Origin of the sequence: Streptomyces sp. NPDC052016, assembly GCF_044548445.1 — a bacterium.
Lineage (GTDB): Bacteria > Actinomycetota > Actinomycetes > Streptomycetales > Streptomycetaceae > Streptomyces.
The window spans coordinates 172287-227423 of the sequence record NZ_JBIUBX010000013.1; the positions used below are offsets into that span (position 1 = coordinate 172287).

At 73.2% G+C, this 55137-nt stretch carries 49 protein-coding genes and 2 pseudogenes (2 of these 51 running past the window's edge); 26 read left to right on the top strand and 25 right to left on the bottom strand.

Features of this window, described 5'->3' with window-relative positions:
• From ACIHAR_RS18245 to ACIHAR_RS18260, 4 genes and pseudogenes are all read left to right on the top strand, one after another.
• Nucleotides 1-456 carry the 3' portion of a succinate dehydrogenase/fumarate reductase iron-sulfur subunit gene (locus tag ACIHAR_RS18245; RefSeq protein WP_365462462.1) on the top strand. 291 nt of this gene lie to the left of the window's left edge, so 456 of the gene's 747 nt are visible here — the last part of the coding sequence; the start codon falls outside the window, past its left edge; it ends in the stop codon at nt 454-456.
• A gap of 235 nt (nt 457-691) precedes the next feature.
• Complete coding sequence (locus ACIHAR_RS18250) at nt 692-1717, top strand: hypothetical protein (protein WP_400020356.1); 1026 nt, start codon at nt 692-694, stop codon at nt 1715-1717.
• A 206-nt stretch (nt 1718-1923) separates the two neighbouring features.
• Nucleotides 1924-2697, top strand: a complete 774-nt coding sequence (locus ACIHAR_RS18255) for a GNAT family N-acyltransferase (RefSeq protein ID WP_365462466.1) — start codon at nt 1924-1926, stop codon at nt 2695-2697.
• Nucleotides 2697-3485 (top strand): annotated as a pseudogene (locus ACIHAR_RS18260) (lysophospholipid acyltransferase family protein); the annotation flags it as partial. The gene ACIHAR_RS18255 and the pseudogene ACIHAR_RS18260, both read left to right, overlap by 1 nt.
• A 36-nt stretch (nt 3486-3521) precedes the next feature.
• On the opposite strand, the gene ACIHAR_RS18265 reads toward ACIHAR_RS18260, so the two are convergent.
• Nucleotides 3522-4259 (bottom strand): hypothetical protein, encoded by a 738-nt coding sequence (locus ACIHAR_RS18265; protein WP_400020358.1) that lies wholly within the window; start codon nt 4257-4259, stop codon nt 3522-3524.
• A gap of 87 nt (nt 4260-4346) precedes the next feature.
• Between ACIHAR_RS18265 and ACIHAR_RS18270 the strand changes: the two genes are divergently transcribed.
• The gene (locus tag ACIHAR_RS18270) at nt 4347-4529 is read left to right on the top strand and encodes a hypothetical protein (protein WP_365462468.1); all 183 of its coding nucleotides are present in this window, start codon (nt 4347-4349) and stop codon (nt 4527-4529) included.
• Nucleotides 4530-4550: 21 nt separating this feature from the next.
• Here the strand turns inward: ACIHAR_RS18270 and ACIHAR_RS18275 are convergent, their stop codons facing one another.
• From ACIHAR_RS18275 to rpmF, 4 genes are all read right to left on the bottom strand, one after another.
• Complete coding sequence (locus ACIHAR_RS18275; protein ID WP_400020360.1) at nt 4551-6890, bottom strand: ATP-binding cassette domain-containing protein; 2340 nt, start codon at nt 6888-6890, stop codon at nt 4551-4553.
• Nucleotides 6891-7023: 133 nt separating this feature from the next.
• Nucleotides 7024-8022: an LLM class flavin-dependent oxidoreductase gene (locus tag ACIHAR_RS18280; RefSeq protein WP_400020363.1), complete on the bottom strand. Its 999-nt coding sequence runs from the start codon at nt 8020-8022 to the stop codon at nt 7024-7026.
• 92 nt (nt 8023-8114) lie between these two features.
• Nucleotides 8115-9302, bottom strand: coding sequence for a GTP-binding protein (locus tag ACIHAR_RS18285; RefSeq protein ID WP_365462474.1), 1188 nt, complete (start codon nt 9300-9302; stop codon nt 8115-8117).
• A gap of 5 nt (nt 9303-9307) precedes the next feature.
• On the bottom strand, nt 9308-9478 hold the full coding sequence (gene rpmF / locus ACIHAR_RS18290) for a 50S ribosomal protein L32 (RefSeq protein ID WP_365462476.1): 171 nt from the start codon (nt 9476-9478) through the stop codon (nt 9308-9310).
• Between the two features lie 171 nt (nt 9479-9649).
• On the opposite strand from rpmF, the gene ACIHAR_RS18295 reads away from it, so the two are divergent.
• Nucleotides 9650-10141, top strand: coding sequence for an HAD family acid phosphatase (locus ACIHAR_RS18295; protein ID WP_365462478.1), 492 nt, complete (start codon nt 9650-9652; stop codon nt 10139-10141).
• Nucleotides 10142-10330: 189 nt separating this feature from the next.
• On the opposite strand, the gene ACIHAR_RS18300 is transcribed toward ACIHAR_RS18295, so the two are convergent.
• The gene (locus ACIHAR_RS18300) at nt 10331-10549 is read right to left on the bottom strand and encodes a dodecin (protein ID WP_365462480.1); all 219 of its coding nucleotides are present in this window, start codon (nt 10547-10549) and stop codon (nt 10331-10333) included.
• 208 nt (nt 10550-10757) lie between these two features.
• On the opposite strand from ACIHAR_RS18300, the gene ACIHAR_RS18305 reads away from it, so the two are divergent.
• The 3 genes from ACIHAR_RS18305 to ACIHAR_RS18315 all read left to right on the top strand — a co-directional run bounded on the left by ACIHAR_RS18305 (nt 10758) and on the right by ACIHAR_RS18315 (nt 14276).
• The gene (locus ACIHAR_RS18305) at nt 10758-12230 is read left to right on the top strand and encodes a sugar transferase (RefSeq protein ID WP_400020367.1); all 1473 of its coding nucleotides are present in this window, start codon (nt 10758-10760) and stop codon (nt 12228-12230) included.
• Between the two features lie 334 nt (nt 12231-12564).
• Nucleotides 12565-13152: a DapH/DapD/GlmU-related protein gene (locus tag ACIHAR_RS18310; protein WP_400020431.1), complete on the top strand. Its 588-nt coding sequence runs from the start codon at nt 12565-12567 to the stop codon at nt 13150-13152.
• On the top strand, nt 13149-14276 hold the full coding sequence (locus tag ACIHAR_RS18315; RefSeq protein WP_365462484.1) for a glycosyltransferase: 1128 nt from the start codon (nt 13149-13151) through the stop codon (nt 14274-14276). The genes ACIHAR_RS18310 and ACIHAR_RS18315 overlap by 4 nt, the downstream gene beginning before the upstream one ends.
• Nucleotides 14277-14537: 261 nt before the next feature.
• Here ACIHAR_RS18315 and ACIHAR_RS18320 read toward each other — a convergent pair whose 3' ends face one another.
• Together ACIHAR_RS18320 and ACIHAR_RS18325 are read right to left on the bottom strand one after the other, a co-directional pair.
• Nucleotides 14538-15737, bottom strand: a complete 1200-nt coding sequence (locus ACIHAR_RS18320; protein WP_365462486.1) for a glycosyltransferase family 4 protein — start codon at nt 15735-15737, stop codon at nt 14538-14540.
• Nucleotides 15738-15769: 32 nt separating this feature from the next.
• The gene (locus tag ACIHAR_RS18325) at nt 15770-16750 is read right to left on the bottom strand and encodes an NAD-dependent epimerase/dehydratase family protein (protein WP_400020370.1); all 981 of its coding nucleotides are present in this window, start codon (nt 16748-16750) and stop codon (nt 15770-15772) included.
• 296 nt (nt 16751-17046) lie between these two features.
• Here ACIHAR_RS18325 and ACIHAR_RS18330 point away from each other — a divergent pair, with 296 nt between their 5' ends.
• The 5 genes from ACIHAR_RS18330 (at nt 17047) to ACIHAR_RS18350 (ending at nt 23819) form a co-directional block, all read left to right on the top strand.
• Nucleotides 17047-18531: a hypothetical protein gene (locus ACIHAR_RS18330; RefSeq protein ID WP_365462490.1), complete on the top strand. Its 1485-nt coding sequence runs from the start codon at nt 17047-17049 to the stop codon at nt 18529-18531.
• A complete protein-coding gene (locus ACIHAR_RS18335; protein WP_365462492.1) occupies nt 18528-20093 on the top strand; it encodes a hypothetical protein in 1566 nt (521 codons plus the stop codon). Before ACIHAR_RS18330 ends, ACIHAR_RS18335 begins: the two co-directional genes overlap by 4 nt.
• Nucleotides 20090-21631 (top strand): oligosaccharide flippase family protein, encoded by a 1542-nt coding sequence (locus ACIHAR_RS18340; protein WP_365462494.1) that lies wholly within the window; start codon nt 20090-20092, stop codon nt 21629-21631. Before ACIHAR_RS18335 ends, ACIHAR_RS18340 begins: the two co-directional genes overlap by 4 nt.
• Before the next feature lie 134 nt (nt 21632-21765).
• A complete protein-coding gene (locus ACIHAR_RS18345; protein ID WP_365462496.1) occupies nt 21766-23274 on the top strand; it encodes a fibronectin type III domain-containing protein in 1509 nt (502 codons plus the stop codon).
• Nucleotides 23271-23819 carry an adenylyltransferase/cytidyltransferase family protein gene (locus ACIHAR_RS18350; RefSeq protein ID WP_384653777.1) on the top strand — a complete coding sequence of 183 codons (549 nt, stop codon included), beginning with the start codon at nt 23271-23273 and terminating at the stop codon, nt 23817-23819. The genes ACIHAR_RS18345 and ACIHAR_RS18350 overlap by 4 nt, the downstream gene beginning before the upstream one ends.
• Here ACIHAR_RS18350 and ACIHAR_RS18355 read toward each other — a convergent pair.
• The gene (locus tag ACIHAR_RS18355) at nt 23709-24410 is read right to left on the bottom strand and encodes a CDP-alcohol phosphatidyltransferase family protein (protein WP_365462498.1); all 702 of its coding nucleotides are present in this window, start codon (nt 24408-24410) and stop codon (nt 23709-23711) included. The genes ACIHAR_RS18350 and ACIHAR_RS18355 overlap by 111 nt on opposite strands.
• Before the next feature lie 61 nt (nt 24411-24471).
• Here ACIHAR_RS18355 and ACIHAR_RS18360 point away from each other — a divergent pair, with 61 nt between their 5' ends.
• A complete protein-coding gene (locus ACIHAR_RS18360; RefSeq protein ID WP_400020374.1) occupies nt 24472-25926 on the top strand; it encodes a glycosyl hydrolase family 28-related protein in 1455 nt (484 codons plus the stop codon).
• Between the two features lie 44 nt (nt 25927-25970).
• Here ACIHAR_RS18360 and egtD read toward each other — a convergent pair whose 3' ends face one another.
• Genes egtD through egtA form a run of 4 tightly spaced genes read right to left on the bottom strand, consistent with a single transcriptional unit; the run spans nt 25971 to nt 30431 of the window.
• Entirely contained in the window at nt 25971-26933 is a 963-nt protein-coding gene (gene egtD / locus ACIHAR_RS18365; RefSeq protein ID WP_365462502.1) for an L-histidine N(alpha)-methyltransferase, read from the bottom strand.
• Nucleotides 26930-27754: an ergothioneine biosynthesis protein EgtC gene (gene egtC, locus ACIHAR_RS18370; protein WP_400020377.1), complete on the bottom strand. Its 825-nt coding sequence runs from the start codon at nt 27752-27754 to the stop codon at nt 26930-26932. Before egtC ends, egtD begins: the two co-directional genes overlap by 4 nt.
• On the bottom strand, nt 27754-29130 hold the full coding sequence (egtB, locus tag ACIHAR_RS18375) for an ergothioneine biosynthesis protein EgtB (RefSeq protein WP_400020379.1): 1377 nt from the start codon (nt 29128-29130) through the stop codon (nt 27754-27756). The genes egtC and egtB overlap by 1 nt, the downstream gene beginning before the upstream one ends.
• Nucleotides 29127-30431: an ergothioneine biosynthesis glutamate--cysteine ligase EgtA gene (gene egtA / locus ACIHAR_RS18380; RefSeq protein WP_400020381.1), complete on the bottom strand. Its 1305-nt coding sequence runs from the start codon at nt 30429-30431 to the stop codon at nt 29127-29129. The genes egtB and egtA overlap by 4 nt, the downstream gene beginning before the upstream one ends.
• 286 nt (nt 30432-30717) lie before the next feature.
• On the opposite strand from egtA, the gene ACIHAR_RS18385 reads away from it, so the two are divergent.
• Nucleotides 30718-31539, top strand: coding sequence for a TIGR02452 family protein (locus tag ACIHAR_RS18385; protein WP_365462510.1), 822 nt, complete (start codon nt 30718-30720; stop codon nt 31537-31539).
• Here ACIHAR_RS18385 and ACIHAR_RS18390 read toward each other — a convergent pair.
• Together ACIHAR_RS18390 and ACIHAR_RS18395 are read right to left on the bottom strand one after the other, a co-directional pair.
• The gene (locus ACIHAR_RS18390; protein WP_365462512.1) at nt 31524-31970 is read right to left on the bottom strand and encodes a type II toxin-antitoxin system PemK/MazF family toxin; all 447 of its coding nucleotides are present in this window, start codon (nt 31968-31970) and stop codon (nt 31524-31526) included. The genes ACIHAR_RS18385 and ACIHAR_RS18390 overlap by 16 nt on opposite strands.
• A 425-nt stretch (nt 31971-32395) precedes the next feature.
• A complete protein-coding gene (locus tag ACIHAR_RS18395; RefSeq protein ID WP_365462514.1) occupies nt 32396-33829 on the bottom strand; it encodes an amidase in 1434 nt (477 codons plus the stop codon).
• 248 nt (nt 33830-34077) lie between these two features.
• Here ACIHAR_RS18395 and ACIHAR_RS18400 point away from each other — a divergent pair, with 248 nt between their 5' ends.
• On the top strand, nt 34078-35466 hold the full coding sequence (locus ACIHAR_RS18400) for a glycoside hydrolase family 43 protein (RefSeq protein ID WP_400020384.1): 1389 nt from the start codon (nt 34078-34080) through the stop codon (nt 35464-35466).
• A gap of 97 nt (nt 35467-35563) precedes the next feature.
• Here the strand turns inward: ACIHAR_RS18400 and ACIHAR_RS18405 are convergent, their stop codons facing one another.
• Nucleotides 35564-37606, bottom strand: coding sequence for a SpoIIE family protein phosphatase (locus ACIHAR_RS18405; RefSeq protein WP_400020386.1), 2043 nt, complete (start codon nt 37604-37606; stop codon nt 35564-35566).
• 444 nt (nt 37607-38050) lie between these two features.
• Nucleotides 38051-38542 (bottom strand): MarR family transcriptional regulator, encoded by a 492-nt coding sequence (locus tag ACIHAR_RS18410; RefSeq protein WP_365462520.1) that lies wholly within the window; start codon nt 38540-38542, stop codon nt 38051-38053.
• Between the two features lie 179 nt (nt 38543-38721).
• Here ACIHAR_RS18410 and ACIHAR_RS18415 point away from each other — a divergent pair, with 179 nt between their 5' ends.
• Nucleotides 38722-40173 (top strand): MFS transporter, encoded by a 1452-nt coding sequence (locus ACIHAR_RS18415; RefSeq protein WP_400020388.1) that lies wholly within the window; start codon nt 38722-38724, stop codon nt 40171-40173.
• Between the two features lie 167 nt (nt 40174-40340).
• The gene (locus ACIHAR_RS18420; RefSeq protein ID WP_400020390.1) at nt 40341-41735 is read left to right on the top strand and encodes a TerD family protein; all 1395 of its coding nucleotides are present in this window, start codon (nt 40341-40343) and stop codon (nt 41733-41735) included.
• Between the two features lie 311 nt (nt 41736-42046).
• Here ACIHAR_RS18420 and ACIHAR_RS18425 read toward each other — a convergent pair whose 3' ends face one another.
• On the bottom strand, nt 42047-42199 hold the full coding sequence (locus ACIHAR_RS18425; RefSeq protein WP_400020392.1) for a hypothetical protein: 153 nt from the start codon (nt 42197-42199) through the stop codon (nt 42047-42049).
• 241 nt (nt 42200-42440) lie between these two features.
• Between ACIHAR_RS18425 and ACIHAR_RS18430 the strand changes: the two genes are divergently transcribed.
• Entirely contained in the window at nt 42441-43322 is an 882-nt protein-coding gene (locus ACIHAR_RS18430; protein WP_400020394.1) for an LLM class F420-dependent oxidoreductase, read from the top strand.
• A 79-nt stretch (nt 43323-43401) separates the two neighbouring features.
• Here ACIHAR_RS18430 and ACIHAR_RS18435 read toward each other — a convergent pair whose 3' ends face one another.
• The gene (locus tag ACIHAR_RS18435) at nt 43402-43965 is read right to left on the bottom strand and encodes an NAD(P)H-dependent oxidoreductase (protein WP_365462524.1); all 564 of its coding nucleotides are present in this window, start codon (nt 43963-43965) and stop codon (nt 43402-43404) included.
• Nucleotides 43966-44084: 119 nt separating this feature from the next.
• Here ACIHAR_RS18435 and ACIHAR_RS18440 point away from each other — a divergent pair, with 119 nt between their 5' ends.
• The 4 genes from ACIHAR_RS18440 (at nt 44085) to ACIHAR_RS18455 (ending at nt 48783) form a co-directional block, all read left to right on the top strand.
• Nucleotides 44085-44735 (top strand): helix-turn-helix domain-containing protein, encoded by a 651-nt coding sequence (locus ACIHAR_RS18440; protein ID WP_365462526.1) that lies wholly within the window; start codon nt 44085-44087, stop codon nt 44733-44735.
• A 110-nt stretch (nt 44736-44845) separates the two neighbouring features.
• Complete coding sequence (locus ACIHAR_RS18445) at nt 44846-45895, top strand: LacI family DNA-binding transcriptional regulator (RefSeq protein ID WP_365462528.1); 1050 nt, start codon at nt 44846-44848, stop codon at nt 45893-45895.
• A 242-nt stretch (nt 45896-46137) separates the two neighbouring features.
• Entirely contained in the window at nt 46138-47316 is a 1179-nt protein-coding gene (locus ACIHAR_RS18450) for a 4-hydroxybenzoate 3-monooxygenase (protein WP_365462530.1), read from the top strand.
• 30 nt (nt 47317-47346) lie between these two features.
• Nucleotides 47347-48783 (top strand): aldehyde dehydrogenase family protein, encoded by a 1437-nt coding sequence (locus ACIHAR_RS18455; protein ID WP_400020397.1) that lies wholly within the window; start codon nt 47347-47349, stop codon nt 48781-48783.
• A gap of 85 nt (nt 48784-48868) precedes the next feature.
• Here the strand turns inward: ACIHAR_RS18455 and trxA are convergent, their stop codons facing one another.
• On the bottom strand, nt 48869-49249 hold the full coding sequence (gene trxA / locus ACIHAR_RS18460; RefSeq protein ID WP_365462534.1) for a thioredoxin: 381 nt from the start codon (nt 49247-49249) through the stop codon (nt 48869-48871).
• Nucleotides 49250-49392: 143 nt separating this feature from the next.
• Between trxA and ACIHAR_RS18465 the strand changes: the two genes are divergently transcribed.
• Nucleotides 49393-50811 carry a dihydrolipoyl dehydrogenase family protein gene (locus tag ACIHAR_RS18465; protein WP_400020399.1) on the top strand — a complete coding sequence of 473 codons (1419 nt, stop codon included), beginning with the start codon at nt 49393-49395 and terminating at the stop codon, nt 50809-50811.
• Nucleotides 50812-50847: 36 nt separating this feature from the next.
• Here the strand turns inward: ACIHAR_RS18465 and ACIHAR_RS18470 are convergent, their stop codons facing one another.
• Entirely contained in the window at nt 50848-51492 is a 645-nt protein-coding gene (locus tag ACIHAR_RS18470) for a peptide deformylase (protein ID WP_365462538.1), read from the bottom strand.
• Nucleotides 51493-51711: 219 nt separating this feature from the next.
• Here ACIHAR_RS18470 and ACIHAR_RS18475 point away from each other — a divergent pair, with 219 nt between their 5' ends.
• Nucleotides 51712-53148: a PepSY-associated TM helix domain-containing protein gene (locus ACIHAR_RS18475; protein ID WP_400020402.1), complete on the top strand. Its 1437-nt coding sequence runs from the start codon at nt 51712-51714 to the stop codon at nt 53146-53148.
• Nucleotides 53149-53254: 106 nt separating this feature from the next.
• Here the strand turns inward: ACIHAR_RS18475 and ACIHAR_RS18480 are convergent, their stop codons facing one another.
• The 4 genes and pseudogenes from ACIHAR_RS18480 to ACIHAR_RS18495 form a co-directional block, all read right to left on the bottom strand.
• Nucleotides 53255-53620, bottom strand: coding sequence for a tetratricopeptide repeat protein (locus ACIHAR_RS18480; RefSeq protein ID WP_384648964.1), 366 nt, complete (start codon nt 53618-53620; stop codon nt 53255-53257).
• A gap of 56 nt (nt 53621-53676) precedes the next feature.
• Nucleotides 53677-54125: pseudogene (locus tag ACIHAR_RS18485) on the bottom strand (MarR family transcriptional regulator).
• Complete coding sequence (locus tag ACIHAR_RS18490) at nt 54122-54604, bottom strand: MarR family transcriptional regulator (protein WP_365462544.1); 483 nt, start codon at nt 54602-54604, stop codon at nt 54122-54124. The pseudogene ACIHAR_RS18485 and the gene ACIHAR_RS18490 overlap by 4 nt, the downstream one beginning before the upstream one ends.
• Before the next feature lie 226 nt (nt 54605-54830).
• A protein-coding gene (locus ACIHAR_RS18495; protein WP_365462546.1) for a hypothetical protein crosses the window boundary here: on the bottom strand, nt 54831-55137 show its 3' portion. The gene runs 182 nt beyond the window's last position; only the last 307 of its 489 coding nucleotides appear in the window; its start codon lies beyond the right edge, outside the window — the gene reads right to left on this strand; it ends in the stop codon at nt 54831-54833.

A 55137-nucleotide genomic window follows, 5' to 3' on the forward strand; every position in this document is an offset into this window, starting at 1 on the left:
GTCGAGCCGTGGCGGGCGTCGGCGTTCCCCGTGATCAAGGACCTGGTCGTCGACCGGTCGGCCTTCGACCGGATCATCCAGGCCGGCGGCTACATCACCGCCCCGACGGGCGCCGCGCCGGAGGCGCACGCCACGCCGGTGCCCAAGCCGGACGCCGACTTCGCCTTCGAGCACGCGGAGTGCATCGGGTGCGGGGCGTGCGTGGCCGCGTGCCCGAACGGCGCGGCGATGCTCTTCACCTCCGCCAAGGTGAACCACCTGAACGTCCTGCCGCAGGGCGCGCCCGAGCGGGAGACCCGGGTGCTGGACATGGTGGCGCAGATGGACGAGGAGGGATTCGGCGGGTGCACGCTGACGGGCGAGTGCGCGACCGCCTGCCCGAAGGGCATTCCCCTGATGTCCATCACCGGCATGAACAAGGAGTGGCTGCGGGCCACCCGGAAGGTGAAGCGGTAGCGCGGAACACCACCGAGCGGTAGCGCGCGGAACGCCACCAGGCGGTGGCGCGGTGGGCGGCTGCCGTGCCTTCCCGGCGGGGCGCGCCCCCGCTGCCCAGCCGCCCGTCGGTACAGCCCCGCGCCCGCCGCGGGCGGGATCACCGGACGTTCGCCGAGAGGGCGAGCGGGCGGGGCCGGGAGTGGTGCTCATCCCCGGCCCCGTCTGGTTCTCCGGCCCTCGGTACCCTGCGCGCATGATCTTTGGACGCAAGGGGAGGGAGCGGTTGCTCGACGCCCTCACCGGATTCGAGACCGCTGTCCGTGAGCAGCACGCCGACCGTGCCGAGAGCGCCTACCAGGCGATGTACCGCGGCTTCCAGCAGGCGACGGACGAGGAGGCCCGGCAGGCCGGTCCGCGCCTGGCCGCGCTGCTGCCGCAGGTGCCGCCCGGGCCCGACGGCATCATCGCCGTGATGACCGGCGCCTGCGTGGAACGCGGCGCCGACGCGTCGCGGTGCGCGCCGTACGTCCTCGACGGGCTCGCCGAGGCGCTCGACGCGGCCGGCGAGTTCTGCGCGGCCTGGGCGGAGAGCGGGGGCGGTGACCTCCCCGATCCCGAGGCCGACGCGCTGGACGACGCCGTCCTCGACCGGGTCGGGCCGCGGGCGGCCGCGGCCTGGTGGACGCTGCCCCAGTGGGAGATGGCGTCCGTGGCGATGCTCAACCACGCCTCGGTGCGCACCGGAGCGGGCGCCGAGCGCCGCACCCGGCTGCTGGACGCCCTGCGCGTCGTGCAGGAGGGGTCCGGGCACGAGTTCAAGTGCCTGTGGTACGCCCTGCTGGTGCTGGACGAGGAGCCGCTGGTGGTGCTGCACCGGCCCACCGGCACCGGCTACGCGCTGCGCATGAGCGGCATCGGGGACAACTTCCAGCTCCACACCCTGCTCGCCGACGTCCTCGTGGGCGGCGGACACGTCCCCGGCCGGGCCCCGTCCGCGCAGGAGGCCGCCGTCTGCCGCAGCGCGCCCGGCCAGGTGCCGACCACCGGCTCCTTCAACCTCCTCGCGCCGGACGGAACATGGGTGTGGAACGAGGGAACCCCCACCGACATCCCCGTCGTCGACGGCGTACGACTGCTGGTCCTCGACCCGCCGCCGTACGAGCGGGGCTGGCCGGCGGGACGGTTCTTCCCCCACATGACGGGCGACCTCGTCCTGGAGCGCGTGCTCGGCGAGGAGGAGACACGGAGCCTGCTGGCGGGCTGCGCGGCCGCCGAGTGAACGGCGGCGCACGTCCCGGCTGACGGACCGGGCACCGGGACATGGACGGCCGGAGGCGCTCCGTGCCGTTCAACATCCCCACATCGGCTCTCCTGGCACAGGTCACGTACACGCCAACCGGCGTCGGAAGAACAGGGGCGAGGGGCCGGACCTGACCGGCCCACCGGGTGCCGTCCCCGTATCCGGCCCGTGACCAGGAGAGAGCCATGCCCGGAGCTTCCACCCTCGACCGTCCCCCGCAGAGCGTCGCGCCGACCCGGTACACCGTCACCCTGGCCCGTGAGGAGGCGGACGTGCGAGCCGCGCAGCGGCTGCGGCACGACGTCTTCGCCGGGGAGATGGGCGCCCTGGTCAGGTCCGCACAGCCCGGCCTCGACGTCGACCCCTTCGACGCGTACTGCGACCACCTGCTGGTGCGCGACGCCGGCACCGGACAGGTCGTCGGCACCTACCGGCTGCTGCCCCCGGAGCGCGCCGCCGTCGCCGGGCGGCTGTACTCGGAGAGCGAGTTCGACCTGTCACGACTGGACGGGATCCGGCCCGGGCTCGTCGAGGTCGGCCGCTCCTGCGTCCACCCCGACCACCGCGACGGCGCCGTCATCGGCCTCATCTGGGCCGGCATCGCGCGCTACATGGTGGACCGCGGCCACGAGTGGCTGGCCGGCTGCTGCTCCGTCCCGCTCGCCGACGGCGGCGCCCTCGCGGCCGGCACCTGGAACCGGGTGCGCGAGAAGAACCTGGCGCCGCAGGAGTTCCGGGTACGGCCGCTGCTTCCGTGGGCGCCGCCGACGGACCTGACGGTGCCCGCCCGCACGGAGCTGCCCGCCCTGCTGCGCGGCTACCTGCGCCTGGGCGCCTGGGTCTGCGGCGAGCCCGCCCACGATCCCGACTTCGGGGTCGCCGACCTGTACGTGCTGCTGTCCATGCGCCGCGTCGACCAGCGCTACCTGCGGCACTTCCTCTCCCTCGTCCCGGCCTGATGAGCGTCTGGCTGCCCGGCGCGCCCTGCACCCCGCGCACGTGCGTGGAACCGACGGGGTCCCGCGCCGCCGTGGCGCGGGCGGTGCTGCGGCTGGCTGCGGTGCTGATGCTCGTCCTCACCGGAGCCCTGCTGTCACCGCTCGGCGGGAGGATCCCGGCCCGGACGGTACGGCGGTGGAGCCGGGCGGTCGTGCGGGCGGCGGGCGTCCGCGTCCGCACGACCGGCGCCGCCGTGCCCGACGGCGGGCTGCTGCTGGTGGCCAACCACATCTCCTGGCTAGACGTCCCGCTGCTCGCCGCCGTCCGCCCGGCCCGCATGCTCGCCAAGACCGAGATACGGCGCTGGCCGGTCGCCGGAGCGCTCGCCGCGCGCGGCGGCGCCCTGTTCATCGACCGCGACCGGCTCCGCGCCCTGCCGGACACGGTCGCCCGGATCGCCGAGGCGCTGCGCGCCGGGCAGGCCGTCGGGGTGTTCCCGGAGGGGAGCACCTGGTGCGGCCGGGCGCAGGGCCGCTTCCGGCGAGCCGTCTTCCAGGCCGCACTGGACGCACGGGTCCCCGTCCAGCCCGTGCGCATCCGTTACCGGTGCGAAGGCGGCGCGGTCAGCACGACGCCCGCCTTCGTCGGCGACGACCCGCTCCTCGCCTCGCTGTGGCGGGTGGCGACGGCACGGGGGCTGGTGGCCGAGGTGGAGGTGCTGCCCCTGATCGCCCCGGACCGCCACGGCGACCGCAGGGCGCTCGCGGCCGCCGCCGGGGAGCCGGTGCTCGGCGGGCGGCGCGCACCGCACACACCGCTGCCGGCGCCGCACGGGACGCCCGCCCTACCCTCCCGGCCGCATCAGCTGCAGGTCCTCGCCCCAGTCGTCCAGCACGTCACCGTGCCCGGCCCGGCGGGCCGCCGCCTCGACACGGGCGAACAGGGACCGCTGGGCGGACACGTCGGCGGTGGTGGCGACGCGGTCCACGGCGTCGAGGAGCGAGGCGGTGTCCCAGCCCGGCAGCGGATGGTGGGCCAGCTCCCAGCGCAGGTACTTGTTGTAGGGGCGGGGCCGGCGGTCGAGGGCGAACAGGAACTCCAGCAGGAAGCCCAGGCTGTCGGCCGCGTCGAGGCGGGCGGCCAGTGACTCGCCGTCCCGCGCGTTCTTGACCGACCGGTAGAGGGAGTTGGCGTACGCGTCCAGCCACCGGCCCGCGGCCTCGAACGCCTCGTCCGCGGTCAGCCGTGCCTTCGCGGCGAGGATCCGGCCGATCTCCCCGTCGAGCCGGTCCAGGACGACCCGGGCGCGGGCGAGCGCGTACCGCTCGAAGCCCGGCATGCCCGCCGACCGCAGCCGGGCGAGCGACACGACCACCACGTCCAGTTCGGGGGTGCGTCGGCCGAGAAGGCCGGCCGGGGCGGGAGCGTCGTCCGCGAGGACGACGTACACGTCGTGGTCCGAGTGCCCGGTCGCCATGCCGTCGTGGGCCTGTGACCCCTTGAGCACGAGGCCGACAACGGCCGGTTCGGCGCCGGCCCGGGTGACCAAGTCCTCGTAGGCGGAGGGTGGTCGGATGGTCATGGTGCGATCATGACAGGTCCGGTGGGAGGTCCGGCCGGCCGCACTGGGAGGATGGCGCGGACCGGATTCGACGTAAGGGGGATGGGCATGGCCGTGCTCGTTCTGGTGGGTGTCCTCGTGCTCGTCGTCGCGGGCTGTGTCTGCGTGGTGTGGGCGGAGCGGGGCGGCCCGCGCTGGGTGCGCACCGTGGCCGCCGTGACCCGGTTCGCGGGTGAGCTCGTGAGCCGGTCCGGGCGCGGGAGCGGCCACAGGTCGAGCGACGACTCCTGAGCCCGTCCGGCGGGCACGTGCTCAGCGGCCCCGTGCCGACGCCCGGGCGAGATAGGGCGCCGTGGCGCTCCCCGCCGCCCCGGCCACCTCCGCCGGGGTCCCCGCCGCCACGATCCGGCCGCCCTCGTCCCCGCCGCCCGGCCCCAGGTCGATCACCCAGTCGGCGCCCGCGACGACCGACATGTCGTGCTCCACCACGACCACCGTGTGGCCGGCGTCCACCAGACCGTGCAGTTGTCGCAGGAGGACCTCCACGTCGGCCGGATGCAGTCCGGTCGTGGGTTCGTCGAGGAGGTAGAGGGTGTGGGCGCGACGGACGCGTTGGAGTTCGCTCGCCAGTTTGATGCGCTGGGCCTCGCCGCCGGACAGCTCGGTCGCGGGCTGCCCGAGGCGGAGGTAGCCGAGACCGACGTCGAGGAGGGTGGTCAGGCTGCGGGCGACGGCCGGGGTGCCGGCGAAGAACTCCGCCGCGGCCTCCACCGACAGGTCCAGGACCTGCGCGATGCTCAGGCCGCGGTGGGTGACCTCCAGCGTCTCGGGGTTGTAGCGGGCGCCGCCGCAGTCCGGGCAGGGCGCGTACGAGGTCGGCAGGAAGAGCAGTTCGACGCTCACGAACCCCTCGCCCTGGCAGGTCTCGCAGCGCCCTCCGGCCACATTGAAGGAGAAACGCCCCACACCGTACCCGCGTTCCCGCGCCGTCCGGGTGCCCGCGAAGACCTTGCGGACGACGTCGAACAGGCCCGTGTACGTCGCCAGGTTGGAGCGCGGGGTGCGGCCGATCGGCCGCTGGTCGACCGCGACCAGGCGGCCCACACCCTCCAGTTCCTGGGTGATCTCGCCGATGAGGGTGGACTTGCCCGAGCCCGACACCCCCGTGACCGCCGTGAACACGCCGAGCGGGAACTCGGCTGTCACCCCGCGCAGGTTGTGCCGGGTGACCGGGCCCACCTTCAACCGGCCGCGCGGGGCCCGCACTTCGCGTACGGGGGCGGGGGAGCGGCCGAAAAGGAAGCGGGCCGTCGCCGACTCCGCGACCGACGCCAGATCCGCCACCGGGCCGCTGTACAGCACCCGCCCGCCGTGCTCGCCGGCGCGCGGACCCACGTCCACCAGCCAGTCCGCGGCACGCACCACGTCCAGATGGTGCTCCACCACGAAGACCGAGTTGCCCGCCCCCTTCAGCCGCTCCAGCACCGTCAGCAGGGCCTCCGTGTCCGCCGGGTGCAGTCCCGCGGACGGCTCGTCGAGGACGTACACCACCCCGAACAGCCCGGAACGCAACTGCGTGGCCAGGCGCAGCCGTTGCAGCTCGCCCGCCGAGAGGGTCGGGGTGGCCCGGTCCAGACTGAGATAGCCGAGTCCCAGCTCGACCACCGGCGCGATCCGGGCGGCGAGGTCGTCGGTGAGGACGCGGGCCGTTCCGGAGGCTCCGTCGAGGACGCCCGCGAGTTCCGTCAGCGGCAGCGCGGCCAGCTCCGCGATCGTACGGCCCGCGAAGGTCACCGCCAGTGCCTCGGGGCGCAGCCGGCTGCCTCCGCAGGCCGGGCAGGGGGCACCGGTGAGGAAACGCTCCGCCCTGGCCCGCAGCGCCGGGCTCTTCGAATCGGCGAACGTCTTCAGGACGTAGCGGCGGGCGCTCGTGTACGTGCCCTGGTAGGGCCGCTGGATGCGGTTCGCCTCCCGCACCGGGTGGACCGTCACCACGGGCTGCTCGTCGGTGAACAGGATCCACTCCCGCTGCGCGGCGGGCAGGTCACGCCACGGGACGTCGACGTCGTAGCCGAGCGTGTCGAGGATGTCCCGCAGGTTCTTGCCCTGCCAGGCACCCGGCCAGGCGGCGATCGCACCCTCCCGGATCGACAGCGACGGATCCGGGACCAGCAACTCCTCGGTCGTACGGTGGACTTCGCCCAGTCCGTGGCACTCCGGGCAGGCCCCGGCCGCGGTGTTGGGGGAGAACGCGTCCGAGTCGAGGCGGTCGGCGCCCGGGGGGTGGGTGCCGGCCCGGGAGAACAGCATCCGCAGGGAGTTCGAGAGGTTCGTGACCGTGCCGACCGACGAGCGGGAGGTCGGCGACGAGCGGCGCTGCTGGAGCGAGACGGCGGGCGGCAGCCCCGTGATCTCACCCACCTTCGGCGCGCCGACCTGGTGGATCAGCCGGCGCGCGTACGGCGCGACCGACTCGAAGTACCGCCGCTGCGCCTCCGCGTAGATCGTCCCGAAGGCGAGCGAGGACTTCCCGGACCCGGACACCCCGGTGAACACGGCCACCACGTCCCGCGGGATGTCGACGTCCACGCCCTTGAGGTTGTGCTCACGGGCGCCGCGGACCCGGACGAACGCGTCGTGGGGGCTCGGCATGAGGGGGGACTCCGTACGGGTCTGCGGCAGCGGGAGGACTGCCGGGCGGGACAAACCCCGCGATTGTAAGCGGACGGGACGATCACGGTGCGGTCGGAGCGGGCGGCCGCCGCGGCGCCGTGACGGCCGTGGCTCACCCGTTCACGATCGCGGCCAGGCGCCGGTAGGAGTCCAGCAGCGCCGCACGGTCGTACGTGCTGGTGGTGACGAGGACCTCCTGCGCGCCGGTCTCCTTCAGCACGGTCTCCAGCTCGTCGGCCACCTGTTCCTCGGTGCCCGTGATGTGCCCGGTCAGACCGGAGGCGTACAAGCCGCGCTCCTTCGCGGTCATCGCACGGCCCTCGGCGTCTTCGGCGGGCGGCAGCGGCGGGAAGGTGCCGTGCGTCCGGGAGTGGGCCATGGACCAGGCCTCCGGTACCAGCAGCCGCCGGGCCTCCTGCGGCGTCCCGGCCACGGCGACCGTGCCGGAGACGACGACGTACGGTTCCGCCGCCCAGGGGGAGGGCCGGAACCGGGCGCGGTAGTCGTCGACGCCGCGCCGCATCCTCTCCCGGTCGCGCAGGTCGCCGATGACCATCGGCAGGCCCGCCGCCGCGGCGATCCGGGCGCCCTCGCCCATGGCCAGCACGAACGGCGGCACGGTCAGCCCCTCGGCGGGCCGCGCGTGCACGCCCGTCGGGGAGGTGCCCCGGAACCAGCCCAGCAGCTCCCGAAGCTGCCCGGCGAAGTCCTCGGCGTCGTCCTTGTCGCGCCCCAGGGCCCGCCGCACGCCGTCGGTGAAGCCCACCGAGCGGCCGAGGCCCATGTCGATCCTTCCGGGGAACAGGGACTCCAGGACGCCGAACTGCTCGGCCACGACCAGCGGCCGGTGGTTGGGCAGCATCACCCCGCCGGTGCCGACCCTGATCCTGTCCGTCGCGCCGGCCACCGCGGCGGCCAGCACCGTCGGCGCGGATCCGGCGACCCCGGGCACGCCGTGGTGCTCCGCCACCCAGAAACGGTGGTAGCCGAGCCGTTCCGCCTCCTGCGCCAGCCGCACGGTGTCCCGCAGCGCCTCGGCGGCGGTGTGGCCCTCGCGGATGCGGGAGCGGTCGAGGACGGAGAAACGGGCCGAAGCGATGACGGAGCTCATACGGACTTCAACACCGACGGTCCCGCAGGATTCCTCGGCGCGTGCCGGACACCGCGGACGGACATCGGCGGCCACGAGCGGGGACGGCTCCCTCAGGACGGTCGGGGTGAGAGGGCCGGGGGCAGGGCGGAGTGCTCGTGGTCGCAGGCGTCGTCGATGCCGTACGTGTCCCAGGCGGGGAACGGGTCGTCGGCCGGGAGGCTCTCGCCGGGCCCCATGAGGCAGCCGTCCAGGGCGGCCCGCAGCGCGTCCGCGTCCAGCCGCGTGCCGATGAGGACCAGCTCCTGCGCGTACGGTGCGCCGGTGTCTCGGGCTGCGGACGGCTCGAAGCGGGCCACGGAACCGGCCTGCGACCACAGCCCCGTCACGTGCGGGCGGGTGGCGAGCGTGAAGAACCCCTTCGAGCGCAGCACCTTCCCGTACGCGCCGCTGTCCAGTCCCTCGGTGACGAAGGTCCACAACCGGCCCGGATGGAAGGGGAGTTCGGAGCGGAACACCGTGGAGGAGATGCCGTACTCCTCGGTCTCCGGCACGTGCTCGCCGTTGAGCTCCCGCACCCAGCCGGGCGCCTGCTGGGCCCGCTCCAGGTCGAAGCGGCCGGTGCCCAGCACCTCCCTCAGGTTCACGCGGCCCCGGACGGCGGGGACGACACGGGCGAGCGGGTTGAGCCGGTGCAGCGCGGCCCGCAGCCGGTCCGCGGTCGCGCCGTCGACGAGATCCAGCTTGTTGAGCACGAGGACGTCGGCGAACTCCACCTGGTCGACGAGCAGATCGCTGACCGTGCGTTCGTCGTCCTCGAACGGGGCCAGGCCGCGCTCGGCGAGTTCGTCACCGCCGTCCAGCTCGGCCAGGAAGTTCGCCGCGTCGACGACCGTGACCATGGTGTCCAGGCGGGCCACGTCCTGCAGGGTCGCACCGTCGTCGCGCGCGAAGGCGAAGGTCGCCGCGACGGGCAGCGGCTCCGAGATCCCGCTGGACTCGATGAGCAGATGGTCGAAGCGGCCCTCGCGGGCCAGCCGGTCGACTTCCTCCAGCAGGTCGTCCCGCAGGGTGCAGCAGATGCACCCGTTGGTCATCTCGACCAGCCGCTCCTCGGTCCGCGACAGCGCCGCCTCGCCGCCGCGCACCAGCGCCGCGTCGATGTTGACCTCGCTCATGTCGTTGACGATCACCGCGACCCGCAGGCCGTCACGACCGCTGAGGACATGGTTGAGCAGCGTGGTCTTGCCCGCTCCGAGGAACCCGGACAGCACGGTGACGGGCAGTCGCTCGTACGGCATCCCGCTCAGTCCCCGGGGCGCAGCAGACCGCGCTCGTACGCCTTCGCCAGGTGCTGCGGGACGAGGTGGCGGACGCCGTCCACGGTGACGGGGACGAGCCGCGGCGTGCTCGCCTTCCACTGCGCGCGGCGGTGACGGGTGTTGCTGCGGGACATCTTCCGCTTGGGCACGGCCATGGGACCTCCTCGGTGGGGTTGAGCACCGAGGACGCTACATGAAAATGGATCCCATTAACAATTGGTGCCGTCGCCGCCGTTCGGTGCGGCGCGGGTGCGGCCGCGGCCCGGATCGGCGGGTCCACGGGGCGCGAGGTTGCCGGGGTGCGCGGGATCCTTAGGGTGGGTCCCGTGACCGACAGCACCGAGCGGCCGATCGTCGTCTTCGACCTGGACAACACGCTCTCCGACGCCACCCACCGCCAGCGGTTCCTGGAGCGCAAGCCGCGGGACTGGGACGGCTTCTTTAACGCCGCGCCGCAGGACCCGCCGGTTCCCGAGGGGGTGGCGATGGCCGTGGAGAGCGCGCGGGAGTGCGAGGTCGTCTACCTGACCGGACGGCCCGAGCGCTGCCGGCGGGACACGCTGGAGTGGCTCGAGAGGCAGGGTCTGCCCGACGGGCGCGTGTACATGCGGCGCGACGACGACCGCCGGCCCGCCCGCCGCACCAAGCTGGAGACGCTGCGCCGGCTGGCCCGCGACCGGGAGGTGCGGTTGCTGGTGGACGACGACGAGCTGGTGTGCGACGACGCCGAGCAGGCCGGCTTCACGGTCTTCCGCGCGCGCTGGGTGCTCCCCTCGGTCACGCTGCGCGTCGCGCAGGAACGGGAGGGCCGTACCTGAGGTGGTTCCCCTGCGGGCGGCCGGGTCTGCGCTGTGCGGCCGGGCCGTGCCGAGGCGCGCCCGCGCCCCCGCCGCCCGGCCGTACTGAGGCCCGGTCAGCAGGCCGTGCCGAGGCGCTCCTTGAGGCACACCCGAGGCGCGCTTCGTGAGGCGGGCGCCTCGAGGGGCGGAAGCCTCATCCGGAGTCCGTCACTCGGCGGAGTCCTCCAGGCGGAAGCCGACCTTCAGTCCCACCTGCCAGTGCGCGATCTCGCCGTTCTCGATCTGGCCGCGCACCTGGGTCACCTCGAACCAGTCCAGGTTGCGCAGTGTCCGGGAGGCACGGGTGATGCCGTTGCGGATCGCCTGGTCCACCCCGTCGGGCGAGGTGCCGACGATCTCCGTGACCCGGTAGGTGTGGTTCGACATGCGGGGGCTCCTCTCCGCGGCTGCGGAAACGTCACGTCTGTCACGCGTCACTCCACCGTGCCCCAAGCCACGCCGATGCGCGAGGCGTCAAAGGGGATATTCCTATCTATCGGATGATATAAGGATCACGTTGTTGTGGGTGTGGCTGCCTGCTCGGTGCTTCAGCGGCCACACCCGCGATCTGCGATGAGGGGGTTTGAAGGAGACCATGCGGCGGTTCAGAATCGCGATGTCCCGGCAAGCGCCGATCCCCGTGGCGCGCCACCCCGTCCACCGGGAGGAGACGCGGGCGCGCTGGTACGCGCCCTTCTCGGTGGGTGTCGACCTCCTCGCCGCGGCCCTCCCGGTCGCGGCGGCCTTCGTGGAGGTCCATGAACCCCATCCGTTGCGCCTGGCGGCCGTCGCCGCCCTGCTGTGGCCCCTGATCGGGGTGTTCAGCAAGCGCTACGTCCCCGGCGCCTGGGGCGACGGTGGCGGTCTCCGGGCGGTGATACGGGACTGGCTGGTCCTGGTCGGCGCCCTGGCGACGCTCCGTGTGGTCTGCGGACTGGACAGCGTGCCCGCCGAGGCGTTCACGGCGTTGATCCCCGCGCTGATCCTCACCGGTGTCTGCCAGAAGCTGATCCACCGTCATCTGCTGGCCGCCCGCCGGGACGCCCGCGCCCTGCGCCACGTGCTGGTCGTCGGCGAGGCCTCGACGGTCGACGCCGTGGTCGCGCAGCTCGCCCAGCGCACCGACCACGAGTACGTGGTCGTCGGCGCCTGCCCGGTGGGGGAGGGCGAGGTGGGCTCCGGGGTGCCGGTGTGCGTGCGGCTGCCCTGCGAGTCCCCCGAGACACTCGAGGCGGACGCCGTGGCCGTGCTGGGCGCGGCCGACGAACTCGCCGCCGACCTGGTATTCGTGGCGCCCGGCCCGTACATGTCCGGTGAGCGGGTGCGCCGGCTGTCCTGGGCGCTGCACGACCACGGCCGCTCCCTCATGGTGCTCCCCGGCATCGTCGAAGTGGCCCGCCGACGGGTGCGGCTGACCTCGGCGGCCGGTCTCACCCTCCTGCACATCGCACCGCCGCCGCAGCGCGGTGTGCACAGCGTGGTGAAGTCCGTGGTGGACCGGACAGGCGCCCTGGCGCTGATCATCCTGTTCTCGCCGCTGCTGCTCGTGCTGGCGCTGGCCGTCCGGCTCGGCTCCCCGGGGCCGATCCTGTACCGCCAGACCAGGGTCGGCCGGAACCTGGCGCCGTTCCCCATGTGGAAGTTCCGCACCATGGTGGTGGACGCGGACCGGCTCAAGAGCGGCCTCGAGGCGGAGAACGAGAACGACGGGCACATGTTCAAGATGCGCCACGACCCCAGGGTCACCCCCGTGGGACGCGTCCTGCGCCGTTACTCGCTGGACGAACTGCCCCAGCTGTTCAACATCCTCTTCGGCCACATGTCCCTCGTGGGCCCGCGCCCCCCGCTGCCCGAGGAGGTGGCCAAGTACAACGGCGTGGAGATGCGCCGGCTCAGCATCAAGCCGGGCCTGACCGGTCTGTGGCAGGTGAGCGGACGGTCGGACCTGTCCTGGCGCGAGACGGTCGCGCTCGACCTGCGCTACGTCGACAACTGGTCGCTGGCAGGGGACATGAACGTCATGGCCCGCACCGTGCGCGCGGTGCTGGACGGCCAGGGCGCCTACTGAACGCGGCGGGGACCCGGGGCCCGGGAACGGGCTCGGGTCCCCGGGCCACATCCGCCATCCGGGCACGTCTGCCGCCAACACGCAGTGATCGCGGGTGATCCGTCCCCGGGGACGTGAAGGATCGCGGCGTGGACGTCTTGGGCCCTCGGGAAGGGACACCGCCATGGCACAGACCCCGGCCGCACAGACCACAGCCGGACAGACCTCAGCCGCGGGGACCGCAGCCGCACGGACCACAGCGGCACAGCCGGCAGCGGCACAGCCCTCGGCCGCCGACCCCGCGGGCTCCCCGTCCCCGGCCGACTCCGTCGGCGCCCCGGCCCACCGGCCCGTCGTGGCGCGTTCCCTGCGCGGTTTCACCGGTGCCGGATACGACAAGGGACGCCCTCTGGCGGTCCAGGCCGCCTGGTTCGCCGCCCAACACGTGCTCTTCGTCAAGTGGTGGTTTCCGGCTCGCTGGCGGCCGGCCCTGCTGCGCGCCTTCGGCGCCCGCGTCGGACAGCGGGTGCTGATCCGGCGCGGGGTACGCATCCACTGGCCGTGGAAGCTGGACATCGGCGACGACGTGTGGATCGGCGAGGACGCCTGGATCCTCAACCTCGAACCGGTCACGATCGGCAGCGACTGCTGCGTCTCCCAGAGCGTGCTGCTGTGCACCGGCAGCCACCGTCGCCGCTCCGTCACCTTCGAGTTCGACAACGGCCCCATCCGGCTGGAGCCGGGCAGCTGGGTCGCGGCCCGTGCGGTCGTGCTGCGGGGCGTCACCGTCGGCACGGGCGCGGTGGTGGGCGCCGGAGCCGTCGCCCACCGGGACCTCGCACCGGGCGCGGTCCTGACGGCCGGCGGTACGCCCGCGGCGACGCCGTCCGCGCCCGCCGTATCCGCCGTGTCCGCCGTGTCCGGGAAGGGAGCGACGGCATGAAACTGGTCCATGTGGTCACGCTCGTCAGCGACGACGGGGCCTACGGCGGCCCGACGAGCGTGGCCCTCGCCCAGCTCGAGGAGTGCGCCGTCCGCGGCCACGACGTGACGCTGGTGTCGCTGTGGCGGGGAAGGACACGGGCCGTGGACCGCATCGGCGCCGTCCGCTTCGTCTCCCGCCCGGCACGGAGCCTCGTCCCGGGCCGGGGGCTGCTCGGACTCATGCACCCGCTGCTGCTGCGGGACCTGTGGCGGGAGATGGGGCGCGCCGACGCCGTTCACCTGCACACGGGACGGGATCTGGTCTCCCTCGCCGCGCTCGTCGTGGCACGGCTGCGGCGTACGGCCTTCGTCACCCAGACCCACGGCATGGTCGAGCCCCGCACCGGGGTCGTCGCGCGGGTCTTCGACCGCCTGTACCTGCCCCTGCTGCGCCGGGCGCGCTGCTGTCTCGTCCTCACCGACCGGGAGCGGCGGGCGCTGACCGCGGTGCTGGGTGCGGACCGGCCCCCACTGGTGTCCCTGCCCAACGGCCTGCGCCTGGCCGGCGACGGAGCGGGCGCCCGGCCGCGCGACGAACACCGGGTGATCTTCCTCGCCCGGCTGCACCCCCGCAAGCGCCCGGAGGCCTTCGTCGAGATGGCCGCCCTGGTCCACAAGGAGATCCCCGAGGCCCGCTTCACGCTCTACGGAGCGGACGAGGGATCCCTCCCCGCGGTGAACCGGCTCGTCGCGGACCGCGGCCTGACCGACGTGGTCGCCTACGGCGGTGCGCTGAACCACTCCGCGGCGCTGGAGGCCTACCGCAGGGCCACCGTGTACGTCCTGCCGAGCGTGGAGGAGCCGTTCCCGATGACGGTCCTGGAGGCGCTGTCCGAGGGCACGCCGGTCGTGTGCACGGACAGCAGCGGCATCGCGGCCGAACTGGCGCGCAGGGACGCGGCCCTGGTCACCGACGGCAGCCCGGAGGCCCTGGCCGACGCGGTGTGCCTCCTCCTCGCCGACGAGGAGCTGCGCCACCGCCTGGCCGACGCCGGCCGCCGCGCCATCGACGAGGTCTTCTCCATCCGCGCGGTGGTGGACCAACTGGAGGGCGTGTACGGGGGACGACCGGGACGCAGGTGACGCGGCCCACGGACCGCCGGCCCCCCCGGGCCCCGCCGTGTCGACGGGGGCCTCGAGGTGCCGGCGGCCCGCACGGCCGCTCGGGCGCTCGGGCCCGTCGAACCGCCGTGCCGGCGACGGTCCGGAAGGACGAACGGCCCGCAGGCCGGCGCGAGGCGAGTGAGCGGGCGAACGGGTCGGAGTTCTCAGCCCGTTCGCACGTCGGCCGCCCCGGGACCGTCGCATCGACGGATCCCCGGGGCGGCCGGCGGCCGGACGAGGTCAGCGCGCCGGGGCGCGGCTCACCGTGCGGAGGATGTCCTCGAAGCGGGAGGCGCAGTCCTCCAGGGCGAACTCCCGCTCCGCCAGGGCGCGGCTCTCCTTGCCCAGCGACTCGGCGCGCGCCGGGTCGGACAGGATCTCCTGGGCCCAGGCGGAGGCCTCGTCGAGCGAGGACTCCTCCGGTGGGAAGACCGCGGACCCCGCCTGCCGGAGCAGGTGCGCGGCCAGGTTGTCGGCGGGCATCAGGCCGAGGACCGGGCGCCCGGCGCACAGGTACGACAGCGTCTTGGACGGGACCGAGAACTCGCCGGCGTCCGCCGCCAGGAGGACGACGAGGAGGTCGCCCGTGCCCAGCACCTCGGGCAGCCGTTCGTAGGGCTGGAAGGGCAGCAGGGTCAGCTCAACGCCACGGGCGGCCGCGGCCTCCCTGAGGACGGGCACCGCCGGGCCGTCGTTGACGACGACGAGACGGACCGGGGTGCCCCGGTCACGCAGCCGCTCGGCCAGCTGCACGAGCAGCACCGGGTTGTGCTTCAGGCCCAGCGTGCCCGAGTACAGCACCGTCCGCTCCCCGTCGAGCCCCTGCTCCGCCGACCAGACGTTGGCCCGGGGCACCGGGACGATCTCGTCCAGGGGCGCCCAGTTGGGGATGACGGTGACCTTGCCGGCGGTGCCCCACTGCCGGTGGATGCGCACGAAGGACTCGGCGATCACGACGATGGCCGAGGCCCGGTGCGCCGCCCACTTCTCACCCGCCCCGAACACCTTGGCGGCGACGCCCATCGACCGAGCGACATCGGCGGCGGCGAAGCTCTTCAGGGCGACGGCCGTCACGTCCTGGTGCCACAGCACCCAGGGGATGCCCAGCCGCCTCAGCACGGCCGCCGCCACGACGAGCACCGGAATGGGCAGGTTGGACAGCATCGCCACGTCGGGCTTCTCGCGCCGTACCTGCCGGGCCAGTTCGAGGCCCAGCAGGGTCTCCTGACGGAGCCGGTGGAAGTAGGCCTCCTTCCGGAGGGCGGTGCCGTCGCCGATGGTGACGAAGCGCAGCCCGGGGGCGTCCCCGGCGAGGTTGCCCTTGCCGGAGACGTAGGCCGTGCACGTCGAGTGGACGACATCGTGACCACGGCGCGCCAGTTCCCGGCTCAGCTGGGCCTGGAAGGGATGGCCGCTGTAGTCGTGGACGAGGATCCTCATCGCCTCTCCGTGTCCTGGTACTCGGTCGGCTCTCACTGCTGGGAGCGCTTGACCTGGTCGTAGACCCAGGCGTAGGTCCGCTCCAAGCCGTCGAGCAGGGTGACCGAGGGTTCCCAGCCGTAGATCTCGCGGATCAGGGTGTTGTCGGAGTTGCGGCCGCGCACGCCCTGCGGGGCGTCGAGCCGGTGGGTGCGCTCGCAGCGGACGCCCGCGATCCGCTCGACGATGTCGACGAGCTGGTTGATGGTCACCAGCTCCGAGGAGCCGAGGTTGACCGGGACGCCGCTGTCCCCGTTCATGATCATCTGGCTGCCGTGGAGGCAGTCGTCGATGTACATGAAGGAGCGGCTCTGCAGTCCGTCGCCCCAGATCTCGATCCGGTGGTCGCCGGAGAGGACCGCCTCGGCCACCTTCCGGCACACCGCGGCCGGGGCCTTCTCACGCCCGCCGGTCCAGGTGCCGTGCGGGCCGTAGACGTTGTGGTACCGGGCGACGCGGGTGACGAACCCGTAGTCCTCGGTGTAGTGCCGGCACATGCGCTCGGAGAACAGCTTCTCCCAGCCGTAGCCGTCCTCGGGCTGCGCCGGGTAGGCGTCTTCCTCCCTGAGCGCGGTGACGTCCGGGTCGGTCTGCTTGCCGGCGGCGTACACGCAGGCGGAGGAGGAGTAGAAGTAGCGCTCCACGTCGGCCTCGTGCGCCGCCTGGAGCATGTGGGTGCTGGTCAGCACCGACATCATGCAGGCGGCCTTGTTGTTCTCGATGAAGCCCATGCCGCCCATGTCGGCGGCCAGCATGTACACCTGCCGGGCGTCCCGGACCCCCGCGCGGGCGCTGTCGAGGAGCGACAGGTCGGCGACCACGTTCTCGGCGTCCTGGTGGACCTGGTACCACTCGTGCCGGGGCTTGATGTCGATGGAGCGGACGGTCAGCCCCTGGGCGAGAAGGTCGCCCACGAGATGACCGCCGATGAATCCCCCGCCTCCGGCGACGACGACGTCGACCTGCTTGCTCATGCGCAACTCCCTTGGGAATCCCGAGATGTGATGTGCGGTCGGTCGGTCCGCCCGCGGCCTGCGGTGCCGGTACGGCACGGGGCTGGCGGCGACCTGCGCGATAAGCTATGCAGACTTGTCATAATTTGGGGTGAATGGCGCGCCGCCCATAACTAAGATCACCCGATGACTCTGTTCGGGGGCTTATGTATCGAAGTTAATGATCTGTGCGCGCCTGGGGCGATTTGCGAAGTAAGAGCGCTATATATCGTTCGGTGATGTTTCAGCCTGAAAACTTGCTCGGCAGAGAGGTCGGGATGCAGGACGCTCGCGTCCGCAGTGTGGCTGCGGTCTGCCTCTGGGCCGTGCTCCTCACCGTCCTGCTGCCGGGGCTGATCCTCCAGTCGGAAGGCATGCGCCTGACGTCCGCACTCGCCCTGCAGGGCGTCGTCGTGGCGCACACCGGTGGTGCTCTCGCCCGTGTGCTGACGGCGCCCACGGTGCGGCTCGTCGCCTTCGGCTTCTGGGTCTTCGCCTACATCTGGCTCGGCCTCGCGCCGTTGGCGATGCTCACCGTCGACGCGTACCCGTGGCCCTACCGGACCGGTGAGACCACCGCATTCGAGGCCGTGGCCGTCGTCGAAGTGGGGCTCCTCGCCTACAGCGCCGGAACGGCCCTCGCCACCCGTCGCCGGCCGGCCGACGCGACCGCCGCGCCGCCGGGGTTCCTGGAGCGACTGCTCTCCCGCCGTCTCGCTCCCTGGCGCCTGGTGGCGCTCTGCGGGATCGCCCTCGCCTTCGCCGTGCTGCTGATCTCGCGCCAACCCGGTCGGCTCGGCGCCTACTTCACCAGCCGTCAGGCCATCACCGAGGCCGGCGCGATGGGCAACGCGCAGGAGGCCTTCCTGCAGGTCCTGCTCAGCTGGTCGCTGTCCGTGCCGGCGTTCTGGGCGCTCCTGGGCCTGTTGCACGTCCCGCGCGCGAAGCGCGGCGACCGCTGGCTGCGCGGTCTGCGCGGCCTGCTGCTGCCGCTGCTCCTCGTGCTGAACGCCATCGTCAACAACCCCATCAGCAAGCCGAGGTTCTGGATCGGCACGGTCCTGCTGACGCTGCTGTTCACCCTGCCCCGGCTGTGCCGGCCCCGTGCCTTCCGCGCCACGGCGGCCGCCCTCATCGCCGCGCTCCTGGTCGTCTTCCCCTACAGCGACTACTTCCGCTACAGCGACCGGGAGGACGTCGCCATCGTCTCCCTCACCGATCAGTTCACCACCAACGGCGACTACGACGCCTTCCAGCAGGTGCAGACCGGCATCGACTACGCGCGGGACAACGGGTTCCACCCCGAGGACGCGCTGGGCCCGCCGCTGTTCATGGTGCCGCGCTCGATGTGGCCGGAGAAACCCGAGGACACCGGCATCGCCCTGGCCCGGTACGCGGGATACGAGTTCCTCAACCTCTCCGCGCCCCTGTGGATCGAGAGTTACCTGTGGGCCGGCCCGTTCGCCGTGGTCGTCGTGTTCTGCCTGCTCGGCGCGGTCGGCCGGCGCGTGGACGACGTACGCCACCTGCTGCGCGACCAGCGGGGCACCCTCGCGGCGCTCCTGGTCCCGGCCTTCGCCTTCTACCAGATGGTCTTCCTGCGCGGCAGCCTGCTCGGCATCGCCGGCCCGCTGACGCTCCTGGTGGCCGTTCCGCTGCTCATCAGCACCCGTACCGCGCGGGCATCCCGGTTCCCCTCATCGGCGGCGCCGACCGCACCCATTCGTCATGCATCGATTCCCGGAACAGGAGGGCACCCGTGACCGGCCCCATTCCATTCGACGACCGGTACGACGAGCCGGACCAGCTACGCGACCAACTGCGCCGCATCCTGCGGCACCGTGTCCTGATCGCGGTCGGCATCCTCGTGGGGGTGCTCGGTGGACTGGCCCTGTCCCTGCTGCGCGCCCACACCTACACCGCCACCAGCGAAGTCCTCGTGCGCTCCACCACCGACCCCTTCGGCACGGTCGGCGTCGCCGCCGACAACCAGGTCAGCATGACCACGGAGCAGCGGATCGCCGGCAGCGCGGCCGTCGCCTGGCGCGCGGCACGCATCCAGGGCCGGCCCGACGACCAGGCCAGCAGCCTCGCGGCCCGGGTGCGGGTCACCAACCCGCTGAAGTCGCAGGTGCTGCGCTTCGAGTTCACCGCCCAGTCGCCCGAGCGCGCGGCGCGCGGCGCCAACGCCTTCGCCGAGGCCTACCTCGCCGACCGCAAGAGCCGCAACGACGCCGCGGTACGGCGGGCCACCCGCGCTCTGGAGCAGCAGATCGGCGTACTGAACGAGCGCCTCAACTCCAATCAGCTGGAGCGTGCGACGGCCAAGCCCGCCACGCAGAACCAGCTGTACAACCTGCAGAAGCGCGTCCTCGACATCAAGTCCCGCGACACCGACGGCGGTGACGTCGTCCGGCGGGCCACCGCCCCCACCCTTCCCGTGGGACCCGGCCTGCGGACCCTGCTCGTCATCGGGCTGGTGTGCGGGCTGCTCCTCGGCATCGTGCTCGCCTGGGTGCGCTCCGCCCTGGACAACCGGGTCCGGTCGGTCGGCGAGGTGCAGACCGCACTGCGCGCGCCGGTGCTGGGCATCCTGCCCTCCGACGACGGGGGAGACGAGGCCCTGCTGACCGTCGGTCGTACCCGCAGCCCCCGCACGGAGGCGTACCGGGCCCTGGCCTTCCGGATGCGGCAGGCCGACGGCGCCGGTGGCACCGGCCGGGTCCTCGTGGTGGCCCCCCGCAACGCCGGCGACGCCGAGGAGGTCGCCGCCAACCTGGGCGCCGCCCTCGCGGAGGCCGGGAACGACGTGCTGCTGATGGACACCTCCCCCGACACCAGCGGCCTGGCCACGCGACTGCCGCTGCGGCCGTACGAGGCCCCCACCCTGGAGGAGGCCTTCCTGCCCGCCGGGAGCGTCCTCGTCGACGCCGAGGTCGACGGCCGGTTCGCCTTCTCCTCCGGCGGCGGCGACGGCCCGCGCTACCGGACGGCGTTCGCCGACCCCGACTCCTCCACCGTCGTCGTCACCGGGCCCCTGCTCACGCAGGCCGACGCGCTGGCGGTCGCGCAGCGCGTCGACGGCATCCTCGTGGTCGCCGGCCTCAACACCACCCGGCGGGACGACCTCCGGCAGGTGCAGGAGTTGATCGGCTGCTCCGGCGGGCGCCTCATCGGGGCCGTGCTCGACACCGGGCGGCCGGGCCGGCGCCTGCGTCTGCGCGGTCTGCGCCGCCGCGCGAAGTCCGGCCCCGTGTCGCAGGCCGACACCGGGAGCATGGAACTTCCCGCGCAGGACAGCACCTTGAGCGTCTCGCGGCGATGACCGCTCCCGAAGCGACCACTCGCCCCCGTGCCGGGACCGCCGCCCCGAGCGGGGTGGCCGCGACCGCGCGGGGCGGGTGGTGGGGGATGGCGGGTTCCGTCGCGAACGCCGTCTTCTCCTTCGTCCTCGTCGGCCTGATCACCCGGGCCGTCGGGGCGCAGGGGGCGGGGGCGATCTTCACCGGCGTCGCCCTGTTCACCATCCTCAGCAACGCCTGCAAGCTCGGCGCCGACACCGGGCTGGTGCGCTTCGTGCCGCGCGACCTCGCCGTCGACGACGGCCGCTCGGTGGACGCGCTGCTGCGCACGGCCGTCACGCCGGCGGCGATCGCCGGTACCGCGGCCGCCGTGCCCCTGCTGCTGTCCCCCTCGGTGGCCACCACGCTCCTGCCGCACCTGCCCGCCGCGGACGCGGTCGACCTGGTCCGGCTCTTCGGGCTCTTCCTGCCCGCCGCCACCGTCGGCATGGTGCTGCTCGGCGCCACCCGGGGCTACGGCACGGTGGTGCCGTTCGTCGGTGTGGAACAGATCGGCAAACCCGTCCTGCGCGTGCTGATCGCCGTCCCCGTGGCCTGGTGCGCGCCCGGCGTGCTGTCCCTGGCGTCGGCCTGGCTGCTGCCCGCACTGGCCGGGGCCGTGGCCTCGTGGCTCTGCCTGCGCCGCTGCCGCGCCGGCCGTCCCACCCCGCCCGGCGAGGGGAACCCGACGGTGCCCTGGCGGTCCTTCTGGGGCTTCGCCGCACCCCGCGCGGTCTCCTCCGTCTTCGACATCAGCGCGGTCTGGGTCGGCGTCATCCTGCTGTCCGTCCTGGCCACGGCCGGGGAGGCGGGCGTGTACACGGCCATCGGCCGGGTCGTCACCGCGGGCACCCTCGTCCAGCTCGCCGTCCGGCTCGCCGTCGCACCCGAGCTCAGCCGGCTGCTGGCCGTCGACGGGACCGCCGACGCGCACGACCTGCACCGGGTCTCGACCTGCTGGACGGTGCTCTTCTCCTGGCCGCTCTTCGCCATCGTGGCCTGCTTCCCCGGGACCGTACTGTCCGTCTTCGGGCCGGAGTTCGCCGGCGGCTCCCTTGCCCTGGTGGTGCTGTGCGCCGCGTCGGCGGTCAATGTCGCGGTCGGCAACGCCCAGACCGTGCTGCTCATGGCCGGCAAGAGCTCCTGGCATCTCGCGGTCACCGCCGCGGCGTTCACGGTGCAGCTCACCGTCGGCGTGCTCGCCGTACCGGCCTGGGGCGTGCTCGGCGCCGCGGTGTCCTGGGGCGCGGCCATCGTCGTGGAGAACCTCACGGCGGCCGTGCTCATCCGGTTCCGCCTCGGCTTCCGGACCGTGGACCGCGGCTACGCGACCGCCGTCGCCCTCGGACTGGTCACCGCGCTGGTGCTGGCCGCCACCCGGCTGTCGGAGGGTGACACTCCGTCAGGACTCGCCGCCGGAATGGGTTTGGGGTTGGGGGTATTTGGTATTACTTTGTGGCGATATCGGACGTCGCTGAGGGTGGGCGATCTGGTCGGAGTGCTGCGCCGACGCGCCGCATGAGCCCAGTCACGGTCGTACCGTCCGGCCCCGCCCAGTCGGCGTCACTCCCCTCACCTCACTGCCATCCGGGGTCTCCCTTGTATCTGAGAAAACTCCGTACGAAGCCGGTCGCCAGGGTCGCTGCCACCGCACTCGTGTGCGGCACCACCGCCCTCCTCGACGCCTCCCTCGCCGCGGCCGCCGACGGAAAACCCGCCTTCTCCGCCGACCCGCTGGCCACCTGGCAGACGGACGGCATCGTCTGGTCGCTGGCCGCCGCGAACGGCGTCGTCTACGTCGGAGGGACCTTCGAAACCGTCCGCCCCCCGGGAGCCGCCCCCGGACAGCAGCAGGTGAAGCGCCAGAACTTCGCCGCCTTCGACGCCGTGACCGGCAAACTCCTGCCCTGCGCCCCGGCGTTCACCGGCCACAACCACACCGTGCGGGCCATGAAGGCCTCCCCCGACGGCCGGGTGCTGTACGTGGGCGGTTCCTTCAGCAAGGTCGGTTCCACCCGTGTGGCCAACGCGATCGCCCTCGACACGTCCGACTGCACCCTGAGCAAGACCTTCCGGCCGTCCGTGTCCGCGACCGTCCGGGCCATCGAGACGACCGACAAGGCGATCTACCTGGGAGGCGACTTCGGGCGGGTCGGCGGCCAGTCCAGGAACCGGGTCGCGGCCCTCACCCCCAAGGGCTCCCTGCTGCCCTTCCGCGCGGACGTCGACCAGCCGGTGCGCGCCCTGGCGGCCGCCCTCTCGCACGGGAGGCTCTTCGTCGGAGGCGACTTCGAGGCCGTCAACGGACAGGGAGCCCGCTCGCTGGTCACCCTGAACCCCACCACCGGCAAGACGGTTCTCAGATATCCGGGCTGGTTCCCGCCGCTGTCCTCGGTGAAGGCGATCGCCCGCGACAACACCCGCTTCTTCGTGGGCGCCGAGGGCCACGGGCCGGGCATCTTCGACGGCCGGATCGCGGGCCGCCTCACCAACGGCACCATGGTGTGGAAGGACACCTGCCGGGGCGCCACGCAGGCCCTGCTGCCCTACAAGGGCCTCCTCTACAGCGCCTCGCACGCGCACGACTGCCACGCCACGCCCGGAGGCTTCCCGGAGCGCGGGGACCGGCAGCACCTGCTGGTCCAGTCGCTCGACACCCGCAAGATCCTGCACTGGTTCCCCGACACCAACGACGGTGTGGGCGAGCACGTGGGCCCCCGCGCCCTGGCCCTGTCGAAGGGGGTCCTGTGGGCGGGCGGCGAGTTCACCCTGGTCAACGACGCACCGCAGCAGGGCCTCACCCGCTTCGGGAGCCGCGACACCGGAGCGCCGAAGGTTCCCGCCCTGTCGCTGGCCGACACCGACCCCGGCAAGGCCACCCTCGCCTGGCGCGCCTCCTGGGACCGGGACGACGCGTCACTGACGTACCGCATCTACCGTGACGGCAAGCTCGTGGCGCAGCGGACGAAGGAGTCCACCTACTGGGATCTTCCGCGGATGACCCACACCGACTCCGCGCCCGCCGGCCGCCACCGGTACGAGATCGAGGTGACGGACGGGACGAACACCTCCCCCAAGTCCGCCGCCCTGTACGTGACCGTGCCGGCGCAGCCGGCGAAAACGGCCCAGGCGGCCGAGAATCGAGCGGAGGGCGATCCGCGGTGACCCTCATCGGATTCGCGCCCGGCGTCTACGACCTGTTCCACATCGGGCACCTCAACATCCTGCGCGAGGCCCGCCGGCACTGCGACCGGCTCGTGGCCGGGGTGACCTCCGACGAGCTGACCGCCCGTCTGAAGGGCAAGGTCCCGGTCGTCCCGCTCGCCGAGCGCCTGGAGATCGTCCGCAGTGTGCGCTACGTCGACGAGGTCGTCGTGGAGTCGGAGGTCGACAAGCTGCTGACGTGGAAGCGGATCGGCTTCCACGTCATCTTCAAGGGCGACGACTGGCGGGGCACCCCCAAGTGGGAGGAGTTCGAGCGGCGCTTCGCCCGGGTCGGCGTCGAGGTCGTCTACTTCCCCTACACCATGCACACCTCCAGCACGCTGCTGCGCAGCGCCCTGAAACTGCTCTCCACCCACCAGCCGCCGGAGATCCCCTCAGCGCAGCTCCCGGAACCACTTCACCAGGAAGGCGGCCATGAACAGAACGTGGGCCAGCAGCAGCGCGCAGTACACCGAAAGGAAGATCTGCTGGCTTCCCAGGAATAGGAAGGCGACGCAGGTCACGCCGTAGTCGACCGGCAGGAGCAGGACGGAGCGCAGCGCCGGGGGTGACCCGGCCGGAGCCTCGCCCCGCGTCCGTCCCTTGAGCTTCTCCGTCAGGATCCCGGCGAAGAAGATCACCACGGCCGCGAGCTGGAAGACCATCGGCGCCAGCAGGAAGGCCGCGCTGGGCAGGGTGAAGAACCGGTAGAACGACACCAGCACCACCAGGTGGAGGGCGACGATCTTGACGCAGTCCAGGACGTGGTCGAGCCACTCGCCCGACGGGCTCCCCGAGCGCTGCCCGCGCGCCAGCTGACCGTCCGCCGAGTCCAGCGCGAACCCCACGATCAGGGCCGCGCCGACACAGAGCGCCATCTCGGGGCCGGGCGGCAGCAGGGCCACCGCCGCCAGTGCCGGAAAGGTGAACAGGGCGCCGAGGACGGTCAGCTGGTTCGGCGTCGCCTCCACCCGGTAAGCCAGGGCGGCCAGGACCCGGCCGGCCGGCCGGTTGACGAACCGGGTGTAGAGCGAAACTCCTTTCGCGGGCTTCTGTGCCGCCGACAACTGTCTGAGCACCTCGACAAACTCGGTCATTTCCCTCCTTTATTGAGAAATCGTTGGAAAGAAGGCAATTATGGCAGAACGGGGAGGCGGGATGTCTCGTGTCAGCCGTCGGCATCTCCTGCGTGGCGGAGTGTCGGTGCTCGCCGCGACGGCCCTGACCGCCCACAACGCGTCCGCCGCCGTGGGACCGGAAGGCGGCCCCGGGGTCCCGCCCCGCCCGGGGGTGCCGCCCCGCCCCGCCGTACCGCGCCGCAACGGCTCGGCCGCCCGGCTGCCGATGGTGATCAACGTCGGCGACCTGGGAGCGGTGGGCGACGGACGGACCGATGCCAGCCCGGCGTTCGAGAGGGCCTACTCGCTCGCGGTCTCCCGGGTGAGCCGCGGTGTCGGGCGCACGGTGATCGAGATTCCCCCCGGCGAGTTCCTCATCACCCGCCCGCACGCGCTGCTGAACGGCGTCGCTCCGCTGCGGGCCGCCAACGGTCTGCGCTTCCTCGGGGCGGGCAAGCGCATGACCAGCCTCGTCTTCCGGCCGGCCACCGGCCCCGGCTCCTTCCTCTGCCGCAACGAGGACATCTGGTCGAACGTCTCCTTCGAGTGCATGCAGTTCCGCTCGGCCACGCCCGGCGCCTCCTTCTTCAGTTCGTACTCCACCGGGCAGGCGCAGGACTACCGCTTCTCGGAGTGCGAGTGGATGGGGGAGTGGGAGTACGGGCTCGCCCTGGACGGCAACGACACCAACTCGGAGATGCGCTGGGAGGCCTGCCGGGTCGGCGGCAGCTACCGGCGGGCCTTCCTGTACGCGGGCCTCTCACGGCGCGGACAGGCGCACCCCAACGACCAGGACCAGTTCCTCAACTACTGGTTCACGGACATGAAGGTCGAGTACGAGTGGGGCAACTTCCTGGAGTTCCCCTACGGCGGCTCGATCACCTGTCGGGGCGGCTCCTACATCATCACCGGCACCCGCCCGCGCAGCACCGGGGAGTACGGCATCACCAGCACCTTCTTCCGCTTCCCCGTCGGCCGGCACCACGACTCGGTGCAGCGGTTCCACGCCGAGGACATCCGGTTCGAGGTGCGCAATCCGCACGTGCGCGTCATCGACTGCGCCTGGCGCAGCGGGACGGTCCACTTCAGCGACTGCGACGACACCGGACTCGCCTTCAAGTCCTTCTCCACCGGCATCCGTCCGCACGTCTACACGGTGGGGCCGCGGGGGCCGCTGATCCGCTACGACTCCTGCCAGTTGGTCGGCCGTCACGAGTACCGGACGGACGGCCGGAGGGAAGCCCTTCCGGCCGTCGCCCGCTACGACATGTGCCTGCTGCGCAGCCACCCGGCGGAGGACTTCGTGATCGCCGCGGGCGGCGCCCGGTCCGACGTCGTCCGCTTCGTCGACTGCCTGGACGGATCCGGCAACGGCACCGGCGGCGCGTCCGCGTCGGCCCCGCCCGCCGCACCGGAGGCATCGGTCGATCAGGCGGCCCCCCCGGTCCCGGCGCCGCCCGCCGCCCCCGCCGCGCCCCCGAACGCGCCCCGCTGACCCGGTGGGCCGGCTGCCGCTCGGCGACGCTCGGCGTACGACGCTCAGCGCACGACGCTCAGCGACAGTGCGAAGCGTTCCGCGCGGTCCGTCCACCAGTGGGTCAACTCCATTCCCGCTGCGGCCAGTTCGGCCCGCACGCCCTCCTGCCGGAACTTCGCCGACACCTCCGTGCGCAGATCCTCGCCCGCGGCGAAGTCGACGGCGAGGTCGAGCGCGGGAACCTTGACGGTCTGCGCCGTCCGGGACCGCAGCCGCATCTCGATCCACTCGTTCTGCGCGTCCCAGAGGGCGACGTGGTCGAAGGCGTCGGGGTCGAAGTCGGCGCCGAGCTCGCGGTTGACGACGGCCAGGACGTTCTTGTTGAACGCGGCCGTCACCCCGGCCGCGTCGTCGTACGCCCGGACCAGCACCCCCTCGTCCTTGACCAGGTCGGTGCCGAGGAGCAGCCCGTCGCCCGGTGCCAGCAGGGCGCGGACCGAGGCGAGGAAGGCCGCGCGCTCGTCGGGCAGCAGGTTGCCGATCGTGCCGCCGAGGAACGCCAGCAGACGCGGGCCCGGGGTGTCCGGCAGGGTCAGCGGGGCGGTGAAGTCGGCGATGAGGGCGTGGACGCGCAGGGTGGGCCGCTCGGCGATCAGGGCGTGCCCGGCCCCGGTGAGGGCGCTCTCGCTGACGTCGACCGGCACGTACGTGTGCAGGCCGGTGAGCGCGGCGATGAGGTGGCGGGTCTTCTCCGAGGAGCCCGAACCCAGTTCGACGAGGGTGCGGGCGCCGGCCACGGCGGCGATCTCCTCGGAGCGGTCCAGGAGGATCTCGCGCTCGGCCCGCGTCGGGTAGTACTCGGGCAACTCCGTGATCCGCTCGAAGAGTTCGCTGCCGTGCGCGTCGTAGAACCACTTCGGCGGGAGCGTCTTGAAGGCGCCGGTGAGGCCGTGCCGGACGTCGGCGCGCAGGGCGGCCTCGGTGGCGTCCTCGGGGAGGGTACGGGTGATGTGGAACAGGCTCACGTGCCGGTCTCCTCGGGTGATGGGTGTCCCCCCGGTCGAGCGGAGCCGGGAGTGGGGGAGGGGTTCGTGTCCGCCTCCGGCTCCTTGAGCGGGGTGAGCAGGACCTCGGTGCGGGTCGCCGTGAGCAGGGTGCGGTCCGGGACCTCCTGCCAGTGCGGATCGTCGTCGTGGGGCTCGGAGGCCACGACCGTGCGGCCGGCACCCGTCAGGTACCAGAGGGTGTCGCCCCAGGCCGTCGCGGTGATCGCCTCGCCGTTGGTGAGCAGGAGGTTCAGACGGGAACCGGGTGCCGCCGCGGCGACCTCCTGCACGGTGTCCGCCAGCGCCTGCCCCTCCGTGTCCCCGGCGCGCAGCCGGGCGAGGGCAAGCGCCCACACGAACGCCGAGTCGTTGCGGGCCTCCATCGACAGCAGCTCGGCCGCCGGCAGACCGCGGGCCAGGGACTCCAGGGAGCCGGGCCACCCCCTGACCGCCCCGTTGTGGCTGAACAGCCACGGCCCCGCGGCGAACGGCGCCGCCGCGGCCTCCGCGTCCGCCCCGGCCAGGGTCGCGTCCCGTACGGCGGCCAGCAGCGCCCCGGTCCGCACGACCCGCGCCAGGTCGGCGAAGGACAGGTCCGCCCAGATGGGGCCGGCCCGGCGGTAGCGGGCGGGCACCGGATCTCCCTCGGCGTACCAGCCCACGCCGAAACCGTCGGCGTTGACGGTTCCGTGGCGCTGCCGCCGGGGCGCCCAGGACTGCCGGTACAGGGCGTGCGCGGGCTCCACGAGGAGCCGGCCGAGCGGCTCCTCGGGGCCTACGTAAGCCACATGACGGCACATCAGGCGTCCCCCGAACGAGCCGTGCGGAAGCCGGAGAAGATCTGCCGGCGGATCGGGTAGTCCCAGTTGCGGAACGTTCCCCGGCAGGCCACCGGGTCCACCGCGAACGAGCCGCCGCGCAGCACCTTGTACTCGGGACCGAAGAACACCTCCGAGTACTCCTTGTACGGGAACGCCCGGAAGCCGGGGTAAGGCAGGAAGTCGCTCGCCGTCCACTCCCACACGTCGCCGATCAACTGGCGCACCCCCAGCGGCGACTCGCCGGCCGGATAGCTGCCCGCCGGGGCCGGACGCAGGTGCCGCTGGCCCAGGTTGGCGTGTTCGGGCGCGGGGTCGGCGTCGCCCCACGGGTAGCGCATCGACCCGCCGGTCGCCGGGTCGTACCGTGCCGCCTTCTCCCACTCCGACTCGGTGGGCAGCCGCCGTCCGGCCCAGCGGGCGTAGGCGTCCGCCTCGTACCAGCACACGTGCAGCACCGGCTCGTCGGGCGGTACGACCTCGGTGACGCCGAAGCGGCGGCGCAGCCACTGCCGGCCGTCACGGCGCCAGAACAGCGGGGCGTGGAGGGAGTTCGCGCGGACGTGCGCCCACCCCTCCCTCGTCCACCAGCGTTCGTCGTCGTAGCCGCCGTCGTCGATGAACGCCTGGTAGGCCGCGTTCGTCACCGGGGTCGTGTCGATGTAGAAGGGCGCCACCTCGCGGGCGTGCGCGGGGCGCTCGTTGTCCAGGGCCCACGGCTCGGCCGAGGTCCCCATGGTGAACGGGCCGCCCGGGACGAGGACCTCGGACGGGCCGGTGAACAGGGGTGCCGGGTCCGGGTCGGGGGCGGTGAGGGCCTGCGGGCCCCGGCGCAGCTGATGGGTGATCAGCATCGTCTCGTCGTGCTGCTGCTCGTGCTGCGCGATCATCCCGAAGGCGAAGCCCGCCTCCGTCAGCCGGGTGCCGTGGAAGTCGGCCGACTCCAGCACGTCCAGGGCCCGCCCGCGCACCTCCGCCGCGTACCGGCGGGCCTCCTCGGGCGGCAGCAGCGGCAGGGAGGGCCGTTCGGAGCGCGGGTGCTCGAACGCGTCGTACAGGCCGTCGATCTCGGGGCGCATCGCCTCGCGGCCGGCCACCGCGCGCAGCAGCCACAGCTCCTCCTGGTTGCCGATGTGCGCGAGGTCCCACACCAGCGGGGACATCAGCGGGGAGTGCTGGGCGGTGAGATCCGGACCCTCGACGCAGGTGGTGAGGAGCGTGGTGCGCTCCCGGGCCGTGATGAGCGAGGCGAGCGCGCGTGCGCGCAGCGTGTCGGCTTCGTGGCCGGAACGGGAGGCGGGAGCCGCGTCGGTCCCGGTGGCCGTGCGGGCGTCGGTGTCCAGGGGGAGGTCGGTCATGGGCGGATGTCCTTCCCGTGGGCGGCGGCGGTGCCGCGCAGGCGGTCGAGCTGGTCGTCGGCGGGGCAGCGGCCCGGCAGGACGTAGCGGTCCCGGTAGGCGGTGACGGCCTCCATGACGGCGTCGGTCGCGCCGAGCCGGGGCAGCGCCTCCAGGGCGGCCGTGAAGCAGGCGACGGCGGCCTCGTGCAGCTCGGGGTCGGTCAGCCCGGCACGGGAGGCGTCCATCCACAGCGGGTTGTGCGGGGCGGGCAGGGACATCGCCCGCTCCGCCAGCGGCTTCACCGCACGGTGGGCGCTCTCGGCCGCCTCCGGGTCGTCGAACAGGGCCGTCGTCACGGCGACGGGCACGATCCAGCCGTCGTCGCCGGGCTGCGCGTCGATCATGCGCAGCTCCAGGTGGCCGCGCGGTCTGACCGGCGGGAACAGCGTGGAGACGTGGTAGTCGAGGTCCGCCCTGGTGGGCGACCCCTTCCGCGTCCACTCCCGGAACGTCAGCCCGTCGGGCACGTCCCACGGCCCGCTGTCGCGGCGTACGCACATCACCGGAGCGTCCAGGACGTGCCGGGCCCAGGCCGCGCGCGGCTCGGTGTCCGGCGGGGGAGCGCCCGCGCGGCCCGCGCCGATCTCGATCCACAGCAGCTGCCGCGTGGAGCGCCAGCCGGTGGGCGTGCCGTCGAGCAGCGCGGAGTTGGCGAACGCGGCGACGAGGACTGCGCCCAGGGTGTGTGCCAGCCGCCAGCGCCGCTCGTGCCCCAGCGGACCGGGCTCCTCGTAGCCGGCGTCCAGGCAGACCTGCACGGAGGCCGAGGTGCACATCATCGCCCGCCCGGCCGGTCCGGTGCGGTCGAGGCACGCCTCCATGGCGTCGTAGCGGGGTTGGTGCAGGAATCGCCGGGGCGGGTGCCAGGGGTCGGTGCCCAGGCCGGTGAGGGCGAGTCCCGCCTCGCGCAGGACCGGGCGGACGGCGGCCAGGTCGGCGGAGAGGGTGGCGACGCATTCCATGAGGGAGGCGGCGGGCGGCGAGCTCAGCTCCAGCTGGCCGCCGGGTTCGACGGTGAGCGCCGACCTCAGAGGGACGGTCCGCAGGGCGGCGTAGGCCGCTTCGAGCCGTTCGGGTGTCACGGGGAGCTGCGGTGCGCGCAGCTCGTGGACGAGCCATTCCAGTTCGGCCCCCACCGTGCGGGGCGGTCCGGTCTTGAAGCAGATGCCCTTGACCAGGGCTTCCACCTCGGCTTCGGTGAGCGGCGTACGGGGCTCCGTACAGTCGCCCACCGATGCGGTGCTCGGTATTTCGGACATGTCGGGATCCTCCTGAGATTCCACCATGCCACCGGTCCGGCGTCGGTGGGGGCCGGACCGGCATCACTCGTCCCACCCAAGACCCTCGGCCGGATTCGCACAAGGGTGCACAACGGTACTTTGGGGACCCGGAGTCCGCGATTCGTTCATGTTTGTGCAGCTCGGAAACTCCGTTGCACCGCATGACCAGCATCGCTCACCATGCGTTCATGAGCACGACGGGGGAGACGTACGGGACGGGAGGGGCCGCGCGGCGCGCGGTCACGGCGCCCACGGGGGTGGCGCCGTGAGCGCGCGTCTGCGGGGCATCGCCCGCGAGACCGAGCAGATCGTCACGGCGGGCGCCTACCGCGCGCCGGACGGCCGGGAGGTGTCCCTCGCGGCGGCGGTCGCGGCGGCGCGCGCGGGGACGCGGATGACGGGGCCGGACCCGGTCCCGGTGCCCGCCTCCCCGGACGTCGACACGCTCGTCGAGGTCACCGGCGAGAGCAGCACGGAAGCCGCCCGCCGGCTCGCCCCCGGCGGACCGGTCGCCGTACTGAACTTCGCCTCGGCCCGCAACCCGGGCGGCGGTTACCTCAACGGCGCGCAGGCCCAGGAGGAGGCCCTGTGCCGCGCCTCCGCGCTGTACACGTGCCTGGTCGAGGCTCGCGCGTTCTACGACCACCACCGCGCCCACCGCGACCCGTTCTACTCCGACCGGGTCATCCACTCACCGGCCGTGCCCGTCTTCCGCGACGACCGCGGCCGCCTCCTCGACGAGCCGTTCGGCGCCGGATTCCTGACGGCGGCCGCGCCGAACGCCGGAGTGGTGCTGCGTACGGCACCGGAGCGCGCGCCCGAACTGCCCCGCGCCCTCGCCGTGCGGGCCGAGCGCGTCCTGGAGACGGCCGCCGCCCACGGCTACCGGCGGCTGGTGCTGGGTGCGTGGGGCTGCGGGGTGTTCCGCAACGACCCGGCGCAGGTGGCGGGCGCGTTCCGGGCGCTGCTGGGCCCCGGCGGGCGGTTCGGACGCACCTTCGAGCACGTGGTGTTCGGGGTGCTGGACCGGACGCCGGGGAGTGTGGTGCGGGGCGCCTTCGAGAAGGTCTTTCAGGTCCAGCCGTAGCGCTGGTGCAGCCGGTGCCGGACCAGGTTGAACCGCATGCGGTCCAACGCGCACGCCTCGCGGCGCATGCCGTCCTCGTGCAGCCTGAGAACGCGGTCGACGTCCACCCAGGAGTCCCGCCCGGAGCGGTCCCAAGGGCCGCTGCCGATGGCGACCCACTCCCGGTCGCCGTCGTGCCGCTTGCTGGACAACTGCACGGCCAGGAAGGTCCCCGCCGCCTCCCGGGCCACGACGAGCACCGGACGGTCCTTGCCCCGCCCGTCGTTCTCCTCGTACGGCACCCAGGTCCACACGATCTCACCGGGATCGGGGTCGCCGTCGTGCGCGGGGGAGTACTCGGTGCGCACCCGGCCGACCTCGCGGGGATCGGCCTCGGTGGTGGCGGAGGGCCCGAACCGGCCCGGGACGTTCTCTTCGGTAAACGCGGTCACGGAGGCACCCTAGAGCCTGCCCTCCACACCGGACCGGGGCGTCTCCGTCTTCGCCCCGGCAACGGCCCCGGAAGAGGCGTGGGTCTGCACTGTCTCCGGGTCCGGCAACGGACGTGAAGGGGCGCGGGGAACTGCGCGATCGGCCGCGACGGCGCCGCAGTCGCCGTCGTCGCTCGACGGCCCGTTCGGGCGGGTGCGGGGAGGCCGATCGGCGGAGGCCTGCTCGGGGCGGGTGAGACCGGTGGCAGGGTCTGCACTGTCTCCGGGTCCGGCAAGGGACGTGAAGGGGCGCGGGGAACTGCGCGATCGGCCGCGACGGCGCCGCAGTCGCCGTCGTCGCTCGACGGCCCGTTCGGGCGGGTGCGGGGCGCGGTCCGACCGTCACGGTGACCCGCCCCACGGGCCCGAGCAGGCGCGCAACGCGGTCACCCGGCCGCGACGTTCGCGACCGGCTCCGGCTCGGGTCGCGGCGGCCACACCTCGTGCCACCGCAGCCGAGCCTCCAGTTGCGCGGCCAGCGACAGCAGCAGCGGCTCGCTGTTCGCCGGTCCGAGCAGCTGCGCCCCGACCGGCAGCCCGCCGGGTGTGAAGCCGGCGGGCACGTTGACGCCGGGCCACCCGAGGACGTTCCACGGCCAGGCGTACGGACACGCGGCGATGATGGCGCGGTCGGTGGCGAATCCGCCGAGGTTCAGCAGGGCCCCGATCCGGGGCGGGGGAGCGGCCGTCGTCGGCGCGAGGACCACGTCGTACGTCCCGAAGAAGGCGCCGATACGGCGGTGCAGGACCGCCTCCGCGCGCCGGGCCGCCCGCAGCGGGGCGCCGCCGAGGAGCCGGCCCAGCCGGGCCGCGCCGCGGGTGCGCCGGTCGAGCAGCGCGGGGAAGGGCGCCTCGGCGACCCACTCGGCGATGCCCGCGGTCGCCCGGGGCACGAAGGTCAGCCCGATCCGCCCGTACGGCGGGTCGGCCTCCTCGACGGTGTGCCCCAGGTCGGCGAGCCGCTCGGCGAGTTCGACGACCCGGGCGCGCACCTCGGGCCGCAGCCGGGCGGGTACCGCCGTGAACGGCGGCGTCAGCGCGAGCGCGATGCGCAGCCGCCCGGGGTCGCGGCCGACGGCGGCCGAGGCGTCGACGGCCGGCGGCTGGTGCGGATCGCGCTCGTGGTTGCCGCTCGCCGCGTCCAGGAGGAGGGCCGCGTCGGCGACCGTGCGGGCGAGTGTGCCGTTGACGGTGATGCCCTGGAAGGACTCGCCGCGCGGCCAGGTGGAGATGCGGCCGCGCTGCGGCTTGATGCCGACGAGGTGGGTCCAGGAGGCGGGGATGCGGACCGAGCCGGCGCCGTCGGAGCCCAGGGCGGCCGGCACCAGACCCGCCGCGACCGCGGCCGCCGAGCCACCGGAGGAGCCGCCCGGGGTGTGGTCGGTGTTCCAGGGGTTGCGGGTCGCGCCGAAGGCGGGCCCCTCGGTGAACGGCCACTGCCCGAGCTCGCAGGTGTTGGTCTTGCCGACGATGACGGCACCGGCCGCGCGCAGCCGCCGTACGGCCTCCCCGTCCTCGGCGACGACCGGATGGGTGCCCTGGCAGCCGAAGGCGGTCGGTTCGCCCGCCACGTCCATGTCGTCCTTGACGGCCACCGGGACGCCGAGCAGGGGCTTGCGCACGCCCGCGGCGAGTTCCCGGTCCGCCGCCTCGGCCTCGGCGAGCGCGGCCTCGGTCCGCACCACCCGGAAGGCGTTGAGGGTGCCCTGGGTCGCCTCGATCCGCGCCAGGGCCCGCTCGACCAGCGTGCGGGAGGACACCTCCCCGTCGGCCAGCGCACGGACGCTGTCCGACAGGCCTGCGGAACGGTCGAGCGTCATGCGGGACACCTCCGGGAGCACGTCGTCGTGACTACCGAACGGTAACGTCTGGAGGAGGCCCGCGGAACGACCCTCGCGCGGCGGCGAGTTCCGTGCTCGCTACAGCTTCCGTGGGACGCCTGTGTGTTGCTGCGCGAAGGATTGACGGGTGAGGGTCTCCCCCCTACCTTCTGACCGACTTTCCGAACTGTGTTCGGTATGTCGAACCCCGAGTTACAGGGGTGCCCGAGCCGTAGGGAGAGCCGCCCATGACCACCCGTCCCCCCGCCCCGTCCCGCCGCGCCCTGCTGCGCGCGATGGCCGTGCTGCCCGCCTCGGCGCTCGTGCTGGGCGAGACGCCCGGCCTGCTCGGCACGGCGCTCGCCGCCGCCCCGCCCAGCGGCTCGGCCACCCGCTACACCATCGTGCCGTTCCTCAACAGCAACGACGGCACGGTCAACGTCTACCAGTCGGACGACGCCACCGACTTCCGGCTCGTCAAGTCCTCCGCCTACACCCCGCCGGGCAACCGCATCCGCGACGCCAGCATCATCAAGCACACCAACGGCTACTACTACGTCGCCTACACGACCCACACCTGGCAGGACGTCAGCACCACCATCGGCTTCGCCCGCAGCACCGACCGGGTCAACTGGACCTTCCTGTACGACTACACGGTCCCGATCGCGAACCTGTCCCGCGCCTGGGCGCCGGAGTGGTTCGTCGACGGCGACGGCAGCGTCAGCGTGATCGTCTCGTGCTCGACCACGGACGACGAGTGGATCTTCACCCCGTACCTGCTGAGGGCCACCGACTCCGCGCTCACCACCTGGAGTCCACCGGTCGCCCTGGCCGGCATCGGCAAGAACCACATCGACACGTTCGTCGTGAGGATCGGCTCGACCTACCACGCCTTCACCAAGAACGAGACCACCAAGTACATCGAGTACGGCACCGCGACCCACCTCGCCGGCCCGTACACCATCTCCCGCACGGGCAACTGGGCGGGCTGGGGCAGCTACCGCGAGGGCCCGGCCCTCGTACAGCTCGACAACGGCGCCTGGCGGCTGTTCTTCGACGGCTACGGCGACGGCAACTACTACTACAGCGACAGTTACGACACCTTCGCCACCTGGAGCACCCCCAAAGCCCTGCCGGGCATCTCGGGCACGGCACGCCACTTCACCGTCATCAAGGAGACGGTGTCCGGCGGTGTGAGCCTCGCCAAGAACGTCACCCGTTCCTTCCGCTCGGCCAACTACACCACCCGCCACTGGCAGGTGCAGTCCTCCCTGCTCAACCTCCCGGTGGTGACAGGCTCCAGCACGACCGCCGAGAAGCAGGCCGCCACCTTCACCGTGGTACCGGGTCTGGCCGACGCGGGCGGCTGCTCGTTCCGCGACGCGGCCGGCAACTACCTGCGCCACTACGCCTTCCGTGCCCGCTTCGACGCCAACGACGGCACGTCGGCCTTCGCCAGGGACGCCACGTTCATCGCCCGCACGGGCACCGCGAGCGGCTCGGTGCGCTTCGAGTCGTACAACTACCCCGGCTACTACCTGCGGCACTACAACTACCAGCTACGGGTCGAACAGACGGACGGCACGGACCTGTTCCGGCAGGACAGCTCGTTCGTGCCGGTGACCGCCTGGGCGTGAGCGGGGCGGCGGGGGCACCGTGCGGGACGGTGCCCCTCGCCGAGGTGAGGCGCCCGGCCCGGACCGTCCCGCCGTCCGGCTCCCCGCCGGTCCGCGCTCAGCCGCGGGCGCGGACCAGCAGGAGCGCGACGTCGTCGTCGGGCTCGGGGCGCAGGGCGCCGAGGAGATCCTCGCCGGTCTGTTCCAGGGACTCGCCCGGGGTCTGCAGGAGCCGGGTCAGCGTCGTGAGGCCGGTGTCGATCGGCTCCGCCCGGTTCTCCACCAGGCCGTCGGTGTAGAGGGCGAGCAGTGAGCCCGGGCCGAGCTCCACTTCCACGGTCCCGAAGTCCACGCCGCCCACCCCGAGCGGGACGCCACCGGGCACGGCGACGAGTTCGGCGGTGCCGTCGGCCCTGGCCAGCACCGGCGGCAGGTGACCGGCGCTGGACAGGGCGCAGGTGCCGCGACCCAGGTCGCACACGGCGTAGACGCAGGTGGCGATCGCGTCGCCGAGAGAGCCCGCGATGTCGTCGAGGTGCCGCAGCAGCTCGGCCGGCGGAAGGTCGAGGCGGGCCAGCGCCCGGGTGGCGGTGCTCAACTGGCCCATGATCGCGGCGGCCTGGACCCCCTTGCCCATCACGTCCCCCACCACGAACGCGGTGCGCAGCGGGCCGAGCGGCAGCACGTCGTACCAGTCGCCACCGACCTCGCTCAGGGCGGGCCGGTAGCGGGCGGCGATGTCGAGACCCTCCCGCTGGGCCGGCGCGGAGGGCAGGAGGCTGCGCTGCAGCGTGAGGGCGGTGGCGCGTTCCCGCCCGTAGAGCCGGGCGTTGTCGATGGAGATCGCGGCCCGTGCGGCGAGCTCCCAGGCGAGGACGCGGTCCTGTTCGTCGAAGGGGCGCTCGTTGACGGTGCGGTACAGGCTGAGGGTGCCGAGCACCTTGCCCCGGGCCATCAGCGGCACCGCGAGATAGGAGTGGACGCCGGCCTCGTGCAGCGTCTGGGCGGCGCGGGCGTCCCGGGCGATGCGCCGCATGATCCGCCCGTCCACGCGCTCGACGAGCACCGGGCGGGCGTTGCGGACGCACTGGGTGATGATCCGCGAGGAGCCGTAGGTGGCCAGCTCCCCGACCGGGTCGGCGGCGTGGATGGCGTCGGTGGGGTAGCCGGCCGCCACGGCCAGCGCCCGGAACTCGGCGGGGGCGTTGCCCGTGACCGGCGTGATGGTGCCGTGGGACACGACGGACTCCAGGACGTCCACGGCGGCCAGGTCGGCCACGTCCGGTACGGCGACGTCGGCCAGCTCCCGCGCGGTCTGCCGGAGGTCCAGCGTGGTGCCGATCCGCATCCCGGCCTCCGCGATCACGGACAGCCGCTGCCGGGCCTGGGCGACCTCGGCCGCGGCCTGCTGGCGTTCGGTGACGTCCAGGACGGCCACCGCCAGACCGAGCACCCGGCCGTTGGTGTCCTCGATGCGGTGGTACGACTCCGAGTACGCGCGGTCCTCGGCGTGCGCCGCCGTACGGCCGACCGTCTGCTGGTCGAGCAGGGGGCTGCCGGTCGCCAGGACGTGCCGCATGCGGGCCTCGATGGCCTCCACGTCCAGCCCCGGCAGCACCTCGCTCACCCGGCGGCCCACCACCTCCGACTCCGGTACGCCGTTCATGCGCTCGAGCGAGGGGTTGACGCCCACCCAGCGAAGGTCGGTGTCGAAGACGGCGATGCCGATGGGGCTCTGGTTGACGAGGCTGTGGGAGAGCGCCAGGTCGCGCTCGACGCCCCGGACGGTCGGCGCGTCCGCGGCGAGACCGAGCAGGTGGGGCTGGCCGTCGCGGTCGAGCAGGCGCATCGTGCGGAACTCGACGGGGCGTTCCGTACCGTCCCGGTGCCGCAGCGGGAAGACACCCGCCCACCGGCCCCCGGAACGGACCGCGGTGAACAGTTCCCTGGCCCGGTGACGGTTCTCGGGGGCGACGAGGAGGATGTCGGCGCGCTGCCCGAGGGCCTCCTCCGCGGAATGGCCGAGCAGCAGCTCGATCTCCGGGCTCCACAGGGCGATGTGCCCGGTCCCGTCCAGGACCACGGCCGCGACCTTCAGAAGGTCCAGCAGCCCGCCGGGGGCCGCCGTGACCTCGTCGTCCGTGGTCACATCCCCGCCCATCACGAGCCGCTCCCTCCGGCGCGGCAAACGGTACCGCCAAGATCCGTATTGATGGCCATCCGATTAGGTCACAGTACGGTCGGAAGGGCAACACTGTCGCGCGGAGAGGTATGGGGGCCGAAGAGCGCCCGCCGGGCATCCCCGGCCGGGGTGACGTGCGTGAAGGGGCGCGGGGATCTGCGCGCTGAACCCAGACGGCGCCGCGCCCGCCACTGTGGCCCGGCCGCCCGGGCGTGGGGGGCGAGCCCGGCGGTCGCCGCCTTGTGTCCCAGGCCGGGGTGACGTACGTGAAGGGGCCGGGGACTGCGCGCTCAGCCACGACAGCCCCGCACCCGCCCCCGAGGCCCCGCCACCCCTTGGGGCCCGCGTCGGCCACCCCGCCACTCAGGCGCGCAGACGGCGGGCGAGGCCGGCGAGCCACCCCGCACTGCCGCCACCCCCTACTCAATCGCCCCGCTCGCCCCGCTCACCCGGCGCAGCCACCGGCCGCGGCCACGGCCGGCCACCGATGCGCTCGATGCCGTGGTTGAAGCGTCGCAGGTACTCCGCGAAGGCGGCGATGTCGTCGTCCGACCAGTCCGCCATCACCCGGTCCAGCACCTCGACGATGCCCTCGCGCTCCTCGTCCAGCAGCCGTCTGCCCTCGTCGGTGAGGCGGAACTTGCGGGCCATGCCGCCCGCCGGGTCGGGGATCCGCTCGACGAGGCCCGCGCGCATCGCCGCCGCGGTCTGCCGGTTCAGGGTGGACGCGTCAAGCCCGAAGGCGTCGCTGAGTTCCCCGATCGACATCGGCCCCTGGACCCGGATCCGGCTCAGCAGGATGTAGGCGCTGCGCTCCAGCACGCCGTCCTGGCGACGGCCCCCGCGCCGGCTCAGGAACGTGTGGCGGCTGAGCAGCATCTGCTCGTACTCGACCTCGTGCGTCGGCCTCTCCATGTGCCCGAGCCTCCTGTTCGTGCGACCGCCCCGGGGCACGTCCCGCGGCGGCCGCTCCATCCTGGCACACCGTCGTGCACGCGCCACATCGCGTGCTTGATACACGTCGCATGTACGATGCACATCCTCATCATCCCGGCCTCCGCTCCGGGACCGACAGAAAGCCGAGGAGTCCGCCCATGGACGCCCCCCAGCCCACGGCCCGCGCGGGTGGCGTGGTCGCCACGCTCGCGCTCGCCGGCATCACCGCCGCGATCATGCAGACCCTGGTCACGCCGCTCATCGCCGAACTGCCGCAGATCCTGCACACCTCGGCCTCGAACGCGGCCTGGGTGATCACGGTCACCCTGCTGGCCGGCGCGGTCTGCGTGCCGGTCGTCGGGCGGCTCGGCGACCTCGTCGGCAAGCGGCCCATGCTCCTGGCGTGCGCGGTGCCGCTGGTTGCGGGCTCGGCGGTGTGCGCGGTCGCCTCCGACGTGATGACGATGATCGTCGGACGCGGGCTGCAGGGCATGGGCATGGGCATGGTGCCGCTGGGCATCGCCCTCCTGCGGGACGTCGTCCCGGCGGAAAAGCTCAGTTCCTCGATCGCCCTGGTCAGCGCGTCCATGGGCATCGGCGGCGGCCTCGGCCTGCCCATCGCCGCTGCGATCGCCCAGTACGCGAGCTGGCGCGTGCTGTTCTGGGGCTCGGCCGGCATGGCCGTCATCGTCTCCCCCCTGATCTGGTTCCTGATCCCGGACGTGCCCGCCGCCGCCAAGGGCCAGCGCTTCGACATGCCCGGCGCCCTCGGCCTCGGCACCGGCCTGGTCTGCCTGCTGCTCGCGGTCTCCAAGGGCGCCGACTGGGGCTGGGGTTCGGCCGTCACGCTCGGTCTGTTCGCCGCCGCGGTCGTCGTGTTCGCGGCCTGGGGACTGTGGGAGACGCGTACCACCGACCCGCTGACCGACCTGCGCACGACCGCCCGTCCCAGGGTGCTGCTCACCAACGTCGCCTCGGTCTTCGTCGGCTTCGCGATGTACGCGAGCATGCTCGTCATGCCGCAGCTGCTGCAGTTCCCGGAGGCCACCGGGTACGGTCTCGGCCAGTCGATGCTCGCGGCCGGTCTGTGGATGGCGCCGGGCGGCATCATGATGATGTTCGTCTCCCCGCTCGGCGGGAAGCTCACCAACGCCCGCGGCCCGAAGTTCACCCTGATCTGCGGCGCACTGGTCATCGCCGCCGGCTACGGCCTGTCCATGCCGCTGATGGGCTCCGCCTGGGGCCTGATGCTGGTCGGCATCGTCATCAACAGCGGCGTCGGCCTCGCCTACGGCTCGATGCCCGCCCTGATCATGGGCTCGGTGCCGGTGTCGGAGACCGCTGCCGCCAACGGCTTCAACACCCTGATGCGTTCGCTCGGCACCTCGGTCGGCGCCGCCGTCATCGGCGTGATCCTCGCGCAGATGACGACCACCCTGGGCGGTCACACCTTCGCCTCCGAGGACGGCTTCCGCACCGCGCTCCTCGCCGGCGGCGGGCTGGCCCTGGTCTCCGCCGCCATCGCGGCCCTCATCCCCGCCGCACGCACCCCGGAGCCCGGCACGAAGGAGGCCGACCCGGCGCCGCAGCCCGCGCAGGCCCGGGTCTGACAGTCCGGGAAGGGGCGGGCGGTACGGGCTTTCGCCGCCGGAGGCCCGTACCTCCCGCCCCTTCCTCCGCCTCGGGCGAGGCCCGGCAGGCCACCGTCGGGCCGGATCCGTCCCCGGTGTGACACAGTGGCGGGAATCGATGGGGAGATCGTGCGGGGGTGGGTTGCATGCCGGAGCTGGGCAAGGGCGGGAACACCACGATGGGCGCCGGACCGGTGACCGTGGAGCTGACCGCGGAGGGCGACGCGGTCGACCTCAGCGCCCTCCTGGTCACCGCGGACGGCAAGGTCAGGTCCGACGACGACCTGGTGTTCTACAACCAGCCGTCCGCCGAGTCCGGCGCCGTCCGCCACCTGGCCGCCGACGCCGGCGGTCCCGAACGCATCGAGGTGGATCCGGCCGCCCTGCCCGCCGACGTGGACCGGGTCGTCCTGGTGGCCAGCTGCGACCCCGACGACGCCACCCGCACGTTCCGGCAGGTCAAAAACGTGCGAGTGAGTGCCACGCAGGCCGGCGGCGAAGCGGTCCTCTTCCGGCCGCCGCCCCTGACCGACGGCGAACGCGCCGTGCTGCTGACGGAGCTCTACCGCCGCGGCCCGGCCTGGAAGCTGCGCGCCATCGGCCAGGGCTACGCCGACGGACTGGCGGGACTGGCCACGGACTTCGGCATCGAGGTCGCCGAGGAGGAGCCCGCGGAGCCGCGGCGGGAGACATCGGCACCGCAGCCGGAGACACCGGCACTGCGACCGGAGACTTCGGCACCGACGCCCGAGACACCCGCACCGCATCCGGCCACCCCGGCCGCACCCCCCGCCCCGACCCGCCCGAACCTCGTCAAACCCCCGCTCGGCAGGATCAGCCTCGACAAGGGCAGCCAGGTCTCCCTCAGCCTGGACAAGGCCGACCGCGAACTCGTCGTCACCGTCGCGCTGGAGTGGGACGGCGGCAGCGAGCGGCGCCGCCGGCAGGGCGCCGACCTCGACCTGTACGCCCTGTTCGTGCCCGCGGCCAGGGCGCTGCGCGGCCCCAAGGCGCCGGGCACCCTGGTCAAGTCCGGTCACGTACCGCAGGGCGAGCCGCTGCGGCCGGGCGGAGCGACCGCGGCCTCCGCCACGCCGGCGACCGGCAAGAAGGGCAAGAAGGCCGACGTCGTCTACTACCGGTCCCTCGGCTCGCTCACCGGCCGCCCTTACATCCGCCTCGACGGGGACTCCCGCGTTCCCGGCCGCGAGGCGGTACAGATCGTGCGCCCCGACGAACAGGGCTACGTCCTGCTGTGCGCCTACTCCGCGGTCAGCAACGGCTTCGGCTCCTTCCGCAGCTTCGGCGCCAAGGTCGTCGTCGACGACGGCCGCGGCTCCACCGTCACCGTCCCCCTCTACGAGAACACCAAGACCCGCTACTGGGTGGCCATCGCGCTCGTCGACTTCACCTCCGCCGACGGAGCGGCCATCCACCACGTCGAGGCCTACAGCGCCCGCATGACGGAACGCCGCCCGCTGCTGCACCCCGACGGCACGATCGAGATGAACGCGGGCCCGGTGGAGTTCAAGCGCCGCTAGGTCCCGTCTCTGCGGCGGCTGCTCAGCTCCACGGGGTGTCGCTGCACGGCCGCAGCACAGGCAGCCACGGAGTTGAGGGACTACTGCGACGACACCGTGCAGGACCCGCGGACCGCCGGCGACGGCATGGTTCATTCGACGGTTCGGTCGCTGTGGTGAACTGAGCGACGCCTTCGTGATCAGCGTCGGGCGCTTGAGGATGGTGGCGAGGTGGAGTGCGGCTTGGTAGGCGACGGCGAGCCTGTCCGTTCGCATGGCCAGACCGGTCAGGGGTCGCGCATGGCTGTCGCCGGCGAGCTGAACCTTCGTGCTCAGGCCGCCGCGGGAGTGTGCCGTCGTCGCCGCTCCCGTCCGGCGTGCCGGTCCTCGTGCCGGACGACCCGGGTGCTCTCGTCGGCGGCGGTGACCGAGTGGCGGACGGCGGAGCGGGGGACCAGCGCCGTTCCCGGGGCGAGGCCGGTCACCCGCAGCCCGAGGCGGGGGCGTCATCCGCAGGAGTCGTAGAGAAGAGTCTGCGTTCCGCCGGCCCCGTCAGAGAGGGCGGTGCGCGGTCGCCGGGGCCGCCGTGACGGAACGCCCGGGTGACCGGCTTCCTGCCCGGCGTTCCCCGTCCGGGGACCGGCGGGAGGAGTGTCTTGACTTCGAGAGCGCTCCAACGCCTAGCGTCGACGGAGTCGGTCGCAGCGGCGAGGAACGGAGACGGACATGCGGGTGGGCGTGCACATCAACCGGTTCGGTCACTCGGGCGGCGCGCCCGCCCTGGGCGCCGAACTCGCGGCGGCCGGCGAGGCGGCGGAGGCGGCGGGCGTGAGCCGGCTGTCCGTGATGGACCACTACTTCCAGATGGAGTTCAACGGCGGCGCCGAGGAGCCCATGCTGGAGGCCTACACCACGCTGGCCTACCTCGCCGCCCACACCTCCACGGTCCGGCTCGGCGCGCTGGTGACCGGCGTGACCTACCGGCATCCCGGACTGCTCGCCAAGATCGCCACCACCCTCGACGTGGTGTCGGGCGGCCGTGCCTGGCTGGGCATCGGCGCCGCCTGGTACGACCGTGAGCACGAGGGGCTGGGCGTGCCGTTCCCGCCGGTCGCCGAGCGGTTCGAGCGGCTGGAGGAGACCCTGCGGATCTGTCTGCGGATGTGGGACCCGCACGACAACGGCGCCTTCGAGGGACGGCACTACCGGCTGGCGGAGACGCTGTGCCTCCCGGCGCCGGTCAGCGCGCCGCACCCGGAGATCCTGATCGGCGGCGGGGGCGAACGCAAGACGCTGCGGCTGGTCGCCCGGTACGGGGACGCCTGCAACCTGTTCGCCTCCTCGCCCGGGGAGGTCCGGCACAAGCTCGACGTCCTGCGCGGACACTGCGCGACCGAGGGCCGCGACTACGACACGATCCTGAAGACGCTCACCTACAGCGGCGACGCGGCCACCGACGGGGACCTCGACGCCTTCCTGCGGGACATCGGCCGCTACGGCAAGCTCGGGGTCGACACGGTGATCCTCGCGCCGCGCCTGGGGGAGACGGCCGGGTGGATCGAGCGGTTCGTGGCCCCGGCCGTCGAACGGCTCGCGGAGCTGGACTGAGACGGGACCGGGACAGGCCGAAAGGGCCCGGAGACTGCTCCGGGCCCCTTCGGGTGATTTCCCGCGGTGGCTACGGCGCTCAGGCGGCCGCGACCTCGCCCGCGTGGCCGTGCAGCCGCGCGACGACCTCGGTCAGCTGCGCGGCGACCTCGGCGTCGTCCACCGGGTGGGTCTCGGCGAAGCGGGTCAGCGAGCCCGGGACAGAGAGCTTGAGGTCCTCGATCACCTTGCCGCCGGCGATGCCCACGGCCTTGCGGGCCTCGTCCTGGGCCCACACGCCGCCGTACTGGCCGAAGGCGGTGCCGACCACGGCGACGGGCTTGCCGCCGAAGGCGCCGGCGCCGTACGGGCGGGACAGCCAGTCGATGGCGTTCTTCAGGACGGCCGGGATGGTGCCGTTGTACTCCGGGGAGAAGAGCAGGAAGGCGTCGGAGGCCTGGGCGGCCTCGCGCAGCCTGGCGGCCGCGGCCGGGACGCTGCCCTCGACGTCGAGGTCCTCGTTGTAGAACGGGATGTCGGCCAGGCCCTCGAAGAGGTCGACCTCGGCCCCCTCGGGAGCGAGCTTGACAGCCGCCTCGGCGAGCTGGCGGTTGGTCGAACCGGCGCGGAGGCTGCCGACGAGCGCGAGGATGCGAACAGACATGGGGTACTCCCAGAAGCTGAAACGGGGCCGTGAACAATCCGGACCGGGGTCCGTTTGTAGTTGTACCACTCTAAGCGGACCGCGGTCCAGTTTCATTCCCGGTGCTTTACGCTGTCTTCATGTCCGCCGTTCTGCCTCCCTTCCACGAGCCCGAGGACGCCGTCGGCGAGCCCCAGCTGCTGCAGCTCGGGCCGGCCGAGGACGAGCCCTGCCTGCGCGCCGACGCGGCCCGCAACCGGGCACGACTGCTGGACGCCGCCGCCCGCCTCATCGCCGAGCACGGCGTGGCCGCGGTCACGATGGAGGCGGTGGCCGTCGCGGCCGACGTCGGCAAGGGGACGGTCTTCCGCCGCTTCGGCGACCGCACCGGCCTGCTCACCGCCCTGCTGGACCACTCCGAGCGGAAGTTCCAGGCGGCCTTCCTGAGCGGCCCGCCGCCGCTGGGGCCCGGTGCGCCGCCCGTGGATCGGCTGCGCGCGTTCGGTATCGCCCTGCTGCGGCGCGCCGGCGACGAGATGGACCTGCAGCTGGCGGCCGAGCCCGGCGCCGACCGCCGTTACCTCCTGCCGGTGCGCCGCCTCCACCACGGTCACCTCGTGCTGCTGCTGAGGCAGGCGGCACCGGACGCCGACGCCGACCTGCTCGCGCACACGCTGATGGGGTACCTCAACCCCGGCCTGATCCACCACCTGACCCGCCAGTGCGGCATGCCGCCCGCGCGGCTGGAGGCCGGGTGGAGCGACCTGGTCGACCGGGTCACCGGCTGCTGACGCACCCTCAATTCCCGTCCCCACGAGCGGAGTCGGGACGGTGTCGGTCCGGTGGGGACCCCCGTCCGCGGCCGGACCCGCCCGACGGGTCCGCCCCCGCTTCTGCCAAGATGCGGTACGTCATGGTGCAGATACCGAACACGCCCGCGCCGACACCGTCGTCGGCGCCGCGCTCCGTGCCCACGAGCGCCGACGTGGCCCGCCTGGCCGGCGTCTCCCGCGCGACCGTCTCCTACGTACTGAACAACACCAGCGCCGTCCGCATCAGCGAACCCACGCGTCGCAGGGTTCACCAGGCCGCCAGGGACCTCGGATACGTCCCGCACGCGGCCGCCCGCGCTCTGCGCGCCGGACACAGCCGCATGGTCCTGATGCCCGCCCCGCCCGTGCCGGCGGGCCCCCTCTACAGCCAGTTCGTGCACGACTTGCAGGGCGCTCTCAGCCGGCTCGACTACACCGTCGTCCAGTACGGCGCCTGTGGCCTGCACGGCGACGACGCCGCCCGCGCCTGGGCCGAACTGCGGCCGGTCGCCGTGCTGGTGCCGGGACCCGGGCTCGGCCCCCAAGGGGTCGCCCTGCTCAAGCGCTCCGGCGCCCGCGCCGTGGTGACCCTCGGCTCCGAACCCGTCGAGGGCGCCCACGCCCTGCTCCTGGACCACGCCGGCGTCGGCCGCAGCGCCGTCGGCCACCTGTACGCCCGCGGCCGCCGCCGCATCGGCGTCGTCGTCCCCGAGGAGCCCGGCACGAGGATGTTCTCGGCGCCCCGCCTGTCCGGCGCCCGCGCGGCCCTGCACGGCACCGACGCGACCGTCACCGAACTGCCCCTCGCCTACACCGAGGAGTCCGCGGCGGCCCTCGCCGCCCGCTGGCCCGGCCTCGGCCTGGACGCGGTCTACGCCTACAACGACGAGTACGCCATGCTGCTGATGCGCGCCCTGCAGGACACGGGCGTGCGCGTCCCCGAGGACACGGCCGTCATCGGCGCCGACGACCTCGTGCTCGGCCGGCTGCTGCGCCCCCGGCTGAGCACCGTCCGCATCGCGCTGCCCTCGGGCCGTGACCTCGCCGGGCTGGTCGACCGGGCGGTCCGCAACCCCGGCGCCGCACCCGAGTCGCACGAACTGTTCGAGGCCACCGTGGTGGACCGCGACTCGGCCTGAGGCACTGGTGGCGCGCGGTGACGTCACCTGACGTACGGGTGGGGGCCGGTGATCCGGGCTGAGGCACTCGTGGCGCGCGGTGACGTCACCTGACGCACGGGTGGGGGCCGGTGATCCGGCCTGACGCCTGGTGGTGCACCGCGACAACACCTGATGCACTGGTGGTGCACCGCGACCCCACCGGATCCACCGGTGAGGACCCGCGACGCACCGGACCGCGCCGCGCCGAGGGGAGGCATGCCATGCGCACGACGGTCGGCATCATCGGCGGCGGCCCCGCCGGACTGCTCCTCGCCCGCCTCCTGCACCGCGCGGGCGTCGACTGCGTCGTCCTGGAGAGCAGGACGCGGGAGCACGTCGAGCGGCGCCAGCGCGCCGGAATGCTGGAGCAGGGCACGGTCGACGCCCTGCGCGCGGCCGGCGCCGCCCGCCGCCTCGACCTCGAGGGGCTGGTCCACCACGGCATCGAGCTGCGCTTCGACCGGGAACGCCACCACATCGACTTCCCCGTCCTCACCGGCGGCCGCACCGTCACCATCTACGCGCAGACCGAGATCGTGAAAGACCTGGTCGCCCTCCACCTCGCCTCGGGCCCCCCGCTGTTGTTCGGGGCGCGTGCGCTCGCCGTGGACCAGCCGGAGAGCGACGCGCCCGTCATACGGTTCCTGCACGAGGGCCGGGAACAACGACTCGTGTGCGACTGGGTCGTCGGCTGCGACGGCTCCCACGGAGTCGCCCGCGCCGCCTTCCCGGCCACCGCCGCCCGGACGTACACGCACGACTTCCCCTACTCATGGCTCGGGATCCTCGCCGAAGTCCCGCCGTCCTGCGACGAGTTGATCTACGCACGGCACGAACGCGGCTTCGCCCTGCACAGCATGCGCTCGCCGCGCATCTCCCGGCTCTACCTCCAGGTGCCCAACGGCACCACGGCCGACGACTGGCCCGACGAGCGGATCTGGGACGAACTCGCCGCCCGTTTCGCCATCGACGCCGACTGGACCCTGAACCGCGGACCGATCATCGCCAAGTCCGTGACCCCGATGCGCAGCCAGGTCCACGAGCCCATGCGGCACGGCCGGCTCCTGCTCGCCGGGGACGCCGCCCACATCGTCCCGCCGACCGGCGCCAAAGGACTGAACCTGGCCGTCTCGGACGTCCGCGTCCTCGCCCGCGCCTTCGAGGCGCTGCACACCACGGGCTCTGCCCGGCCGCTCGACGGGTACTCGGACCGGTGTCTGGAGCGCGTGTGGCAGGCCACCCGATTCTCCTACGACATGACCAGGATGTTGCACGCCCAACCGGATGGGGATGCGTTCGACCACCGGATGCAGCTCACCAGGCTGCGCCGGATCACCGCATCCCGACACGCGGCCGCCGAACTGGCGGCAAACTACACGGGACTTCCCCTCCCCACGTGAGTCCCGCGGGTCACCGATCGGAGAGCCGTCATGCCGTTGCTCGACCCCACGTCCTGGCAGTCACGCCCCCTGTCGGGCCCCCGGCACACCGTCACCGAACCCGCAACCGGCGAGGCGCTCGGCACGGTCGTCCTGGCCGGCGTCGAGGACGTCGCCCCGGCCACCGAGGCCGCGCGCGCCGCGCAGGCCGAGTGGGCCCGCCTCCCGCATTTCGTCCGCGCCGGAGTGCTGCGCACAGCGGGCGACCTGTTCGCCGCGCACGCCGACGAACTGCGCGAATGGCTGGTGCGCGAGTCGGGCTCCATCCCCGGCAAGGCCGACTTCGAGCTGCACGTGGCGGCCCAGGAATGCTACGAGGCCGCCGCCCTCGCCTCCCGCCCCGTCGGGCAGGTGCTGCCCAGCGAGGCGCCCCGGCTGTCGTACACCCGGCGCGTCCCCGTCGGGGTGGTGGGCGTGATCGCGCCGTTCAACGCCCCCCTGATCCTCTCCATCCGCTCCGTCGCACCCGCCCTCGCGCTCGGCAACGCCGTCGTCCTCAAGCCCGACCCGCGCACCGCGGTCTGCGGCGGCCTCTCCCTGGCCGCCGTCTTCGCCGAGGCCGGACTCCCCGAGGGTCTGCTGCACGTCCTGCCGGGCGGTCCGGACGCCGGCGCGGCCCTGGTCGCGGACCCGCGTGTCCCGGTGATCTCCTTCACCGGCTCCACCGCCGCCGGCCGGGCCGTGGGCGAGGCCGCCGGACGCCACCTCAAGCGCGCCCACCTCGAACTCGGCGGGAACTCGGCCCTCATCGTGCTGGAGGACGCCGACCTCGACGCGGTGATCTCCACGGCCGCCTGGGGCTCCTTCTTCCACCAGGGCCAGATCTGCATGACCACGGGCCGCCACCTCGTGCACGCCTCCCTCTACGAGAAGTACGTCGAGCGGCTCGCGGCGAAGGCCGACTCCCTCGCCGTCGGCGATCCGCACCGCGACCCGGTCCATCTCGGCCCGCTCATCGACGACGGCCAGCTCGGCAAGGTGCGCGGGCTGGTGGAGGCCAGCACGGCCGCCGGCGCGAAGCTCGCGGCGGGCGGCACGCACGAGCGGCGCTTCTACCGCCCGACGGTCCTCGCCGCGGTCGACGACCGCACCCCCGCCTACACGGAGGAGGTCTTCGGGCCGGTCGCCCCGGTCCGCGCCTTCAGCGGCCTGGACGAGGCCGCCGCCCTGGCCGCGGCGAGCTCCTACGGACTCTCCCTGGGCATCGTCACCCGCGACGCCGCCCGCGGCCTCGACCTCGCCGAACGCATCCCGACGGGCATCGTGCACATCAACGACCAGACGGTGAACGACGAGGCCGTCGCCCCCTTCGGAGGAGTCGCCGCCTCCGGCACCGGCGCCCGCTTCGGCGGCGAGGCCAACCTGGAGGCCTTCACCGACGTGCGCTGGACGACGGTGCGGAGCGACGTCGCGCCTTACCCGTTCTAGGACCTGTCGATCATTCCCGTCGTCCGCCCGGAGGGCGGTGCGGACGGGGGCAGGCCCCCGGGAGCCGCCCGGCCGCCTCCGGGAGTCACTGGCCGTCGGTCGCGGCCTGCTGCTCCTCGATCGACTTGCGGACCTCGTCCATGTCGAGCTTGCGGGCCTGCCCGATGACGTCCGCCAGGGCGGCCTCGGGCAGGGCACCCGGCTGCGCGAACACGGCCACGCGGTCCCGGACGATCATCAGCGTCGGGATGGACTGGATGCCGAAGGCCGCGGCCAGCTCCGGCTGCGCCTCGGTGTCCACCTTGCCGAACACCAGGTCCGGGTTGTCCTCGGCGGCCTTCTCGTAGACCGGGGCGAACTGACGGCACGGCCCGCACCAGGACGCCCAGAAGTCGATCAGGACGAAGTCGTTGTCGGTGACCGTCTGGTCGAAGTTCTCCTTGGTGAGCTCCACGGTGCTGCTCATGGCGTGATTCCTTCTTCCCGGTGCTTCCTGCCAGGTGTGTCCTGACATGGGGTGAAGCCGTCCGCACAACACGGTCGGCCGGTCGCGTATTCCGCGCCCCTACCCGTGTGGTCACCCCGCACACCACCCACCACACTGGCCCCATGACGGAAACGGAAACCATCGCGTACGACGTCGTGGTGCTCGGGGCCGGGCCCGTGGGGGAGAACGTCGCCGACCGCACCCGCGCGGCCGGCCTCACCACCGCGGTCGTGGAGAGCGAGCTGGTCGGCGGCGAGTGCTCCTACTGGGCCTGCATGCCCAGCAAGGCCCTGCTGCGCCCGGTCATCGCCCAGGCCGACGCCCGGCGGCTGCCGGGCCTGCGCCAGGCGGTGCAGGGCCCCCTCGACGCGGACGCGGTCCTCGCCCACCGCAACCACTACACCTCCGACTGGCACGACGACGGCCAGGTCCGCTGGCTGGAGGGCATAGGCGCCGACCTCCACCGCGGCCACGGCCGCCTGACCGGCCCCCGCACCGTGGCCGTGGGCGACAAGATCCTCACCGCCCGGCACGCCGTCGCGGTCTGCACCGGCTCCCGCGCGGTCCTGCCCGATCTGCCGGGCCTGGCCGAGGTGAAGCCGTGGACGAGCCGGGAGGCGACGAGCGCGCAGTCGGTCCCCGGCCGCCTCGTCGTGGTCGGCGGGGGAGTCGTCGCCACCGAGATGGCCACCGCCTGGCGGGCCCTCGGCGCACGGGTCACCCTCCTGGTCCGCGGCAAGGGCCTGCTCAACCGCATGGAGCCGTTCGCCGGGGAGATGGTCGCCGAGGCGCTCACCGAGGCCGGCGTGGACGTGCGCACGGGCACCTCCGTGAAGTCGGTGACCCGCTCGGACGGCACGGTGGTGGTCGTCACCGATGCCGACGACCGCATCGAGGCCGACGAGATCCTCTTCGCCACCGGCCGCGCCCCGCGCACCGACGACATCGGCCTCGAGACCGTCGGCCTGGAACCGGGCTCCTGGCTCTCCGTCGACGACAGTCTGCGCGTCAGCGGAAGCGAGTGGCTGTACGCCGTCGGCGACGTCAACCACCGTGCCCTCCTCACCCACCAGGGCAAGTACCAGGCACGGATCGCGGGTGCCGCCATCGCGGCCCGCGCCTCGGGAGTGCCGGAACCGCAGTCCGGACCGTGGGGCGCCCACGCGGCCACGGCCGACCACCACGCCGTCCCGCAGGTCGTGTTCACCGACCCCGAGGCGGCCGCCGTCGGCCTCTCCCTGGCGGAGGCGGAACAGGCCGGCCACCGCGTCCGCGCCGTCGACGTCGACCTGTCCTCCGTGGCAGGGGCGGGGCTGTACGCCGACGGCTACAAGGGCCGCGCCCGCATGGTGGTCGACCTGGAGGAGGAGATCCTGCGCGGGGTCACCTTCGTCGGACCGGGCGTCGGCGAGCTGATCCACTCGGCGACCGTCGCCGTGGCCGGCCAGGTCCCGGTCGCCCGCCTGTGGCACGCCGTCCCGTCCTACCCGACGATCAGCGAGGTGTGGCTGCGGCTGCTGGAGGCGTTCCGGGACAGCTGATCCCTCCCGCGGCCGGTTCCGCCGGCGCGACACCCCTCACGGCAGCTCGAAGCCCAGTGCCCGCGCCGCCTCCTCCGGCGTCGGCTGCGCCCACAGCTCCACCACCGTCTCGTTGGCGGAGAGGGAGCGCAGTTCGGCCCGGTCCAGGTAGAGCGTGCCGTCGAGGTGGTCCGTCTCGTGCTGGACGATCCGGGCGGGCCACCCGGTGAACACCTCGTCCAGCGGGTGACCGTGCTCGTCCTCGGCCGTCAGCCGCACCTCGGCGTGCCGGGCCACCACCGCCTGCCAGCCCGGCACGCTCAGGCAGCCCTCGAAGAACGCGGCACGGACGCCGCCGACGGGCTCGTACGACGGGTTGACGAGGACCCGGAACGGCTGCGGCACCCGGCCGCGGGCCACCCGCACCTCCTCCGGCACCGGTGCCGGGTCCTCGATCACCGCGATCCGCAGCTCCACGCCGACCTGCGGCGCGGCCAGGCCCACGCCCGGCGCCGCGTGCATGGTGCCGCGCAGGGCCTCGACGAAGCGGGTCAGCAGCGCCGGCTCGAGCTGACCCTCGTAGCGCTCGGTGCCGGCGCGCAGGACCGGGTCTCCGGCCGCGACGATGGGCAAGGGACCGCCGGGGGCGAGGAGTTCCTCGATCCGCTCGGCAAGGGGAGCGCGGTGACGGGGAGATGCCATCGGGCCAGCATGCCACGACGGCGCCGCCCGCTTCCGACTCCCGTGTGATGCGGGTCACTTGAACTGCCGGGAACTCGACGGGGCCCGCAACCGACCACTGGACCGTCACGGCTGAGGAGCTCGCGACCGAAGAGCTCCTCGGCCGCACGGTTCACAGCCGCACGGTTCACGGCCGAAGAGCCGACGCACACCGCCCACCGACCCGGGAGAAGCCCGCCGATGTCCACCGCTCCCTCGACCTCCCCCACTTCCGGCTCCGCTCCAGCGGGGGGACCTCCATCGGACGAGGCCCCGCAGCAACCCGCGGCGCCCGAGCCGGCGTCCCGCGGTCCGTGGGCCCCGCTGCGCCCCCTGGTGCTGCGCCTGCACTTCTACGCCGGCGTGCTGGTCGCGCCGTTCCTGCTCGTCGCCGCGCTCACCGGCTTCCTCTACGCGGGCGCGTTCCAGGCGGAGAAGATCGTCTACTCGCACGAGCTGACCGTGCCGGTCGGCGACACGAAACTGCCGATATCCGCGCAGGTGGCGGCCGCCCGCAAGGCGTACCCGGACGGCACGGTGACGGCCGTGCGGCCCTCCCCGGCGGACGGCGCCACGACCCGCGTCCTGCTGTCCGGGGTCGAGGGCGTCGACGCCACCCACAGCTTCGCCGTGTTCGTCGACCCGTACACCGGCGAGGTGCGCGGCGGACTGGAGCAGTACGGCTCGACCGGCGCCCTGCCGCTGCGGACCTGGATCGACGAGTTCCACCGCGACCTGCGGCTCGGCGAGAACGGGCGCCTCTACAGCGAGTTCGCCGCGAGCTGGCTGTGGGTGATCGCGGGCGGCGGTGTCGTCCTGTGGTTCTCCCGCAGGCGCGCCCTGCGCAAGGTCCGAGGCGCCCGTGGGCGGCGCCGCACGCTCGGACTGCACGGCACGGTCGGCGTGTGGGCCGCGATCGGGTTCTTCTTCGTGTCCGCGACCGGTCTGACCTGGTCGCAGTACGCGGGCACGAGCATCGACGAACTGCGCACCTCGCTCGGCGGTGCCACCCCGTCGCTCTCGGCGGCGGCGAGCGGCGGCGACCACGCCGGTCACGACGCGGCCGCCGGCGACGGCGGAAACGGTGAGCACGGCGTCGGGCTCGACAAGGTCCTGGCCGCGGCCCGCGCCGAGGGTCTGGGCGACCCGGTGGAGATCGTGCCGCCCGCGGACGCCGAGTCGGCGTACGTCGTCAAGCAGGTGCAGCGAAGCTGGCCCACGAAGCAGGACGCCGTGGCGGTCGACCCGGCCACCGGCGAGGTGACCGACGTCCTGCGGTTCGCGGATTATCCGGTGCTCGCCAGGCTCACCCGCTGGGGCATCGACCTGCACACCGGGGTCCTGTTCGGTCTGGTCAACCAGATCGCGCTGATGCTCCTCGCCCTCTCGCTGATCCTGCTGATCGTCTGGGGCTACCGCATGTGGTGGCAGCGCGGCCGCGGCTCCGCCTTCGGCCGGCCCGTCCCGCGCGGCGCGTGGGCGCAGGTCCCGCCGTACGTCCTCGTGCCGCTGATGGCGATGATCGCCGTCCTCGGCTACTTCGTGCCGCTCCTCGGCATCCCGCTCGCGGCCTTCCTCGTCGTGGACGTCGTCCTCGGGGAGATCGCGCACCGGCGCGGGCGACGGGCGTCCGCCTGAGCGACGCGTACGGCACACGGGAGCGGCCCGGCGGTGGTCTCCACCGCCGGGCCGCTCTCCTCACCGCCGGGCCGGTCCCCTCGGGACAGGGGCGCCGGCCGCCGGCTCAGTCCTCCGGGAAGTCGCCCGCCAGCGCGGAGGCGAGGCGCAGGTGCGGTCCCGCCTCCGCGTGCCGTCCCTGCCGCTCCAGGGTGCGGCCCAGCATCAGCCGGGCGTACTGCTCCACCGGGTCGCGCTCGACGATGATCCGCAACTCGGCTTCGGCTCGGCGCAGTTGGGCCGAGTGGTAGTAGGCGCGAGCCAGCAGCAGCCGGGGACCGGTCTGCTCCGGCACCTCCTCGACCAGCCCGGCCAGGACCCGGGCCGCGGCGGCGTAGTCGCGCGCGTCGAAGAACAGCTGCGCGCGCTCCCACCGCTCGGCCGGCGTTCCATGGGCGTAGTACGCGGTGTCGTACGCCGCCTCGTATGTCATGTCCACTCGTGACCTCCTTCGAGGCCGACAACCGGACCTGTTCGTTGAATATTCCACTACCCCTGGGACTTCAGCGCGGCCAGTTCCGCGTCGGCCCGCTCGGTGACCAGGCTCAGGACGCGGCCGGCCACGGCCAGGTCCTCGGCGGCGATGCCGGCGTAGATCCGGGCGGAGATCCCGCCCGTCTCGGCGGCGGTCGTGGCGATCAGCTCGCGTCCCGCCTCCGTCGGCCGGATCAGCGGACCGTCGTCACCAGCAGCCCCCAGTCGAGCAGTTCGCCGACCGTGGCGCGGACGTCGGAGGGGTCGTTCTTGAGCGCCCCGGTGACCTCGGCGACGAGGGCGTCCAGCTCCAGGGGGCCGTCGGCGACGACCACCGCCCGGAGGGTGATCTGCTGCAGGAAGGTGGCGCCGTGCCCGGCGAGCACGTGCTCCACGATGGCGCGGCCGGCGTAGTGCGCGAGACCGATGACGCGGCCGTTGACGGTGGGTGCGGTGGTGGTCATGTCTCCCCCTGGGGACTGGTGTCGGTGACGTCGAGAGGTACGTCGAGCAGGGCCCTCAGTTCGCTGGTGAAGGTGCGCGTCCGTGGACTGTCCAGGCCGCCCAGCGGTTCCAGCAACCGCTCCAGCAGCCCCTGGACGACGGTGATCGCCCGTCGTGTGACGTCCTGGCCCTGCGTGGTCAGCGCAAGCTGGACGGCGCGCGGGTCACGCGGATCCCGGGTGCGCTCGATCAGCCCCGCGGACTCCAGGGCCCGGGCCAGCTTGGAGACGTACAGCGGCTCGAGGCCGGTGTGGTCGGCGAGGCGGCGCTGGCTGGGGCTTTCCCCGGCGCGCTGCATGCCGTACAGCGAGGCCACCAGCGAGTACTGGGCGTGGGTGAGACCCAGCGGTGCCACCGCCCGGTCGACCGCCACCCGCCACTTCGTCGACAGACGCCACACCAGATAGCCGGGCGTCGCCCTTTCGGAACCCTTGCTCATGGCGAATACAGTACATGGCTACTGTAGCCATGGCTACTATTAAGTCGGTCGTCGCGGTCGTCGCCGTCGTATCGGTCGTCGTAGCCGGCCGCGGCCGTGCCTGACGTCGCCGAGGCGGTGCGGTGCTCCTGGAGAACCGTTCGTGACGGGGGCCGGTCGCCCGTGGGTGTGGGTGAGGGCGGGGGCGCGCGCCTGTCCGTCCCGCCGCCCCCCGGGGACCCGCGCGTCAGTCCGTGAGTGTCGCGTCCAGTTCCCTGCTGGCCCGGACGATCTCCCGGTCCGGTTCGTCGAGCAGGTGGCGCAGGACGCCGCGCTGGGCGCGGACGGCGTGGCGTGCCTCGCGCTCCCATTGGACGTAGTTGTCGCGGCGGCGCAGCAGCTTCGGGTAGGCGGCGGCCGTGGTCTCCCACTGGCGGGCGACGGCGATGCTCTTCAGCAGTTTCAGGATCTCCACGCGGCAGGTGACCTGCGGGAGCCGGACGAGCTCCCAGAGGAAGGGCACCGTGGCCGCCGTCGCCTGTCCCACCACGAAG

What these genes read in the sequence shown, in the direction of transcription:
- ACIHAR_RS18490 (WP_365462544.1), bottom strand. Translation starts at nt 54,604, where the DNA reads ATGAGCAAGGGTTCCGAAAGGGCGACGCCCGGCTATCTGGTGTGGCGT.
- ACIHAR_RS18340 (WP_365462494.1), top strand. Translation starts at nt 20,090, where the DNA reads ATGACCGCTCCCGAAGCGACCACTCGCCCCCGTGCCGGGACCGCCGCC.
- ACIHAR_RS18410 (WP_365462520.1), bottom strand. Translation starts at nt 38,542, where the DNA reads ATGGAGAGGCCGACGCACGAGGTCGAGTACGAGCAGATGCTGCTCAGC.
- egtB (WP_400020379.1), bottom strand. Translation starts at nt 29,130, where the DNA reads ATGACCGACCTCCCCCTGGACACCGACGCCCGCACGGCCACCGGGACC.
- ACIHAR_RS18475 (WP_400020402.1), top strand. Translation starts at nt 51,712, where the DNA reads ATGTCCACCGCTCCCTCGACCTCCCCCACTTCCGGCTCCGCTCCAGCG.
- ACIHAR_RS18280 (WP_400020363.1), bottom strand. Translation starts at nt 8,022, where the DNA reads ATGAGCTCCGTCATCGCTTCGGCCCGTTTCTCCGTCCTCGACCGCTCC.
- ACIHAR_RS18400 (WP_400020384.1), top strand. Translation starts at nt 34,078, where the DNA reads ATGACCACCCGTCCCCCCGCCCCGTCCCGCCGCGCCCTGCTGCGCGCG.
- ACIHAR_RS18305 (WP_400020367.1), top strand. Translation starts at nt 10,758, where the DNA reads ATGCGGCGGTTCAGAATCGCGATGTCCCGGCAAGCGCCGATCCCCGTG.
- ACIHAR_RS18265 (WP_400020358.1), bottom strand. Translation starts at nt 4,259, where the DNA reads ATGACCATCCGACCACCCTCCGCCTACGAGGACTTGGTCACCCGGGCC.
- ACIHAR_RS18445 (WP_365462528.1), top strand. Translation starts at nt 44,846, where the DNA reads ATGCGGTACGTCATGGTGCAGATACCGAACACGCCCGCGCCGACACCG.
- trxA (WP_365462534.1), bottom strand. Translation starts at nt 49,249, where the DNA reads ATGAGCAGCACCGTGGAGCTCACCAAGGAGAACTTCGACCAGACGGTC.
- ACIHAR_RS18395 (WP_365462514.1), bottom strand. Translation starts at nt 33,829, where the DNA reads ATGACGCTCGACCGTTCCGCAGGCCTGTCGGACAGCGTCCGTGCGCTG.
- ACIHAR_RS18440 (WP_365462526.1), top strand. Translation starts at nt 44,085, where the DNA reads ATGTCCGCCGTTCTGCCTCCCTTCCACGAGCCCGAGGACGCCGTCGGC.
- ACIHAR_RS18360 (WP_400020374.1), top strand. Translation starts at nt 24,472, where the DNA reads ATGTCTCGTGTCAGCCGTCGGCATCTCCTGCGTGGCGGAGTGTCGGTG.
- ACIHAR_RS18275 (WP_400020360.1), bottom strand. Translation starts at nt 6,890, where the DNA reads ATGCCGAGCCCCCACGACGCGTTCGTCCGGGTCCGCGGCGCCCGTGAG.
- ACIHAR_RS18255 (WP_365462466.1), top strand. Translation starts at nt 1,924, where the DNA reads ATGCCCGGAGCTTCCACCCTCGACCGTCCCCCGCAGAGCGTCGCGCCG.
- ACIHAR_RS18285 (WP_365462474.1), bottom strand. Translation starts at nt 9,302, where the DNA reads ATGCCGTACGAGCGACTGCCCGTCACCGTGCTGTCCGGGTTCCTCGGA.
- ACIHAR_RS18470 (WP_365462538.1), bottom strand. Translation starts at nt 51,492, where the DNA reads ATGGCATCTCCCCGTCACCGCGCTCCCCTTGCCGAGCGGATCGAGGAA.
- ACIHAR_RS18415 (WP_400020388.1), top strand. Translation starts at nt 38,722, where the DNA reads ATGGACGCCCCCCAGCCCACGGCCCGCGCGGGTGGCGTGGTCGCCACG.
- ACIHAR_RS18320 (WP_365462486.1), bottom strand. Translation starts at nt 15,737, where the DNA reads ATGAGGATCCTCGTCCACGACTACAGCGGCCATCCCTTCCAGGCCCAG.
- ACIHAR_RS18430 (WP_400020394.1), top strand. Translation starts at nt 42,441, where the DNA reads ATGCGGGTGGGCGTGCACATCAACCGGTTCGGTCACTCGGGCGGCGCG.
- ACIHAR_RS18270 (WP_365462468.1), top strand. Translation starts at nt 4,347, where the DNA reads ATGGCCGTGCTCGTTCTGGTGGGTGTCCTCGTGCTCGTCGTCGCGGGC.
- ACIHAR_RS18355 (WP_365462498.1), bottom strand. Translation starts at nt 24,410, where the DNA reads ATGACCGAGTTTGTCGAGGTGCTCAGACAGTTGTCGGCGGCACAGAAG.
- egtA (WP_400020381.1), bottom strand. Translation starts at nt 30,431, where the DNA reads ATGTCCGAAATACCGAGCACCGCATCGGTGGGCGACTGTACGGAGCCC.
- ACIHAR_RS18455 (WP_400020397.1), top strand. Translation starts at nt 47,347, where the DNA reads ATGCCGTTGCTCGACCCCACGTCCTGGCAGTCACGCCCCCTGTCGGGC.
- ACIHAR_RS18315 (WP_365462484.1), top strand. Translation starts at nt 13,149, where the DNA reads ATGAAACTGGTCCATGTGGTCACGCTCGTCAGCGACGACGGGGCCTAC.
- ACIHAR_RS18300 (WP_365462480.1), bottom strand. Translation starts at nt 10,549, where the DNA reads ATGTCGAACCACACCTACCGGGTCACGGAGATCGTCGGCACCTCGCCC.
- ACIHAR_RS18435 (WP_365462524.1), bottom strand. Translation starts at nt 43,965, where the DNA reads ATGTCTGTTCGCATCCTCGCGCTCGTCGGCAGCCTCCGCGCCGGTTCG.
- ACIHAR_RS18450 (WP_365462530.1), top strand. Translation starts at nt 46,138, where the DNA reads ATGCGCACGACGGTCGGCATCATCGGCGGCGGCCCCGCCGGACTGCTC.
- ACIHAR_RS18465 (WP_400020399.1), top strand. Translation starts at nt 49,393, where the DNA reads ATGACGGAAACGGAAACCATCGCGTACGACGTCGTGGTGCTCGGGGCC.
- ACIHAR_RS18330 (WP_365462490.1), top strand. Translation starts at nt 17,047, where the DNA reads ATGCAGGACGCTCGCGTCCGCAGTGTGGCTGCGGTCTGCCTCTGGGCC.
- rpmF (WP_365462476.1), bottom strand. Translation starts at nt 9,478, where the DNA reads ATGGCCGTGCCCAAGCGGAAGATGTCCCGCAGCAACACCCGTCACCGC.
- ACIHAR_RS18420 (WP_400020390.1), top strand. Translation starts at nt 40,341, where the DNA reads ATGCCGGAGCTGGGCAAGGGCGGGAACACCACGATGGGCGCCGGACCG.
- ACIHAR_RS18325 (WP_400020370.1), bottom strand. Translation starts at nt 16,750, where the DNA reads ATGAGCAAGCAGGTCGACGTCGTCGTCGCCGGAGGCGGGGGATTCATC.
- ACIHAR_RS18250 (WP_400020356.1), top strand. Translation starts at nt 692, where the DNA reads ATGATCTTTGGACGCAAGGGGAGGGAGCGGTTGCTCGACGCCCTCACC.
- ACIHAR_RS18405 (WP_400020386.1), bottom strand. Translation starts at nt 37,606, where the DNA reads ATGGGCGGGGATGTGACCACGGACGACGAGGTCACGGCGGCCCCCGGC.
- ACIHAR_RS18480 (WP_384648964.1), bottom strand. Translation starts at nt 53,620, where the DNA reads ATGACATACGAGGCGGCGTACGACACCGCGTACTACGCCCATGGAACG.
- egtC (WP_400020377.1), bottom strand. Translation starts at nt 27,754, where the DNA reads ATGTGCCGTCATGTGGCTTACGTAGGCCCCGAGGAGCCGCTCGGCCGG.